Source organism: Endozoicomonas montiporae CL-33 (genome assembly GCF_001583435.1).
Classification (GTDB): Bacteria; Pseudomonadota; Gammaproteobacteria; order Pseudomonadales; family Endozoicomonadaceae; genus Endozoicomonas_A; species Endozoicomonas_A montiporae.
Window position 1 is genome coordinate 1,380,343 of the sequence record NZ_CP013251.1, and the last position, 56,669, is coordinate 1,437,011.

Here is a 56,669-nt window from a genome sequence, read left to right on the forward strand (position 1 = left end):
TGACGGCAACCGGTTGATTGCCACGAAAGGCGACATAGGCATGCTTTTCAGTGGCATTAGCCAGTAGTCCCTCAGGCTGAATACTGACTTGTGTATCCAGTAGAGAGTTGTCGTGTGTATCCAGTGGCAGAATCTCTTCCAGTGCCCGGGCCTCAAACGCACGAATCTGGCTGGCAATCCGATCTTCCGTAAACACGTAGGTGGTCGCAATCAGCCCGACGGTCAGAATGGCAAACAGACCCAGCCCAAGACTGTTTCGGGCAATGCTATTTACGAGTGTATTTTTCACGGGTTCAGTCTTACTCATCACCATCAATCCGTCTTCGGCAGTCCCTTGTTGGCCTTTTTGTGACCGTAGGTACGAGGCTGTGTATAGTAATCAATCGTCGGCGCTGCCATGTTCATCAGCAGTGTGGCAAAAGCGACACCGTCCGGATAGCCACCCCAGGCACGAATTACATAGGCGACAATGCCCACCAACGCACCGAAAATCAGTCGGCCTCTGGTGCTGGTAGCACTACTGACAGGGTCAGTAATGATAAAGAATGCCCCCAGCATGGTTGCTCCACTGAACAGGTGAAACAGTGGTGAACCGTTGCTGCCGGAACCGGTACCGCCCCAGAACAGGGTTGCCATCACGGTCATAGCAGCCAGCATGCCAACCGGCGCATGCCAGGTGAACACTTTTTTATACAGCAGGAACACACCACCCAGCAGGTAGGCAAGGTTTACCCAAAGCCAGCCTTTACCGGCAATGGCACCCAGTGCTTTGTTGGTGTCACGCAGCTCTGCCATGGTCAGAGTGCTGTTTTCACGAACAATATCCAGTGGCGTTGCCATACTGATGGCATCCAGCTGAACGCCCTGACCGAAGATCGGGAAAATACTGTTAAAGGCATCAGAGAAACTGCCCACGTGCCCTTGCAGCCCATTCGGTGCCAGCCACTGGGTCATTTCTTGCGGGAAGGAAATCAGCAGCAGCACATAACCGAGCATGGCAGGGTTAAACGGATTGTTGCCCAGTCCACCGTACAGCTGTTTGCCAATGATGATGGCAAAGGCGACGCCGGTCAGTGTCAGCCACCAGGGCGCAAATGGCGGTAAGGCCAAAGCCATTAACGCGGCGGTGACTACGGCACTGCCATCAGACAGGAAAAAGCCTAAAGGCCGTTTCCGCATTTTCAGGATCAGGGCTTCTGCTCCCAGTGCCACCAGAGAACACCAGACCAGATTGATCAGGGCACCCCAGCCAAAGAACCAGGTCTGTGCCAGTATGCCGGGGATAGCTGCTATCAGAAGCAGCTTCATCACTTGCTGCGTGCTCTTGGGGCCGCGAGCGTGTGGGGATGTCTGTCGAACCAGAGTCATCTTGTTTACCAGATCGTCATCAGGCGACCGGGTTGAGTTAGCCTCAACCCCTGTCGTCCATTTTATAGATGTGCTTCAAACGCTTCCTGAGCGGCTGCTGCTTTTTCTTTTGCAGCATTCAGTGCTGCTTCCAGTTCAGGGGTCGTGGCATCCGCCTGATCCACCGCCCGTTGCGCTTTTTTCAAAGCGGCCTTTGCCATGGCATTCTCGATTTTCAGCTTTTTAACTTCATCGGTTTGCGCTGGCTTTGCCGGTTTGGGCTTGTCAGCCTGAGCAGAAGGCTCGGCAGCAACAGGCGTTAGCGTTAGCTGTTTCAGTTTTGTACGACACTCGTCCACCGATTCCTGAAGAGCCTGTGTTTCTGCACTGTCTTCTTCAAGTGCTTTGGCAAGGGCTCGTTCTGCCTTTTTCAGAGCGGCTTTTGCCATGGCCTGCTCAATCTTCAGCTTTTTGTCTTCTGCGGAAGGTGCTGGTTTGGCAGCGGGTGTTGCGGCAGAATCCAACTGAGCAGCGAGTTTGTCGGCTTTCGTCTTACAATCGTCAACGGTTGCCTGCAAAGCCTGAATATCACCTTCACCGCTGTCTTTCGCCTGTGTCAGTGCACGTTCCGCTTTTTTCAGGGCAGCCTTCGCCATCGCATGCTCAATTTTGAGCTTTTTCTCATCGGCGGAAACCGCTGGTTTTGCAGCGGGCTGTGCCAACATAACGGCATCAAACTGTTGTTGCAGCTTATTGGCTTGGGCCTGAAGCATATCAACATTGGCTTTCAGTTTGCCGGTATCACCTTCGCCGGTTTCTTCCGCTTTCTTCAATGCACGCTGGGTCTTTTTCAGCTGGGCATTGGCCATCGACAGATCGATTTTAAGCTTTTTCTGTTCCGGAGTGAGTTCCTGCTTACCGGCTTTGCCAGTTGTTCCCGCCGCCTTTTTCGCTTTGGCGCGTTCGATAGCCGCTTTTACCGGGTCCGTTTCTTCACTGGAAGAAGGTGTGGAAGCTCCCGCTGCTTTCTGGGCTTTCAGCAGGGCGGCTTTTTCAGCGTTTGCCTTACGTCGTGCTTCTTTCTCTGCTTTTTCCCGCTCAAGACGATTTTGGCGGTTTTCATAACGGACTTTGGAGCGTTCCGACTTCGCGTGTTTTGCTTCCAGACTGCGGATCTCGCCTTTGGAAGCGCGGTAGTATTGCACCAGAGGAATACTACTGGGGCATACGTAGGAGCAGGCTCCGCATTCAATGCAGTCGAACAGGTTATGATGTTTCAGCTGGTCGTGGTTTTCTGCTTTGGCGTGCCAGTACAGCTGTTGTGGCAACAGCGAGGTCGGGCAGGCTTCAGCACACATGCCGCAGCGAATACAGGCTTGTGCCGGTGGAGCTGCCGGGAATTCGATGTCGCTGCCAGCAATCACACAGTTACTGGTTTTCACCACAGGGATACTGGCATCGTCCATGGAAAAGCCCATCATCGGGCCACCCATGATCAGGGTGTGCAATCGCTCCTGCTTGAGTCCTGCGACCTGAAGCAGGTGATTGACTGGTGTACCCAGTAACACTTGGAGGTTCTGGGGTGTCTGCAGTGCTTCACCGGTCAGGGTGGTAATGCGGGAAATCAGTGGACGGCCATGGACAATGGCTTCTTCGATGGCAGCCGCTGTCCCCACGTTTTGTACGACAATGCCCAGATCCGCTGGCAGTTTGCCGGATGGTACTTCCTGTCCGGTCAGAATCTGAATCAGCTGCTTCTCACCACCCGAAGGATAGCGGGTCGGAAACACCACCACCTTGATGTTATGACCCTGTCGCTGAGACAGAGCCATTCGCATGGCATGAATCGCTTCCGGCTTATTGTCTTCAATACCGATCAGGCAGCGTTCTGTTTTCAGCAGGTGCATCAGAATATCGGCACCGGTAATGATCTGTTCTGCCCGTTCCCGCATTAGCATATCGTCAGCGGTGATATAGGGCTCACACTCGGTGCCGTTCAGGATCAGGGTATGTACCGGGTTTTTCGGAGCCAGTTTAATCGCCGACGGAAAGCCCGCGCCGCCCATACCGGCAATACCTGCATTGCGAATGATGTCAACCAGCTGTGCTGGCTCTGTCTGACGGTAGTCGTCTACCGGGTTCAGCTCGCACCAGCGATCTTCTCCGTCCGTATCGATAACAATGCAGTTGTCGTGCATACCGGACGGGTGAGGAATGGCATGTAACTCAATAGCCGCAATCGTTCCTGATGTAGGCGCATGTAAGGGCACACTGACAAAGCCGGTTGCTTTGGCGATCAGTTGGCCTTTGAGAACCTTGTCCCCCACCTGAACAACAGGCTCTGCAGGTGAGCCAGCGTGTTGGGACAGCGGCAGTACCAGACGTTTGGGCAAGGGGGCGATGCGAATGGGCGTCGCGGTCGACTGATGTTTGTTTTCAGCAGGATGCACACCACCGGTCAGAGGCCAGACTCTGGCGTTCACTTCTTTCAGGTCAATCAGCGCTGAACTCATACGGTTTCACCTCGCTGATCCGTGGCAATCAGTGTTCCGGTAAACGCCGGAGGTTGTTCTGGCAGTTCCCAGCGCCAGGTTCTGGTGGTTACTTCAATGGGGCGCATTTCTATACAGTCAACAGGGCAGGGCTCGACACACAGGTCACAACCGGTGCATTCGTCGCTTAATATGGTATGCATCTGTTTGGCCGCACCCAGAATGGCGTCCACCGGACAAGCCTGTAGACACTTGGTGCAGCCAATGCATTCGTCTTCCCGGATAAAAGCAACACTGACAGGCTTTTCAACACCACTTTCGGCGTCCAGTGGCTCCGCTTCAACATCCAGCAAATCGGCCAGGGCATTAATGGTTGCTTGCCCACCAGGAGGACACCGGTTGATGGCTTCACCACTGGCAATGGCTTCGGCATAGGGGCGACAGCCGGGGTGGCCGCATTGTCCACACTGGGTCTGGGGCAGTAGTTCGTTGATCTGGTCAACGATGGGGTTGCCTTCCACTTTAAACCGCACACTGGCGAAGCCAAGCACTGCTCCAAAGGTCAGTGCCAGAGCCAGCAGGGCGATAATGGCATAAACAATTATTTCCATGTTTGTGTCGTCGTCTCCCTTACAGCTTGATCAGACCGGTAAAGCCCATGAAAGCCAGTGACATAAGACCGGCGGTGATCATACCAATAGCCGCTCCCCGAAATGGCACAGGTACGTCGGCAGCGGCTATGCGCTCGCGCATGGCAGAAAACAGCACCAGTACCAGAGAAAAGCCGATTGCGGCACCAAAACCATAGGTGGCAGAATCCACCAGTGAACTGTTCATACGGTTACTGTTCAGCAGTGCCACACCTAGAACGGCACAGTTACTGGTGATCAGGGGCAGAAACACGCCCAGTACGCGGTGTAGCAGTGGGCTGACTTTACGCACGACCATTTCGGTAAACTGCACCACGACGGCGATTACCAGAATAAAGGAGATGGTCTTCAGAAATTCCAGACCCAGTGGAATCAGCAGGTACTCATAAGTCAGGTAGCTGCAGATGGAAGCCAGAGTTAACACAAAGGTGGTCGCCAGAGACATGCCCATGGCCGACTCCAGCTTGTTGGAGACCCCCATAAACGGGCACAGTCCCAGAAACTGTACCAGTACAAAGTTGTTGACCAGTATGGCACTGACAAGTATCAGTACCAGTTCACTCATTTGATCCATTGTTCATTCAGTCCATAGCGGAGTTTTCAAAATAGCTGCTGTAAGGGGTTTTAAATACCAACAGGCGCAGCATCAATTGAGAGTCATCCGGGTTGATGACCGGAGTATATATTTATGCAAAGTGCAATCACATTAACCGGGTAGATTCAAAACGAATAACTATAAACCCGCTTGCAACTCTTTATTCGCCAGTGGTGCAACACAATCCGGTACTGTAGCTGGCGACAATGCATTTGATCCTAAATACCTTTAAAACGTATGGTTATTGTCCGAATTTTCCGGATATCGCTCCAAAAGATGTAAAAAAATCCGCGTGATTATATCCATATTGGCTGTTCGGTGCATCGTAGAATTCCACAGAGTATCGCCTGTGAATATGACCATATGGACTAGGTAATTTGGGTACGGCGGATGGGTAGAAGGGTATTAATATGATGGGAACAGATGAGCTGGCGACTTTTCTGATGATTGTTGAAAAAGGTTCTTTTTCCGCAGCGGCAGAGCAGCTTGGACAGACGGTTTCTGCAGTAAGCCGCTCGTTGTCACGTCTGGAAGAGCGTTTGCAGGTGCGGTTGCTGACCCGAACCACACGACGGCTGGATCTGACTGAAGAAGGTCGCTGGCTGCTGCCCAGAGCTCGCAGTATTGTTGAGGATCTGCAGCAGACGGAGCAGGAGCTGACATCCAGCTTCACCAAGCCCTGCGGATTAATCAGGGTGAATGCTTCAACACCTGTGCTAACGTGCATTATTGCTCCGCTGGCAGCTCGTTTCAGAAAACGCTATCCGGACATTCGTCTGGAGTTGGCAAGTGACGAGCAAATCATTGATCTGATTGAAGAGCAGGCTGATATGGCGATTCGGGTAGGTGAACTGACCAGTTCAACCCTGAATGCCCGCAGACTGGCTGAAAGCCGGATGCAGGTAGTGGCTGCTCCGGCCTATATACAGGCAGCGGGTTGTCCGCAAACGGCGGAAGCGTTGCAGAATCATGTTCTGATCGGTTTTTCCGAGCCTGCATCACTGAATCTCTGGCCTTTGAAACAGGGGCAGCTCGAAGGGGTGGCAATACGACCGGATATCGCCTGTTCCAATGGGGCTATGGTTCGGGAATTGGCATTGGAAGGCGCGGGAATTGCCTGTGCTTCTGACTTTTATGTACGGGCTGATATTGAATCCGGGCGGCTTGTTTCGGTGTTGCAGAGTGAACATCTGGGCTGGCGTAAGGATATCTGGGCGGTTTTCTATAAAAAAGGCAGTCTGCCTGCGCGGGTTCAGGTGTTTCTGGATTTTCTCGTTGCCGAGATTAATAGGGTATTGTGAGCAGAAACGGTGTTTATGTAGAGTGAGCTTTAAGAGCAATCAGCGGTTTATTTGGGTCTGAGTTTGGGGTTCATCTGGTAGGGGTAATCTTCAGGCCAGTCTGTATATTTTTCCTGTATTTTAGGGCCAAAGTCACTGGTAAGCTGGGGCTTTACTTCCATAACGAATTCGTTTATAGACATGATATCACTACTGGTTTCACTACTTGTAAAGTCTCGGATTTTTTTCTGAACGCAGTAATCTTTGAGCGTTGAGTCAGGTTTTTGAGCTGAAAGCCGGTCTCTCCAAGTTGTTTTTCAAGCTGGTTGAGCTCTTTTCGCAACCCATAAGGCCGGCCAATCAATCGATGAAGATTGCCTGTAAGGATATCTGCACTAACATCCGGATCTGCATCAAACAGATATTGCTGACGAGCCTGCTGAGCTTCGTGGCGTGTAATTCGATTTCGGTTTGCCAGCTCATCACATTGGGAGCCGGAAACATAGCCTTGTTCTTCAATGATGTCCTGACAGATTTTAGGTGCCAGATGATCCCTGATCCGATCTTTACCAAAAGCCTGCAAGTGGCGTAAAAGAGAGATATCGTTGGAATTAAACTGATAGATACGAAAGTAGTAATCCAGCTTGCGGTCTGTGGTAATGTCATGGGCTCCAGCGGCTTTCAATCGACTTTCTGCTTCACCGAGACTTTGATTGACCTGATGGCTCCATGTTGTTAACTCCTGTTGATCAGCCGCAAGCAATTTTGTCCGTAATGCTTCAGTGACTGAGGGTCTTTCCTTTAGCTCTTCTTCTGACAATTCAAGCAATTTTTTCTGTTCGGCCAGGGCTCTTTTTTTCTCACGGTTTTCTTTTCTTTTAGTGCCTTCAGCCCCGACAGACAAAGGAGAAGATGATTTAAAATCCTGATTATGTTTGAGTTTTTTAAAGCGCCGTAGTCGCCCAGACACTGATTCAGTGCTGCTACTGCTGCCGCCTCTACTGCGCTTTCCCCCTCTTAGATGCTGAACCTGCGGGTTGGGTACAGGCGTTTCAATGCCTTCATCCATCACGGTGATGTCATGATCGGTAATATTGGGAACGTCTGAGAAAACTGAGTCACTGCTGGATGAAGAACTTAATGATGCGCGGCTCATTGCGCCAGACAGTTCTGAATCAACACTTTTGGTCGATATCTTTCGGCCATAAGCGGACCCGGAGGTCTGTGGTTCCTCATTGGACTGTTCTGTGTCTTTATCCTGAGAAGAACCTGATACCTGTTGGCTGGAGCCTTTTGGGCTAGGAGGGTTTATCGGAAGCGGTATCGGCAGACCTGTATTCACCATCCTGATCGGGCTTATTACATAACTGATGTTACGCACCTTAAACGAAGGAATCAGGGCTACAGAGCAATGACCTCGTTCGGAAACCTTGATGATTCGTAGAGGGTGCGTAACTCCAGTTACATAATAGTGTTTTTTCAGTCCATCGACCATCGTTGGTGATTTAAATCCACAGAAAACCGACACTTACAGAAAAAAAGCTTTTCTGTTTGTCTTTTGTCTGAAAATTTATTCTGTCTGCCAGACAGCCCGCTTCTCCATGATTGACTCAAACAGCTCTGAACCAAGAATATTGTCCAGCCACCGAATCAGGTTTGGGTAGGGACTGCTGTAAAACCAGTTTTTGTCTACATGGGCAAACTGGCGCACAAAGGGAGCGATACCATAGTCAGTCACGCTCAGGTGGAGGCAGCTGAGCCCTTTGGCTGTTTGCAAAAGGCTTTCCAGCAGGGATAAAAAAGTTTCACCCTGCTGGCGGTAATATTCTGCGGACTGCTCCGGATAGCGGTCTGCGTACTTATAGCGATCCAGCCAGAATTTAAACTGGTTGTCACATTGATGGATGAGTTGACTATCGCCTTGTAGCCAGTTGTCGGGGTCGTTCCGGTTCAGTGCCCACCGCATGATATCCAGACTTTCATCAATCACCTGTCCATCGGGTAAAACCAGTACCGGGACTGTGCCTTTTGGAGAAGCAGCCAGCATTACGGAAGGTTTATCACGCAGGGTGATTTCCCGGTATTCAACCGACTGCTGGCTGATGGCAATCGCCAGTCTTACCCGCATGGCATAGGGGCAACGGCGAAAAGTGTAGAGTACAGGTGATTTTGTCATTAGCTTATCTTGTCATAACCGGCATGGATCGACACCTTTCAATGACCTTCTGAAGCAGAGGTGAAGGCGGTTGCAGACTTGACCAGGCGAGCCCGACCTGACGGTAGTCACTGACGCCAGTGTAGGGTTTGACCAGAATCTCGGGATATTGTCGTGCCATGCCTTCCGGCAGAAAGCTAATGCCGTGATTCGCCAGTAATAACATCGCTACCTGATCTTTACTGGCGGTGCTTGCAACAATATCTACCTCCATATCAAACTGACTGAGTAAGCTCAGCGTTCTTTGATGGGCTTCACATGGAGGGCAAATAATAAAAGGTTGCTGATGCAGATCCTGAACGGTAACCGTTGTCTTTTTTGCCAGCGCATTGTTTTGATGAACACACAGAACATACTCTTCACGCCAGATGGGCAGAAACAGCTCATCGTCGTTTTTCATTATGTCCAGAATGAGCCGTGCCGGTGATTTCTGGTCAAGCTGGGTTAATAATAGTTCGTGCTCACTCAGTAGTGGCTGAATATGATGTAAAAAGGCTGCTACATACTGGTGTGGTAGCTCTGGCATGATAGCCAGTGAGAGTTTTTCACGATTCTGTTGTTGTTTCAATACCGAGGCGATTTTCTCAATCTCGGCAATCATACGAAGCGCCATGGGATAAAGCTGCTCTGCCTCACGGGTAGGTGTAACGCCTTTTTTACTGCGGGAAAACAGCAGACAGCCTAACTCTTCTTCAAGCTGTCGTATGGCATTTGACAGTGCAGGTTGAGAAACAAAACTGCGCTCTGCGGCTCTGGAAATGCTCTGCTCTTCATAAACGGTGGAAAACTGTCTGAGTAGTCGGATATCCATTGATGTACCTGACCAGTTAGTCTGGCTAAAGATAATTAAAAGTTATGAATGATCTAATTAATAGATATTTCAAACAGTGGTGGCAGAACGTTAGAGTAACGCTGTCCTGAAACGAGGTAGCATACAGGAGAGTTGATATGAGCAAACCGTTAATTGTTGTCACAGGCGCCAGTTCCGGAATTGGTGAAGCGATCGCTCGCGCTTTCAGTGCACAGCGTCACCCTCTGTTGCTGTTGGCGAGACGGGTTGAGCGGCTTGAAGCTCTGGATCTGCCAGAAACCTTGTGCAGAAAGGTTGATGTGACCGATCGTGTCGCTGTTCTTGAAGCCGTTAAAGAAGCGGAAGCGAAGTACGGGCCAACCGACTGTTTGGTTAATAATGCGGGTGTGATGTTATTGGGGCTGGTGACAGAGCAGAACCCGGACGAATGGGACCGGATGATTGATGTGAATGTTAAGGGTGTACTGAATGGTATCCATGCCGTGGTGAAACCCATGCAGGCGCGCAAGGGTGGAACCATTATCAATATCAGCTCTGTAGCAGGCATCAAAGGCTTCCCGAATCATGCCGCATATTGCGGTACCAAGTTTGCCGTACACGGTTTAACAGAAACGGTGCGGGAAGAGGTTGCTGACGACAATGTTCGTGTGATTGTCATTGCCCCGGGTGCCGTTGAAACGGAACTGCTGAGCCATACTACTTCTAATGAAATCAAAGAAGGTTATGAAGGCTGGAAAGACAGCATTGGTGGCGCTATTACTCCTGAAGATATTGCCGCCTGTGTCTCGTTCTCTTACGGACTGCCACAAAATGTCTGTGTGCGTGAAGTCGTGGTAGCGGCAACCCGGCAGCAGCCCTGACTTATTCAACAGAAAAGAGCCTGCTATGCTCCGATAGCAGGCTTCTCGTTGTGATCAGTCAGAGACTATTTATTTTGTTTTTTGCCTTTCCAGAATTTCCAGCTCTTTTTGGGTTTCAAGGTTTCTTTTGTCAGTTTATCCTTTGCACGCTGCACTCTTTCCTGCTCTTTTCTAATTCTTCCTCATTGGTTATTTCAGGTAATAATGCCGGGTTAAAGCTGAACAGGTTGGGTTCGGCTCTGCACAATGGCCCTAATGATTTATAGAGCTCCCAAAGTACCTGACTGCGACCTGCGATAACAACGTTATGAGGAGAGTGAGGACGGAATGGATATTTCGCCATGAAGAACAGCGCTTTTACAATCTGTGTTCGTAGGCCTTGCATTGATGGATCAGAGAGCATGGCAAGATTTCCGTTCACCACCCAGTTGACAATGGAATGCATTTCACGGGTATGCTCACCTAATGCGAATGCCGGTTCTATCCCCGAGAGTTCCATCAGCATGTTATACGCTTCATCCTGATGACCAAGAAATGCCCAGAATAACGCAGTGAAAGAGACATAGGCTGAGTAAAGGTTGCGATTCTAGGTGGGTGAGCGTTCTCCGTATCCAAGCTGATGGAAAAGGAAGTACCACGCCCGGCTTCTGGCGTAGGCGAGATTGTTGCCATTAACGGAGTAGCTCCCATTAAAGCGTTCTGATACAACCTGTGCAATTTCATACAGAAACGTCAGGGTACGGGTGGCCTGAGCGTTGCTATTCCCAGCAGTGAGTTGTTGGGTGAACGCATTTAAAGCAGTCGCGTGAACACTGTTATAAAGGTCATCGAAGACAAACTGGGTCAGCATTTCAGCAATGGAACCGTCTACATCACCATTACTCAGGGCTTGCTGTAAATGTCCCAATGAGCCCAGTAATGCCTCCCTCTCGGCTATCTGTTGATTGAGCTGGTTGAAATTCACTCCACCTTGATTAAGGAAGCGGTTAAGTATTATGGCATTGGCAGATAAGGCCCTGCTTAAACCGGGGTCGTTGATATGTTGTGCCACTCTCCAGAGAAGATAATAAACATCGATCAATGTGTAGCTCTTCTGAGTAACTCCCCCTGAGCTCGCCGGTTAGCAAGCCCCTAACCGACAGCAGTTTCAACCGGCGTTAATGTGAAGCCCATATCTTTAGCCTTCTGCTTCAGGGTTTTTAAAACTCTTTCTCTGTAACGCTGCTCAAAATATTCCTGACCTTCATCTACATACTGACTCCCATGTTTGAGCATACTGTAAACCAGCCTTGCCAGCTTATGTGCTGTTGCCGTAATCGCCTTTGGAGCACCAAGCTTGCTTCGCATTCTTCGGTAATAAGCACCCAAAGCACTTTTTGATCTGGTCAGTGAATAAGCCGCCAACCTGAATGCTGTTGCGGCTGCGCCTGGCAAACGCTTGGTTTTCCGGTTCAGAACTTTACCACCGGATATTTTGGTTCCGGGACAGAGCCCTAACCAGGAGGCAAAATGTTTAGCGGAAGGCCATCGACTCATATCCAAACCGATTTCTGAAACAATCTTCAGAGCCGTATTTTCGTCGATGCCGTCGATATCAGTCAGATCGACACCACTCACCCGGTTGAGCTCTGAACGCACATCAAAGTCTGGAGCGCAACGGGACTTCCGTTTTTTTGAAGGCTTATCTGGCGTAGAAGGCTTTTGAGAGTCTTTATCATCTTTGCTGTCAAATGTGTTGAGCTTCTGTTCCAGAGCTTTGTCACAAGCCCTGATTTTTTCATCATAAGTATCGTAAAGTTCAACAGCTTGCCGCAGAGCAAATACATGCTCATCCCGATAATGCCCCTTCAGGGATTTGGCGATTTCTTCCTCGGATTTTTTGCAGTGCTTGTCACGATATCTGGCCAGCTCCACAGGATTCCGCTGCCCATTCAGTATGGCGCGGATAATAGTCATACCGGTTTTTCCGGTAATATCAGTCACCACATTATCCAGTAACAGATTCATCTGTCGAAGTGCCTTTTGCATATGCTGGATGTGGGAAGCACGGTAGCCAACAAGAGTGTCACGTTGTCGTCTATAGGATCGCAATGAACAAACCTGTTCATCCGGGCGGAACGCGCCATTGAGCAATCCGTAAGTATGTAACTGCAAAAGCCATTGGCAGTCCAGAACGTCAGACTTACGTCCGGCAACATTCTTTACATGTCGTGCATTGACCAGCTTTACATCAAGCCCCCGGGATTCCAGTATTTCAAACGCAGGTATCCAGTAAATTCCGGTTGACTCCATCACAACGGTGGTAATGCCAAGCTTTACGAGCCAGTCAGCCATAGCTTCAAGGTCTGCGGTAAAACAGCCAAACGAACGCACCGGTTGTTCATCTAACTCTTCTGGCACAGCAACAAAATGTGACTCTGACCCGATATCAATACCAGCAGCAAAGAGATTGATTTTCTCCAGATGTCCGGCAATACGCTTTTTGACTCTGTCAGAATGGGAACGGTTGGATGTGCTGCGGCGAGACATGATTTACCCTCTATACTTCCGTGCGAAGGCATATCCGGATATGGGGCTGTCGATGATTCGCATTCTTCCGAACGAGATCGCATATTGCGTCATCAGTGATGTTGTCGCCAGCTCCCCGACCACGCTCTCGAACGGGCAAAAGGCACCAGTGTGTTTACGGTCTCTGGTCCGGGTATGTCTTCCTTTCTATCATAGGCATGTAGACAGTAGTTGGGAGAAAAGTTACTCATAGATGTTCAGCCGAGCCCGGCTTGGAGCGCTCTGGATTATCCACTATGGCTTGCAGGGCTGCATTAATTCCAAGCACGGTGAGTGACTCAGTCACACGGTCAAGGGCAGGAAAGGTATCACTCGCACCATCCACATGGTCTTCGCCAAAAAGGTTACTCAGAAGTGCCTGATAATTTTTTGCCAGAAGCCGTCAGCCTCAGCAACAAAACCATCCAGCAGCCTTCCATCCACACTGTCATCCTCACCGATATTGGCTGAGGCGCCTTGTTCGGGCTGTAAGCTGAGTTGCTGCAGATTGGCATTAAGCCCGGGTTGCTGGCCGGGTAGTGCAGCATCAGCTGAACTGGCTGTTCCAGAACCTTCACCCTTGGTCGGAGGGACTGAATACGCGGTGCTGGCAGTCAGGGATAGAATCAGACTGGTTGATATCAACCAATGTCTGCTTAAATTTTCAGAGACTGTTGAGAGTGGCAATTTTTTTTTGAACATTTCACACATCTCACTTCGGTTAATGAATTATGGAAGTTCGATGTCCCTAAATACTCAATCCTGATCGAAAATTGTGTTTATAGTCTGTAGGCTTGATGCAGGTGCTATTGAGTGTGGCGAATTAGTATAGCCAAGGAATAACGATACGAAACTAAGGTTGGTTTAATTAATCACTCATGTTACGCACCCCTTCATCGACTGAAGTTTCTGGAACGATGATTTCAATGCAGTGAGATAAAGCTTTGCCCGCAACTCAAAATGGTTTAAATCAAGCTTATTAGCCAGCACCTCGAGACGAAATGCCGAATATATCGACATAAACAGATGATTACTCTGCGTCAAAACTGTATAAGTCGGTGACTTGGCCATTGACGCATTAGATTTGAGTGTTTTATGGAAGACTTCAACTTTCCACCGTTTTTTGTAGATCGCCTTCAAAGCCTCTGCGTCACACTCAAGATCACTGCATATCAGATAGAGAATGCCCTTACTGCCATCTTTGTTTGTAAAGACCTGCCGGAACAGCAGAACGGGGAAGTCCACGCCTGCAATCCAGCCTTTGATAGGCTTTTCTTCTGAGAAATCAATGGAATCTATGCGCTGTGAGCGCCCCCGACTTTTATCTTCCTCACTCAGCGAAACCTTCCGGTTTGACTTGCTGGCCATGACAAAATGCTTATCGCATTCGTGTCGTATATACAGCATGTTGTCGTTAGAACAGAACCAGCTATCTGCCAGCACGTAACGAAATTTGAGCTGATTATCACAGCAAACTTTCAGCATCTCCCGAAAGTCTTCGTTCTTGGTGGTTTCAGCCTTGCGTTTAACTTTTTTAGTTTTTACGTCGGAGTATTGAATAGGCTTTTCGATAAGCTTGTAGGCCACGGGAATAGAGATATCACCGACATGGTAAACAAAGTTGAGAAGGTTGATACCTTTTACCGAACGACCAAAGGTGTGATCAAAGTGCCATGCAATCAGGTCGTTCTCATCAGTGTAGAGTTTCTCCTGAATAGTGTCGTCGGCAATAAGTACTCCATCATCGCGCTCTTCCTGACGCACAACGGCTTTAACATGGTGCCAAAGAGTCTTACTGTCGAAGTGATTACGGGACAGAAGGCGTGTTACCTGATCATGGCTGTATGCGCCGTCCAGCAAAGATGACAGCTGTGTAGCTGTCGTTTTGCCGAATGAGGACAGCAGGTAATCGCTATACAGCTCAAACAGCTCTGTGTTCATGCTCTAAAGCATGGCAGATTTTTCTGGGTGCGTAACATGAGTTAATCACTGGTGCGATAGAATTTCATTTAGATTCAAATGGTTAAGAAGAGAACTCATGCAGGAAGTAAAAGAAAAACTGAATCTTGAAACGGCGCGGATTCACTGGAAAGAACTGGAGCGCTTTTTTGCACAGGGGGTTGTGCTGAATGTCTCGGCATCGCTGGACTTGGTTGAAGCGGCTTGTGCGGTGTCAGTGGATGATACACAGCTGGTACAGAAGTGGCTGAATGAGAGGGTGTTAGTAAAGGTGACCGATCAGCAGGCGCTTCAGTGGCATGAAGACAATACAGAACTGTGGAGTGTGGTGGTTCGTCCCTGGGTATTGGTGCAGGATCGTTCCTGAAAAAAGACACACCGCACACATTCTTTTTTGGATAAAACCAACGAAGAATATGTGCGGTGTTGCTCAGACTAACTATTACTTAACTGATGTTACGCACCTTAAACGAAGGAATCAGGGCTACAGAGCAATGACCTCGTTCGGAAATCTTGATGATTCGTAGAGGGTGCGTAACTCCAGTTACTTAACCAAAGCGTCCGGTAATGTAGTCGTGAGTTCGTTCATCGGATGGCGTCATAAACAGTTTGTCAGTGTCGTCAAACTCGATCAGTTCGCCCATCAGAAAGAAACCGGTTTTGTTGGAAATACGACGCGCCTGGTTCATGGAATGGGTCACTATCACAATGGTGAAATCCTGACTCAGCTTGTCCATCAGGTCTTCAACCCGTGCAGTGGCAATAGGATCTAGGGCGCTGGTGGGTTCATCCATCAGAATAACATCGGGTTTCATGGCGATGGTTCGGGCAATGCAAAGGCGTTGCTGCTGACCACCGGACAGTCCCAGAGCTGAATCTTTCAGACGGTCTTTTACCTCGTCCCACAGTGCGGCACCGCGTAGAGACTCTTCCACCACTTCATCCAGTGTACGGCGGTTGTAAATGCCCTGGGCTCGTAATCCGTAGGTGATGTTGTCGTAGATGCTCATGGGGAACGGGTTAGCTTTCTGGAATACCATGCCAACCTTCATGCGCAGGCGCTGCACATCAACCTGACCGTAAATATCCAGTTTATCCAGCTGTACCGAACCGTCGATGCGGGTATCCGGTATCAGGTCGTTCATGCGGTTCAGTGTGCGCAGCAGGGTGGACTTGCCGCAGCCTGAAGGCCCGATCAGTGCGGTGACTTCCTTTTCAGGAATATTCATGGAGATGTTAAACAGAGCCTGCTTTTCACCGTAGTGCAGGTTCAGGTTTTCAATCTTGAATTTGCTCTGGTGCAGTTCAGGGGTGCGCATATCAGTTAGCCTTGAAGTATTTGGAAATCACACGGGTCAGGACGTTCAGTCCAAGCACAATCAGCACCAGAGTGGTGGCCGTGGCATACGCCTGGTTCCATTCATTGATGGAAAACAGTTCCGTGGTTAATTTATAAAGGTGTACGGTCAATGTACGACCAGAGTCGAATACAGAGTTAGGAATGCGTGCAACCATACCGGCGGTCAAAAACACCGGAGCGGATTCACCGATAATCCGGCCAATACACAGAATGATCGAAGTAATAATACCGGGCAGGGCATTGGGCAGAATCAGACGCCAGATGGTGTAGATGCGGGAAGCGCCCAGTGCATAGGAGCCTTCACGATAGGTCTGAGGCACTGCAATCAAAGACTCTTCAGTGGTACGAATGATCACTGGCAGAATCAGAATGCTCAGGGTCAGGGCTCCGGCAAGAATGGAAAAACCCATGCCGAGTGTGGACACAAACAGGGTTAAACCAAACAGGCCGTAAATAATAGAAGGAATACCCGCCAGACTTTCGGTGGCAAAGCGAATCAGTTTAACTACTTTGCTGCCCGGCTTGGCGTATTCCGTCAGGTACACGGCTGCCATAATGCCAACGGGGGCCGCGATGGACAGAGACAGGCCGATCATATAAACCGTGCTGACAATCATCGGCCAGATACCGGAAGTGCTGCCAGTGCGGGTGTAATTGGTGGTCAGAAACGCCCAGTCCACGTGGGCAATGCCATTGCTGACAATGTGCCACAGAATCCAGGTCAGGACTCCGGTTGTGCCAACGGTAGAGAGTACAATCAGGCCAATGACAATATTGTCCTGAATCCGTCGTTTGTTCTGTCCTGCGCTCAGGTCAACAGAGGTTTCTTTACCCGCAGGAATAGACTGTTCAGATACCAGACTGGTCATTAGGACACCTTCTTACGGTTGAGGTACAGCAGCGCAGAGTTCAGCAGCATGATAAAGATAAACAGTACGATACCTGTCGCATACAGGGCGTTGGCGTGCAGACCGCTGGCGTAGGACATTTCCAGTGCAATGTTGGCGGTCAGCGTTCGGGACGGTTGCAGCAGACCGGCTATCATGGGTGCATTACCCATGACCATGATAATCGCCATGGTTTCACCAATGGCGCGGGCAATGCCCAGAATAACGCCGGTGAGAATACCGGAGCGGGCAGCAGGAATAACCACTTTAAAAATGGTGAAAATTTTAGAAGCACCCAGCGCCAGGGAACCTTCGCGGTAGGTTTGAGGAACGGCTCTCAACGACGTTTCAGACAGGGTGATCACGGTTGGCAGAATCATAATAGCCAACACAATAATACCGGCCAGTGTCGTGTTACCGGCTGGAATACCAAAGATCTGTTCGATCAGGGGGACGATAACCACCAGACCAAAGAAACCATAAATAACAGAAGGAATACCCGCCAGCAGTTCAATGGCGGTTCGCAGGGCGTAGGCGACTCGTTCCGGGGCGATTTCTGCCAGAAATACGGCTGTCAGCAGACCCATGGGAACGCCAATGGCAATGGCACCCAGTGTGGAGAAAACCGATCCACTGATCATGGGCAGAATGCCAAAGTAACCTGGTGGGTTCCAGACAGAACCGGTCACAAATTCTCCAACACCCACACTCTGAAGCGCCGGTAATCCTTCAATAAAGATAAAGACGGCGATAGTGGCTACGGCAAAGGTGCTGACCAGGGCACTCAGGAAAAACAGGCTGTGGAATGATTTGTCGATCCGAACCTGTCGCATGTTGGGTGTCATGGTTTGTGTGACTCTCCAGTAATAACTCATGGCCGGTGAACACGTGGTTTACCGGCCTTAGAAAAGCGTTGTATCAGGATCAGATTACCGAGATGTAACCTTTGTCTTTCACAATCTGCTGAGCTTCGTCAGTCAGCATCCAGTCAAGGTAGGCACGGCTGGCTTCGCTCTGTTCGGTACTGTTGAACATCAGTTCGAAAGGACGGGCTACACCGTAGGCACCGCTGCTGATGTTGGCGTCGGTGGCTTCAACACCATTAACGGTCAGGGCTTTCAGACTGTTGTCCACTGAACCCAGTGAGATGTAGCCAATAGCAAAGTCATTCTGTGCTACAGTGGTTTTCACCGCACCGTTACCGGCTGCTACCTGTGCAGAGGCAGAAATGGCAGACACTTTCTTGCCGTCTTCTGTAGTCATCTTCAGAGACATAATGTCTTCGAATGCTCCACGGGTACCGGAAGCCGGGTCACGGGTCACAACAACAATCGGGTTATCAGCACCGCCGACTTCGTTCCAGTTGGTGATTTTGCCTTTGTAGATGGCAGAAATCTGGTCGGTGGTCATGTTGGTAACGCCGTTGCTGTTGTTAACCACTACTGCAATACCGTCGTGTGCCAGAATAAACCTCTCTACACCGTCTGCCAGTTCATCGATGGCAACAGCACGGGAAGACATACCGATCTGGCTGGTGCCGTCGTTGGCAGCACGGATACCGGCAGAAGAGCCTGTACCCTGAACTTCAACCACCACTTCAGGGTTGCTGCCCTGAAATGTTTCGCCCAGAACTTCCATCAGCTCGGTGACCGAGGTAGAACCGGAAACACTGACAGAGTGACTGGACTGGGTGTCTGCGCCTCCGCAACCCACCAGAGTGGCTGCAACACCGACAACGCCGAGAGTGGACAGAATGGCTTTTTTCACTGTGTGGCCTCTTTAATTGACTTCTCAGCCAGTGGCTGTTTTGTTGGACATCAGAAGTATTTCTATTGTGAGGCAGAGAGTAGGGAGGTTATGTGACAGAAAAGTTTCTCGAATATGACAGAAATATGACAAGCTATGAAAAATTGATGTGGATCAATGGTGAGGGATAACTTAAAAAAGAATGATCAAAATATCACAGAATGTTTCCCTGACTGATGAGGAAGTCAGTATCAGCTTTATCCGGGCTCAGGGAGCCGGAGGTCAAAATGTTAATAAGGTGTCGTCTGCTGTACACCTTCGGTTTGATATCAAAGCGTCGTCTTTGCCGGAATTCTACAAAGAAAGGCTGCTGAAGCTGAGTGACCAGAGAATCACCCGGGACGGGATCGTTATCCTCAAGGCACAAAGTTATCGAACGCAGGAGAAAAACCGCGAAGATGCCCTGCAGCGTCTGGTTGAGTTGATCAGGAGCGCCGTGGTTGTGCAGAAAAAACGTCGGCCCACCAAGCCGACCCGGGCTTCCAAAACCCGGCGGATGGACAAGAAAACCCGGCGTGGGCAGGTTAAGTCACTGCGTGGCCGAATCAAGTATTGAACGATTAAGTATTGAACGATTAAGTATTGAAGAATGACACCAGCAGTCAATCTGGCAAAGAAAGCCAACATCCCGTTTACCGTTCATGAATATCAGCACCATGCCGGAGCTGACTCCTATGGTCAGGAAGCCGCCCGGAAGCTGGGCCTGAACCCTCGGCAGGTCCTCAAGACCCTGATCGTCAAGCTGGATGGTCAAAAGCTGGCGGTGGGTATTGTTCCCGTCGCCGGGCAGCTTGATCTCAAGGCCATGGCAAAAGCCTGTGGTGCAAAAAAAGCTGCCATGGCGGAACAGGCTGAAGCGGAGAAAAGCAGTGGTTATGTTCTGGGCGGCATCAGCCCTCTGGGGCAGAAGAAGCGGCTAATGACCGTTTTGGACAAGAGCGCAGAGCAGTTTGAAACCATTCATGTCAGTGCGGGTCGTCGTGGGCTGGAAATTGAGCTGGCGCCTGCTGCTCTTATCACTCTCACAAATGGCCAACTGGCCCCAATTGGCAAGTAGAATTGACTTATTGGTCATATAAACTGCACAAAAACCATGGTTCTGGAACTTATCAGCAGAAAAGAGCTCTATTCTGGTAATAGTTTTTTGATAGCTACCTGCTTACGAGAAGAAAAGGAGTTCGCCATGAATCCATCTGCTGCGGTCGGAATGGCTAAAAACCTGATTTACAACCACGGTCGCACGGCCACCACACTCTTGGCAGGCGCTGCCGGGCGCAGTGCTGGTGTGCAGCTTGGACCTCAAGCTGTGAACGCTTTTATTAACTGGACTGTTAAGGGCGCTGTCACCAAATTCTTTCTTCGCAATGCTACTCATGCTGCAATCGGTGGAGGCTACGCATGGCTTGGGCAGGCTGCTTTTACACTGGGAGCTTATTACAGCCCGGATCCTGTTTTGCTTATGCGAAAATGCGTTGCGTATAAGCACGATCGAGATTATCGCAACCAACTGAAAACATTCGACCCGGAAGCGCTGACGGCCAGAGCGATTAAAGAAGGCTGGTTACTTTGCGACGACCTGCAGAAAAAACCACCCATTATTGAGGATTACGTTGATATGCAATCCTATGAGCAGGTTGATGATGAAGACGCTAAGGGTTTGCCAAAAACTGGTGTCATGGGTCCGCTCAGACCTGTGGAAATGGACGATCTGAAATCTCGGGTATCTGCCGAAGGGTTTGTATTTGTCAATAAACGAGAGATAGCCTGATCCTCTGAATGATGCTCATTTGATCCTGAATCAGTCGTAAGATTGATTCAGGCCTTCCGCCAAAAAGCACCTTGCCAAATCATATCCACCACGCATACCAAAGAAAAGACTCGTTGATCAAGTCATCAAAGATTAACTGTCGTCTGGTAAATTTAATAGCGAGCAAAATGAAATCATTAGGCTTTCTCCTGGCTATTGCCCACCGCTGCCACCACCAAGAGGTGAAGGTATAGTACGTGGCTGATTGGTGAGAATTAGTTGATATTGTCGTAGGTTGCTTTCCTTAGCGTTGCCTCCTTTCTGATTTTATCGTGCAACTCCCGATAGTAAGGTATCGAATCTTCCCAGGCATCTTCCCTTGAAAACAACGGTGAGTAACCCAGTTCGACTCTGGCTTTTTCAATACTGAAATAATTGTCCATGCTTACTCTTTCCAGAGCCATAATGGTTCTGGGCGGCTTCGGCAGTTTGATGACCTGATGCAGTTTTTCCCAGACCTGAAAGGTCTGTTTTGCCAGACGATAAGAGACATGTTTGGCCGGGTGTTGGTAGCCCAGTGCCTGTATCAGGGGGCTGGACAAATCCATGATATTAACGGGCTCGCCGTCGTTGATGAAATAAGCCTGTCCCGGAGCATTGCCGTGTTGGCTGAGTTGCTGAGCCGCCAGAATCTGTCCATGTACAAGGTTGTGAATGTAGGAGTGATTCAAACGTGCAGAACCGTTACCGAAGATCGTTTTAAAGCTGCCATTCACCAGCTGCTCAATAATGATTTTGAACATCATCTGATCCCCGGGTCCCCAGATACCACTGGGACGCAGAGCACAGGTATACAGGTTATGAGTACCGTTTGCGGCCAGTACCAGTTGTTCGGCTTTGGTTTTTGTTTCTGTATACAGATCACGAAAGTTGCTTGCGTACGGAAGGGATTCATCGCCACCCGCAATGGGCTGACCATCAATAACGACACTGCTGGTGCTGGTATAAACGAGTCGTTCAACGTCATTGATCATGGCGGATTCGACAATGTTTTTCGTACCCTCCAGATTTATTTCGTATGACAATTGCCGAGTAGACTCCGGAATCACGTTATGGGACCGGGTATCCATGATAGCGGCGGTATGAAAAACCGTATCAATACCTTCACAGGCAAGTATGGCGTCGCCTTTGTCACGGATATCGCCCCGCATGACTTCAAGGTTATGGTGCTCCAGATTGCTTTTGATGCGATCTAAAGAGCGAACTTTATAGCCACTGTTTAACAGGGTCTGTACCAGATGGTGTCCCAGAAAACCTGAGCCTCCGGTGACCAGAACCCTGCCCGGATCAGCCGGAACAGGCAGAGGAGGGAGTCTATTCATCACAGTTATTTTTATTATCTGTTGGCTACCACTCGTTATTGTGAAGGGGTAATGGTCGATATGGCAAGAGCGAATTGGTGCAGTTGCGGGTTGAAATATTCAGCCATGCCCATAGGATAGAAAGACCACAAGAGGTAGATAGTGAATGAAGAAACTTGCTTCGCTGATGGCGATGTTAATGGTGTTCAGCCTGGCCTTTACGGTTCCGGAGGCTGAAGCCAGACGTTTTGGTGGCGGTAAAAGCATGGGGCGTTCGTTTAAAACCGCGCCAGCTCCCAAACGTCAACCCGCTTATCAGCAGAACCGGACTGACCGGCAACAAAATGCTACCCGTAACCAACAGAACAATAGTCGCAGAGGCATGTTTGGTGGTTTGCTGGGTGGACTTCTGGCAGGAGGGTTGATTGCTTCACTGCTGGGCGGTGGTGCTTTTGCCGGTTTGAAAATGATGGATATTCTGATCATGGGGCTGCTGGCCTTTGTGTTATTCAGGGTGTTCCGAAGTATGAATCGAGCCAAAGCCATGGCTGGTAACCACTCGCACGCTTCACAGGCTGACCGGCAGTCTGGCCAGAATTCTCAGAATTACCGTGAGCAACTGCAGGACCTGTTTAATCAGGATACACAGACACAAAGCCGTGATGCCGGTTTTGAGAACGACGGTTTTAAGAATACAGAGAGAAGTTCTGACCCGGCACCACAATCCGGCTTTGGCGTCAGCGATGTACCTATGGATGTGCCTATGAATGTGCCGTCGGACTTCAACCTGAATGCATTCCTTAACGGTGCCCGTGATCATTATCGCGCTTTACAGGAGGCCTGGAACAAGAGCGACTTTAAAACCATGCAGGAATACCTTGATCCTGCCTTGTTTGAACAGATGAAACCGGTGCGTGAACAACTTCAGGGTGATCAGCATACGGAAGTTATGTTTGTGGATGCAGAAATGGTGCGTGCCGACTATACGGCACAGGTCGCTCAGATCAGTATTCGCTTTACCGGCAAGTACCGGGATACGGTTGAAGGTGTGGAAGAAGATATTACCGATATCTGGCATCTGGAGCGGGATCTGACCCGCCCGAATGCGCCATGGCTGATTATCGGGATTGAATCCTGACGTCAGCAACAACCATTAAGATCAGTGAAGCAGAACGGACTGTGTCTGTTTCACTGATCTTGAATGATCACTTTTCTTATCAAAGCAGGATCTAACTGTTTTGCGTAGAGTTTCAAACTCTCAGCCAGTGCCTGTTGGTCTTTCCGCTGTCGGCTTTCTATGCCCGATGTCTGCAACCACTGGTCAATCATTTCAGCGTTCGGCTTTGCGCCTTTTGGGCACAGTTCGCTGATGTCCACCAGAGCGCGGGCCTGTTCAAAGTGTTTAACCCGTTGCTGCGAAGTGAATTTGTCCAGAAGTCTGTAAGCCCATCTTGGTCTGAGTGAACTGTCCATTTTTTTCAGCAGGCCGGTTAATCCCTCGGGGGCTTTTCTTGCATGGGGTACCTTTCTGACATCATCGGGTCTGTACCGGTTCTCAGCGGTGTCTTTCAACTGATGCAATGGGTTCAGAAAGGCCGCTGCCTGCCGGGGTTTGACCTGTTTATTAAACACCATCGTCAGCAGATTTTTTGACACCTTGCTGACTTCAGCGGACATATTTGCAACAGAACTTTTTGGTAAGGTTTCGGCTGAGGATTTCAGAACGCCTAAGTCTGTTGACAATATCCGTCGTTTTCTTTGGCTTTTAGGGGGCTGAACCTGAAGTTGTCTTTCCAGATTGATTAACCCGTTCTTAACCTGATGAAGGTCGGTTTCGACCTGTCTCCTGACCTGAACATGGTCGTGAATGGTATCTTTGTGTCGTTTTGCTTGTTGAACCGCATTCTGGAACTGCTTCATGTGGTCGATGAAATCTTGTCTGTGATAGTCCAGCATGTCCGGAGAGTTAGGTTGATATCGCCAGCCTTGGGTTACCTCGTCAAATTGAATTACACCGTCTGGAAGGTTTTTGGTGAAAGCTTCTGCAATGGCTTTTTGCTCCTTGTTTTTGCTATTCAGAAAGTCTCTGAAGGGTGGGTCGTCAACGGTTTCAGGTGTCAGTAATATATTTATTTTGTAGAGTGTACCACCGCTGGGGGAAGGTTCTATTGACACTTCAGCAATGCCTTGAAGAGCAGCATTAAATTCGTTTTCAACTTTTTCGTGTAACTCTTTTTTTGAATTAAATAGTCTATCCGGGGAGAGTCCATTAATTCGATTTGCCAATTGCTCTTTTAGTGATTCATCCAGATCAGCACATAAGTCCTTAAAGCGTGCGGTTACATCTTGCCGGGTGTCTTTTTTGCTGGCTTCGGGGAAATCTGCGATCAGATAGATCAGGGCGTCTCTTCCTTTTTCAATACCACCTAACTGATAATCCAGTTTTATTTCATTGAGATCTCTGGCAGTTTGCTGTAGTTCCGGCAGCTCAGAGTCCACCCAATTTTCCATGTTTTGGGCAAGGGCTGCGATTTCTTCTGCAGTATGTGCATGAGCCAGAACGTGCGTGAGTATATCAGGAGAGGAATAGACTTCCGAGGCAATCTTGGCAAAGGCCGAGTTCCTTTTTTGATTGTTTTGCTCTTCTCGTCCTTCAAGAAACGCCAGCATATTGGTGAATAATTCCATAGAGGCAGCACTGGATGCCAGCTCCGGCTCTTTGGTGATGAAGGTGCGAGCGATTGGATTGAGCAGTTGAAGAAAAGCCGGTGCAGATTTCGGGCTGGTGGTCAGTACAGGCAATACTTCTTGTGGGAGAGTCTGCTCCAGTTGTTGCAACTGGTTTAACCTTTCGTCGGCTGCGTCAACCGCCATCATCCAGTCTATGGAAAGCTCTGGTGCCTCTATTTTCTTGATTTGATCAGACAGTGATGACAAGGCATTGAGCGTGTCTTTACAGGCTAATGGCACCGTTTGTTCCTGCAACCGACTTTTCCTGATAGCCAGATTCATAACCGGTGCCAGACGACTGTAATGTTGCGCTTCTTCTGTCAGAAACTGGTGAAGGTTTTTCTGGGCTTCCTGTCGCTCTTCAGGTGTCGTTGCAAAATTAATGGCTGTCACTCTGGTCTTCAGGGCCGGGTTTTTGATGTGGGAAGCGATGTAACCGTCGAACTGTCCATTTTTAACGGTTTTAATCCTTGCAACTATTTCCTGACATTGCTTCAGTAATTGAGTGGCTAAAGTCTGTTTTTGAGACGTATCCTTCCTGCTTGCAGATTCGTTTGCCAGGGATTGCAATTCCTGAAATGCGTTGTGAAATACAGCTTGATAGGTTGCCAACACTTCCCTGTCGTCGTCAGAAGCTTTGGCTTCCTGAATCCACACTGGCAGAAGCTCCATGATACTGTTCAGGTCATTGATTGAATGTTCGAGTGACTCCCTTAATGTCCGGGCATTTTTTGCCTGGCCTATATTGTGTGCTATTTCAGCCAGCAGCAGTTCGGGCTCGATGGCAGGTCGGGCTTCAGGGTGCGGGGTCATTTCCTCAATAGCGGGTGTGTCCGCTGCAATAAGCGATGTTTTTTCATCAGAAGTTGAAGTCGCTGGTGCTTCCGGTCCTATGGTAGGTTCAGTGTCAGGCGTTATTAATGCTTCTGGTTCGGTTTTGATCAGTGCTTCGGACGATATTGATTCTTCTAATCGGACTTTTGTTTCTGTGATCGCTGCAGTGGCCTGCCTCATTAGCGACTTTAACTGTGCCATGGACGCTTGCAGGCTTTTTTTTCTCAGGGTCCATTTCAGAGACTTCTCCAGTGTGTCCAGATCTTGCAAAATGGTTGTCAGGCTCTCGTTGGCTGCCATGACATTGAGAGCACTTTCGGCTTCAATCTGCCCATCCACTGTCAGTTGTGCAACCCGCTGCTGATAGTGAGTGGATAACGTTTTAAGGCTGGTTCTGACGGTGTCAACGGTCTCCATCAACTGGGCGCGGGATAGTTCGGCTTCCTGTTCTCCGGGCAGGTCTGCGACGGTTTTAAAATAATTATTTTCAACTTCCTGAATTTTTATTTCCCAGTCATCCAGCGTTCTGTTTCCAGCCTGGCTTGCCTGTTGCGACAGATATTGAGGGTTCTCGGGCTGCTCATGAACGGTACGCGGGTTGCCAGATGTCTTAAATAGACCTTCTGACGCTTTTTCAGCTCCTTCTGACTCTTTATCCTGAGTGATCTGGGGTGTTGTTATTTGGGACGATGATCTTCGAGTTGGTGACGTTGGCATGGTGGCAGTTCCCGAGGCCCGGATTTCTATTGTTGATATTTTTGTCGGCAAAGAGCTGTAATTTCGGATATTAGCGGGCGTTTTTTGTGGCTTTTCCGACTAAAATTCAGCCTGAACTATTTTGACTGGTCATTGATATGCCCACTAAGCGCCCAGCCGCTAAGCTGCACCCACGCAACCTTCATCAGGGACGCTATAACATCAAAGAGCTTTGTTCGGTTCATCCGAAACTAAGCACTTTTGTTAAACGCAATCCCCGTGGCGATAACACCATAGAGTTTTCCAGCCCTCAGGCGATCATTTGTCTGAATCAGGCATTGTTGAAGCATTACTACCAGATCCAGCACTGGGCTGTTCCAGACGATTATCTTTGCCCTCCCATTCCCGGCAGGGCTGATTATGTGCATTACGCCGCTGATCTTCTGGGCTCGGTGAATCTGGGCAGGGATTCGGTGAAGGTTCTGGATATCGGCACTGGCGCCAACCTGATTTACCCCATCATTGGCAGTCAGGTGTATGGCTGGCAGTTTGTTGGCAGTGATATCGATCCGGTATCGGTCAAGTCGGCAAAGCAGATAGTTAACAGCAATCACAACCTGTCAGGAAAGGTGAAGGTTGTCTTGCAGGAAAACAAGAACCAGTTTTTCAGTGGGGTCATTGATAAAGAAGATCGCGTTGCTCTGACGCTTTGTAATCCGCCTTTTCATGCTTCAAAGAAAGAGGCGGAAGCGGGCACAACCCGCAAATGGAAAAATCTGAAAAAATCATCGGCCAGACGTGGCAGTCAGTCAGGATCTATCAGTACAAAACAGCTTAATTTTGGCGGTCAGAGCAATGAACTCTGGTGCGAAGGCGGCGAGTTGCGCTTCCTGAGCGATATGGTGCGTGAAAGTGCAGAGTTTGCCCGACAGGTGTTTTGGTTCACCAGCCTGGTTTCTAAAAAAGAGAATATTGCACCTTTGCGAGAGCTGTTAACGGAAACAGGTGCAAAGCAAGTCAAAGTGAAGGCGATGAGTCAGGGGCAAAAAATCAGCCATATGCTGGCGTGGAGTTTTATGGACATTGAGGAGCACCGGAAGCCTCAGTCACAGTAATAGAGTGACTGACACGCCCATGTGCGTGTCAGTCCCGGCTGGTCAGAACCACTGAACGATCTGGTCCATACTTCGACGGGTTTTGGGGAATACGGGTTCATCCGCGCGATAACCCAGTGCCACCATCACTGCAGGTTTGTAGAGTTTTGGGTCGATACCAAAATGCTGCTCCAGAACATCAATTGTCCTGTCCATCTCAAAACCTTCGACAGGACAGGAATCAATGCCCATTAGAGCGGCCACTGACATTACATTGCCCATGGCGATATAAGCTTGCTTGGCAGACCAGTCGGTAATCTGTCGCTCGCCTTCAACTTTAAAGTCGTGCTCCTGAAACTTCTGAAATGCCTGGTTAATAAATCCGATAACATCCTCCGGCAGATGTTTCACCTTTTTCATAAAGGTTTGCTGGTAGTCACTGTTATGTTTCATGGTGGCGTCGGTATGAGCCAGGAAAATCAAGAAGTGACTGGCGGTACCCAGTTGACCCTCTGTACCGTTAAAAGCACCATTGGCACCCCAGGTAAAGTCACGGAATAGCTCGCGTTTTTCAGGGGTCTGAACAACCAGCAGCTGCCAGGGCTCGAACCCAAAAGAGCTGGGTGACAGACGGGCGGCTTCCAGAATCGTATCAAACTGTTCCGGACTGATTTTCCGATCAGGGTCAAACACCTTTACGGCGTGACGGAAGTTAAAAGCGTCGATGATCTGCTGTTGGATGGCTTTGTCCGATGCGCTCATGGTATGGCTCTCGCTAGAAATACGACAAATACCTTGTTCCTGACTGGGCAGGCTGTTGGAGGTATTCATGGAAAAGGTTAGCAAGAAATCAACGACATTTTACTGACGTCTATAGTCATTTTGATGGTCTTGTGGTGAATGAAGCAAATCTCAAAAGTGCGGCAGCGGCTGAAAAATATTTTTGGACATCTATGAGCCTGAGATTCAATGGCATTTATAGCGTGACATCGACAAACTGTTGCACTTGATAGGTGCTGGCTATCGTTTGGGGCTATTCAAAGCCAGCAATTCCCGACGAATTAATTCAGCCCAACAGTACCAAGGTCTGAGAAGGACCCATAAAAAAGCAAATTCCTGAACTTTGAGCTAAATTTCATGCAGTACTCATTCACTGTCGTATTTCTATGCCTGCTAAGCAAGACAAAATTTTGGTCGATCGGTTAATCAATACTGTTCGCCAGCAAGCATCCCTAATACCTGATCATCGTCCCAATAATTGCAAGGAAAAAATTCTTCTCTCTGATGCAATAATGTCCGGTCTGGCTGTGATGCACATGAAATGCCCTTCACTTCTGAGCTTTGAGCATGAATGTAAAAATCCAAGGGTTGTTCACAACCTGCGCCAGATGTACGGCGTTCAGCGTATTCCCAGTGACACCCATCTGCGGGAGATACTTGACCCTATTGAAACTGATCATTTCAGGCCATTTTTCAAGTCACTCTTCTCTTACGTCCAGAGTTCGAAGTGGCTAAAAAAGTTTCAGTATTTTGAAGAAGGCTATCTGGCTCCAGTGGATGGTACAGGGCATTTCGCTTCAGGCAAGATTAGCTGCCCTGAATGTTGTATCAAAAAAGCCGATACTGATACCCCCCAGTATTACCACCAACTGTTGGCTATATGTCTGGTCAAGCCCGGACAAAAAGAGGTCTTGCCTCTGATGCCAGAGCCTATTACCAAGCAGGTCAATGCTTCTAAAAACGATTGCGAAAAAACCGCACTAAAGCGGTTGCTGGAAAACGTCTACAGAGAACATCCCAAACTAAAACTGGTACTGACATTTGATGACCTGTATTCAGATGGGCCGACGATAAAAATGGTCAAGTCTTATGGGTACAGCTTCATTATGGTGGCCAAGGACAGCGACCATGCGTCATTGGTTGAGGCGGTTGATACTCTGGATGCCAGGGGTGAGGTTAACCGTTATGAATACGTTGATGAGGACGGCTACCGGCACTGGTTCAGATACGTCAACAACGTTCCCATCAACAAGAGTCACAAGGATGTTCTGGTCAACTATCTGGAATATGTTGAGATTAGCCCCAAGGGCGAGAAATACACCAATGTCTGGGTAACAGATATCCAACTGACTGACGACAGCGTCACCAGAGTGATGCGCGGAGGCCGTGCGAAATGGAAGATTGAAAATGAAACCTTCAACACGCTCAAGACACAGGGTTACCACCTCGAACACAACTACGGACACGGCAAGGAGCATTTGGCTACAAACTTTGCCTGCCTGACGTTTACCGCCTTCCTTATTGACTCATGTTACGCACCCAGAAAAATCTGCCATGCTTTAGAGCATGAACACAGAGCTGTTTGAGCTGTATAGCGATTACCTGCTGTCCTCATTCGGCAAAACGACAGCTACACAGCTGTCATCTTTGCTGGACGGCGCATACAGCCATGATCAGGTAACACGCCTTCTGTCCCGTAATCACTTCGACAGTAAGACTCTTTGGCACCATGTTAAAGCCGTTGTGCGTCAGGAAGAGCGCGATGATGGAGTACTTATTGCCGACGACACTATTCAGGAGAAACTCTACACTGATGAGAACGACCTGATTGCATGGCACTTTGATCACACCTTTGGTCGTTCGGTAAAAGGTATCAACCTTCTCAACTTTGTTTACCATGTCGGTGATATCTCTATTCCCGTGGCCTACAAGCTTATCGAAAAGCCTATTCAATACTCCGACGTAAAAACTAAAAAAGTTAAACGCAAGGCTGAAACCACCAAGAACGAAGACTTTCGGGAGATGCTGAAAGTTTGCTGTGATAATCAGCTCAAATTTCGTTACGTGCTGGCAGATAGCTGGTTCTGTTCTAACGACAACATGCTGTATATACGACACGAATGCGATAAGCATTTTGTCATGGCCAGCAAGTCAAACCGGAAGGTTTCGCTGAGTGAGGAAGATAAAAGTCGGGGGCGCTCACAGCGCATAGATTCCATTGATTTCTCAGAAGAAAAGCCTATCAAAGGCTGGATTGCAGGCGTGGACTTCCCCGTTCTGCTGTTCCGGCAGGTCTTTACAAACAAAGATGGCAGTAAGGGCATTCTCTATCTGATATGCAGTGATCTTGAGTGTGACGCAGAGGCTTTGAAGGCGATCTACAAAAAACGGTGGAAAGTTGAAGTCTTCCATAAAACACTCAAATCTAATGCGTCAATGGCCAAGTCACCGACTTATACAGTTTTGACGCAGAGTAATCATCTGTTTATGTCGATATATTCGGCATTTCGTCTCGAGGTGCTGGCTAATAAGCTTGATTTAAACCATTTTGAGTTGCGGGCAAAGCTTTATCTCACTGCATTGAAATCATCGTTCCAGAAACTTCAGTCGATGAAGGGGTGCGTAACATGAGTTATTGATCAGATAGAACAGTTAGGGTGTTGCTTGTTTCAGAAAGCCTGGACGGCAAGCCACTCTAAAAAAGCGCTTTGGGAGCATATGAGAAGCCTGTTTCAGTGGTTTTTCATTGACTCTTGGCGAGACTTTTTTATGGCAATAATCTCAAGAACCTCTGAAGGAGTTGGTCATAATATCCGTTCTGTTATTCCAGATACTTCATAGCTGCCGGGGTGAGCCTGTGTCTGAGCGAAAAATTCATCCAGAATGTCAGCTTTGGGCTGAAGGTTGTTTGCTGCAAATCCGAAAAATGGTTCACCCTGCAGCAGGGTATACGTCTTAAGGCGTATATTTGTCGGGAATTGCTGATTCAAAGCTATTCTGGCAATTGATTGCACGTTTAATGGCGTTGTAGAAACTATGGTCAGTATCATCGCGGATTAAAAAAACTACTTTAAGATGATTTGATAGATAAATGAATTATGTAAAAAATATTGTCACTTTTTTTGGTTTATATTTATCTAGGAGTTTAAGTAATAATGTGAATTAGTAGCTGTCAGGTTTTATGTTTTAAAGGTTTGATTTTGGTTTGATTAGACGAATGACTTTTTTATTAAATAAATCAATACGATTTTTGTCGAATTGATTGGTGTTTTTGTTATTGATGATAATTTTTATAAAATGAGATCGGGATCACTATTCTATTTAATTGGCATCAGCTATTGTGTAGAACTGTTTTAATGCGAAGCCTTGGGTCTAATTCCCCGCAGCTTGCTGCGAACTACTCAAGAGCTAACTTGATACCCCGGAGCTTGCTCCGGGGTAGTTCAATGGGTCGCCGTCGTCTTCTGCAGAAGAAACTGGATCTTAGTCGTGAGAGTGCCGGAGAACCCTGCAGTTCGGCCTGGTTTCGGGTTGAGGGCAAAATTGATGTCTGTGATATTGTAGGAAAAGAGCACACCGGCTGGCATGAGCGTGTTTCGGGTAACCACCCTGAAGATCCGGATTACAATCGTTTTAACTCAACCAACCATTTCATGGGAGATGGTTACTGGGTTTGGTTAATTCCCCTCTCTACGGGGTATACCAGTGTTGGAATTGTAGCCCTTGAAGAGCGGCAACCGTTCTCTTCCTACAACACCCTTAAGAAGTCTATGGCATGGCTAAACGACAATGAGCCAGATATTGCAAAGCTGCTGGAAGGAAAAGAGGTAGTGGCACAGTTCTGTGATTCTAGCCCTGTCTGCTAAAATACGACATTCGGCAACTTTGAAAAATGCGGTTTAAAAATGTGCCTTACGCAAGTCCTCTGTACAACATGTGGCAGTAACCAAGTTCGGCCTTTCGGATACAGCACTCATGATGTTCCACGATACTATTGCTGTAATGACAAATGTGAAATCAAAACCTTCATGCTTGAATATCGCTACAAGGCCTGTGAGCCTGGCGTTAAAGAAAAAATCATCGATATGGCAATAAATGGCAGCGGAATCAGGGATACAAGTAAAGTACTCGGAATAAGCAAGACAACAGTAATAAAGACTCTAAAAAAAAAGAAAGCGGTCTGGTAAAGGTCAACCCAAATATTCAAACTATTGATCTCAAGTCAGATGCAATTATTCATGTAGGGCTTGTCTGCCAAGAGGCTGAGCTAGATGAGCAGTGGTCGTATGTTCATGATAAATCGAACCAACGCTGGCTTTGGTATGCTGTTGATCACGCTACAAATACCGTGCTTGCTTATGTTTTCGGAAAACGGAAAGATGAAGTTTTTAAAGAACTCAAAACACTTCTGAAGCCATTTGGTATTAATAAATTTTACACCGATGATTGGGGAGCCTATGAGCGACACCTTGATGAAAACATGCATATTATTGGTAAAGCAAACACTCAGAAGATAGAGCGTAAAAACCTTAATTTTCGGACTTGGATTAAACGGTTGGCCAGAAAGACAATTTGTTTTTCAAAGCTCGAAAAGATGCACGATATTGTTATTGGATTATTGATTAATAAAGTTGAGTTTGGGGTCAATATTCACGCGATATAACAGTTCTGGCCCACTACCGGAAAAGAAATCCTTGATTTCAAAATGTTGCGCAGATACAGCCACTCTGTGAAGCAGGTTATCTCCAAAGATCAATGGGCCGTTACCGGAGAAGCTGGAGCTTTTATTGATCTATTTTATTCACCGGGTACGGATTCGATTAGCTACGTAAACTGTATGATCAGTGAAGCGATTGATGCACACCGCAAGCAAAAGGATGTACCGGAAAAAGTATTTGATATTCTAAATCGGGACTATATTGCCTGGGCTGATCGTACCACTGCCAATATCCAGGCTGGTTATCATTTTTGGGATGACGATGTTGTTGGAGCCATGAAAATCCTCTGGGATTTGACCAATTCGGTCTGGTTTAACGGAACCAAATTCAGAAACATGATTTTCGAAAAGGGCTTTATTGATAAGGTGCTTGAGTACGATGCCCAGTTTATGTCGATGCTGGATCGCTTTGAAAACCTGCGTAATCTTAATAAAAGAGTGGTTGGCCTTTTACATCATTGGAAAGCAGCTTCAGGCAGAACTGCCAGTTACGAGTGGATTGATTATTTCGAGCACCTGACTTTTCTCCGTGATGATGTGGTTGAACGGACTAAAGGCGCACCATCACCTTACAGTGATATTGAGAAAGCCTTTATGCGAGTGGAAGATATGGCTGTAAACCTGTTCCTGCTAGCGGTAGAAGACACCATGCCAGATAAGCTGGCTCTTATTAAAGAGAAATCAGCATCGCTCTGGGTTAACCCATACGCGGTGTCACTAAACTGTGAAAACTGGGATTCAGACGGTCTTTTCCAGCGGTTACATACAGATCGTGATATTTCCTATATGAGGGATGCTTTTAAAAAAGTGATCTCTTTCTGATAGAGAGACACCCCCGGTAAGAGCGCCGGGGGTGTCTATTGTGTTTGTCTTACTAGCGGGCTATTGCTGTTATTGCTCAGCCACTCCATGCTCGCCTTAACACACCCAGAATATCTTCATAATCGGCTTCTTTCGGATTGAAAATAATTGATCCGTCGTCAATCGCTACAGTAGCGATCCGCTCCAGCTGATCTTCGGCTACTTTCCCTGTTTCTTTCAGTGTTCTGGGCAACTTGTGATCCTGGTATAACGTATCCCTCAGTGTGCTGATGTAGTCAATTGCACGTTCTGCTCGTTGTTCTTTTGGGGTGGAGGTATAGATGTCCTCACCAGCCAGTGGCAGCAACAGCTCACCGATTTTGTCGCCATTGACTTCGCGGTTGTATTCCAGCACATAGGGCAGAAACAGATTCATGCACAGCCCGTGAGGGAGATGACAGACACCACCCAGAGCGTGCCCGAGAGAATGCACCATGCCTACCATGGAGTTGGAAAATGCAATGCCTGCCATGGTTGAGCCTTCAGCCAGAGCCAGACGACTATCGGCGTCTGATGGGTTTTTCAGGGCATTAAAAAGGTGACCGGAAATCTTTTTAATGGCAGCAAATGCATAGGCATCACTGACCGGGTTGGCAGCCAGACAGGTATACGACTCTATCGCATGGGTCATGGCATCCATGGCTGTCATTGCAGTAATGTGGGCAGGCAATGTCAGTGTCATTCTCGGGTCGAGGATGGCTGCATTGGGAAGTAAAAAGCCCGAGGCGTAACTGCGTTTAATGCCATTGTCATCGCTAATGACGGCGACAAGTGTGGCTTCTGAGCCTGTACCGGAGGTGGTAGGAATCACAAAGAAAGGCTTCAGTGGCCGTTTAAGTGCGTGGGCTCCGGCGTATTGGCTCAGGTCATCGCCACCCTCCGAGACCAGAATGTTAACCGCTTTTGAAGTGTCGATGACCGAGCCTCCACCTATAGCGATAATGGAGTCACAGCCCTGTTTGCGATAAGTGTCAGCTGCCTGTCGAACACAATGTTCGCTGCTGTCCTGTGGTACATCATCAAACACGTTTGAGACAGTGATGTTTGATTCGGCAGAGGCTGTCACAACATGCTCAACCAGTCCTGCGCCCTGTACACCTTTGTCTGTAATGATCATGGGGGTTGACAGATCGAGGAGCGACAATTCAAAGGGCATATGTTCAAGGGCTTTATGACCCGCAATGATTTTTACCGGGGAAAAAAACTCATAGTAGGAATTATTCATAGTCTTCATCCAAATAGTCATCGTCCAAGAAGAATGCTTTTGGTGGCCTGAGCGTAAATCTGTGTTGCTTTTGTGACTTTCTCTTTTAAACCAAGGTCATGTGGATAGCGTTTTAATGCCCTTCGAGCAATAAATCTCGGCAGTATTAATGCTTCCAGCCGGTTCAGAATACGAACGAATTTTGTCGCATAGTTGAGATCGCCTTCTGCCACCATACGGTCACGGGCAAAAGAGATGGCCGTGCCCTCCTGAAAACTGAACACCAGAAAAGCATGGCTGGTGTGTTTGAAACGTATGGTGAGGTCTGCCGGTTTATGAGGACTTCTGAGTAACTCCCCATGAGCTCGCCGGTTGCTAAAACAACCCTAACCGACGGCGGTTTCAACCGGCGTTAATGTGAAGCCCATATCTTTAGCCTTCTGCTTCAGGGTTTTTAAAACTCTTTCTCTGTAACGCTGCTCAAAATATTCCTGACCTTCATCTACATACTGACTCCCATGTTTGAGCATACTGTAAACCAGCCTTGCCAGCTTATGTGCTGTTGCCGTAATCGCCTTTGGAGCACCAAGCTTGCTTCGCATTCTACGGTAATAGGCACCCAGGGCGCTTTTTGAGTTGGCCAGTGCATAAGCCGCCAACCTGAATGCTGTTGCGGCTGCGCCTGGCAAACGCTTGGTTTTCCGGTTCAGAACTTTACCACCGGATATTTTGGTTCCGGGACAGAGCCCTAACCAGGAGGCAAAATGTTTAGCGGAAGGCCATCGACTCATATCCAAACCGATTTCTGAAACAATCTTCAGAGCCGTATTTTCGTCGATGCCGTCGATATCAGTCAGATCGACACCACTCACCCGGTTGAGCTCTGAACGCACATCAAAGTCTGGAGCGCAACGGGACTTCCGTTTTTTTGAAGGCTTATCTGGCGTAGAAGGCTTTTGAGAGTCTTTATCATCTTTGCTGTCAAATGTGTTGAGCTTCTGTTCCAGAGCTTTGTCACAAGCCCTGATTTTTTCATCATAAGTATCGTAAAGTTCAACAGCTTGCCGCAGAGCAAATACATGCTCATCCCGATAATGCCCCTTCAGGGATTTGGCGATTTCTTCCTCGGATTTTTTGCAGTGCTTGTCACGATATCTGGCCAGCTCCACAGGATTCCGCTGCCCATTCAGTATGGCGCGGATAATAGTCATACCGGTTTTTCCGGTAATATCAGTCACCACATTATCCAGTAACAGATTCATCTGTCGAAGTGCCTTTTGCATATGCTGGATGTGGGAAGCACGGTAGCCAACAAGAGTGTCACGTTGTCGTCTATAGGATCGCAATGAACAAACCTGTTCATCCGGGCGGAACGCGCCATTGAGCAATCCGTAAGTATGTAACTGCAAAAGCCATTGGCAGTCCAGAACGTCAGACTTACGTCCGGCAACATTCTTTACATGTCGTGCATTGACCAGTTTTACATCAAGCCCCCGGGATTCCAGTATTTCAAACGCAGGTATCCAGTAAATCCCGGTTGACTCCATCACAACGGTGGTAATGCCAAGCTTTACGAGCCAGTCAGCCATAGCTTCAAGGTCTGCGGTAAAACAGCCAAATGAACGCACCGGTTGTTCATCTAACTCTTCTGGCACTGCAACAAAGTGTGACTCTGACCCGATATCAATACCGGCGGCAAAGAGATTGATTTTCTCCAGATGTCCAGCAATACGCTTTTTGACTCTGTCAGAATGGGAACGGTTGGATTTGCTGCGGCGAGACATGGTTTACCCTCTATACTTCTGTGCGAAGGCATATCCGGATATGGGGCTGTCGATGATTCGCATTCTTCCGAACGAGATCGCATATTGCGTCATCAGTGATGTTGTCGCCAGCTCCCCGACCACGCTTTCAAACGGGCAAAAGGCACCAGTGTGTTTACGGTCTCTGGTCCGGATATGTCTTCCTTTCTATCATAGGCATGTAGACAGTAGTTGGGAGAAAAGTTACTCATAGATGTTCAGCCGGGGGCCCGGCTTGGAGCGCTTTCAACCAGCTCGAACAGCCCGACGTCCGTTACTTTTAGTCTAAAGCCTGCCCCTTGCGGGCTGGTGATCATTGCAATGTGATAGTTGTCGGGTATCTTCTGTATTTCTTCCTGCGCCTGTTTATCGAACCTGCCCAGTGCAGATAATGCATTGCCCACGATGACGGTCATTATCTTTACATAAACCGTTTTTAAGCCTGTCAGATACTGAGCCTTCATTATTATTTCTTTATTGTTAGTGAAGTCAGAAAAATATACCGGCTTCTCAGGTTGACGTCTATTGACGACGGGACAGAACTATTAAGACCTGTACGTTCGTAGTGAACAGCGCCTTAGTTATGAGAGGTCGTTTCTGGCAGCCACTGTACATCTAAACTACAATTTTTCTCCAGTGACGCAGGGTGCCTGTTGGATACAACCCTTTATCAGGCTGAGATCATACCTGTTGAACCTGACCCGGTTAGTACCGGCGTAGGGACTGTCGTTATGCTATTGATTTGCCTGTTATGCTGCGGGAGAAAGCATTGTCGTTTATTGGGCGGCTCTGAAAAGTGATTCTGCAACAGAAAGGCTGTGTTCGTTCAGGGCTGTATGCGTTGCTATTCCGTTTGGATTTTTTTAGGGGATTCACGCATGTCCGATATCGTTATTTCTACAACAGACAACTCCCGGCTTTCTCTGCTCCTGAACTGGTACGCCAATCCTTATCATACGCCGATTTTTATGGCGCACTATCTGGGTTTCTATGAAGACGAAGGTCTTTCGCCTGCCATTATGGAAACCACCGATCCTTCCGATGTCACCGATCTGATTGGCCAGAATAAGGTCGATATCGCCCTGAAAGCGATGATCCATACCTATGCTGCAAGGGCAAAAGGCTACAAAGTGGTTTCTACCGGTACGTTGTTTCACGAGCCTCCTACCGGACTCATCTTCTTGAAATCCAGCGGCATTAAAGGTTTTGAAGATATCCGGGGCAAACGCATTGGTTATATTGGTCGATTCGGGAAAATCATTATTGATGACCTTGCCCGACGTGCAGGTATCGAATTGGACGCCTATGAAACAGTACGAGTCGGCATGAATATGACGGACGCTATTTTGCAGAATCAGGTGGATGCCGGTATGGGAATAGGCTGTTTCCAACAGGTCGAGCTGGAGCAGGCCAGTGGGCAGGAAACCGGCATACTGCGTGTGGATGAACTGGCCGGTTTGGGTTGCTGTTGTTTCTGTTCCATTCTGTTTTTGGTGAACGAAGAGTACCTTGCGCACAATGAAGACAAAGTTCGCCGTTTTATGAAGGCAACCCAGCGCGGTGTTCAGTGGACGCTGGAGAATCCGGAAAAAGCCTATGACCTGCTGTGCCAGAACATTCCACGGTTAAGAACCGAGACATTCCGTAAAATATACATCAGCTGTCTGCCTTATTTCTCCAGAGATCTGGTTAATGTTGAGCGTGACTGGGACAAGGTTGGGACTTATGCTCAGGAACTGGGTATTACCGATGAATCCATGGATGCCATGAGCTGCTACAGCAACGAGTATCTGCCGGAAAGACCCTATGCTGACTTCCAGCCTCTGGACGGGCATTACCTGTCTGAGTCAAGAGCAGCGTCCTGATTCTGAAGTCGATTATTGCAGAACCGTTATCATTAACCAGTGGACGACAGCGTAAAGTCTTTATTTTAGTGATATTGTCTTTACGCTGGAAAAATAATATTAACATCACCACAAGTCATACGGAGTCATGGAATGGATTCGCTAATGACCAACAGCATCAAGAAAATTGTCACCCCGTCAGAAAAGAAAAAGACACTCACACCCAGTACGTTGCGGATCGGGCGTCGCTACCGGCCTAACCGGCTTGAGCAAGACTATGATGCCATTGTCATAGGTTCGGGTATTGGCGGTTTGACGACGGCAGCCTGTTTGTCCCGAGCGGGTAAGAAGGTGCTGGTGCTGGAGCAGCATTATACGGCCGGTGGCTTCACGCATGCCTATTCGCGTAACGGTTACGAATGGGATGTGGGTATTCATTATATTGGCGACGTAGGCACAAAAAAGACGACCAGCCGACAGCTGTTTGATTTTATCAGTAATGGTCAGTTGAAATGGGCAGCTATGGATGACAACTACGACCGTTTTTTCTTTGGTGAAGAACAGTTTGATTATATTGCAGGTAAAGACAAGTTTATTGCTTCTCTGAAGCAGCGTTTTCCCGCCGAGCACGATGCTATTGATGAATACATGAAAAGGCTGAGTGAAGTGAACAAGGCTATGCGCTGGATTTCGATGGAGAAACTGGCAGATGGACTGACCGGCAAGCTGCTGAAACTCATTCGTAAAGCCAAAGTGCCTGACTACCTCAACCGTACCACGTATGAAGTACTTAAAGACCTGACCGACGATGAGCTGCTGATTGCTGTTTTAACCGGACAGTGGGGGGACTGCGGTGTACCACCGAAAGAGTCCAGTTTTATTATCCACAGTCTGATAGCCAAACATTATTTACATGGGGGTTATTATCCTGTGGGTGGTGCATCGAAGCTGGCTGAAACCATTATTCCTGTGATTCAGCAAAGTGGTGGTGAGGTGTTTACCTATGCCAATGTGGGCGAAGTGCTGGTGAAAGACAATCGCGCTTACGGTGTTCAGATGGTGGATGGCACCCGAATTACGGCACCTGCAATCATCAGTAATGCCGGGGTGTTTAATACATTTCAGCGATTGTTACCTCAGGCTGTTGTAAAGAAACACGGCTATGATCAGCTGTTGAAAAAGGTAAAGCCGTCTTTTTCTCACCTCGGTCTTTATATCGGTATCAAAGAATCAGCGGAAGCTTTGGGTATACCGAGAACCAACTTCTGGATTTATCCTGATACCGATCACCAGCAGAATATTGCCGCTTTTAAGAAAGATTATCAGGCTAAGTTTCCTATCGTTTATATCTCTTTCCCTTCAGCGAAAGACCCAAGCTGGGAAAGTCGTTACCCGAACACGTCTACCATAGAAATCGTCGCGCCTGCAGATTTCAGCCATTTTGAACAATGGAAAGATGAACAATGGGGTAAACGGGGAGATGAATACGATGCTTTAAAAGCATACTTCACTGATCGTTTGCTGGAACATCTTTATGAAAAGCTACCCCAGCTGCGAGGAAAAGTAGACTACTGTGAATTATCAACGCCACTCTCAACAGACTTCTTCTGTTTCTACAAACGTGGGGAAATCTACGGTTTAGAACACGACCCTGAACGTTTTGAACAGGACTGGTTACGCCCGAAAACTAAAGTAAAAGGGCTGTACTTAACCGGGCAGGATATTATGTCCTGTGGTGTCGCAGGTGCCATGATCGGTGGTTTCGCTGCGTCCCTGAATGTGCTGGGTTTGCGCAGTGGCTTGAAGTTATTGAAACAGTTTAAGAATGCAACGTATCAGGAAGAAGCTATAGTTGATACGCGAGCTGAAACATGAGTTAAGTCGTGTATCAATCGTACCATTCAGGATGACCGGTACAAAATAGACATAAGGGCATAAGAGGCTGTTTCAAAAGCTATAGACCACTGACTCAAGAAAATTCGTACACAATGTATTACCCTTCATAGAGTTTCTTTGATGGAGGGTTCTCCATGTACCCCTCAGATTTGACTGATGACCAGTGGAAAGTCATTCAGCCCTTCTTCCCCGATCCGGGATATGACCAACCCAAAAATGGCAGACCCAGAGAGTGGGCTTATCGACACATTCTGGATGCGATTATCTATGTTGATAAAACAGGCTGTCAGTGGCGACAGTTGCCTTCTGACTTCCCGCCTTGGGGAACCGTTTACACCTATTTCCGAAACTGGCGGCTCGATGGAACCTGGAAGAAATTACACGACGCTTTGAGAGACAAAGTAAGGCTGAGTGTTGTCAAATTAGCTCAACCAACTGCAGGGCGATCTCATTTGGCTTGCGGCAATAAAATCACCCCAAGAATCTGGCATTCTGCAATATGATTTGCAGGATGTTTTAAATGATTTTTTTGAACTGCTCTCTGAGCTGACCGAAGTTCGTGCTGATAACCATCGCTATCCACTTCCTCACCCTGTATTTATTGCCATTTGCATGATCCTTTGGGTGCATAAGAGGCTGTTTTAAAGCTTCACAAGCCTTCAAACCATTATGCGAATCATGCATATCCGGATGAAGGCTTCGGAACTCTCCGTCAGATATCCAAAGTCTTTTGATAATCGGCTTGAACCCTCATACCAACCAAGCGTTCTCTCGACAGTCGGGGGCTTCAAAAGAAGCTATATTTGAGCGAAATTCCAGCCCGTAGCTGCATCAAATTCCAGAGGAGATTTTACTTGAAAGCGCCCCAGGCCGAACGCGGCCAAACATCTATGAGTAACTAACGTTCCAATAAGCCCTTTCTTGTACTTTATTATCAAAAATATAAATCCAGTGACAACAAGGCTTGTGGAGTGAGTTACTCAGAAGCCCGTAGCTGCATCAAATTCCAGAGGAGATTTTACTTGAAAGCGCCCCAGGCCGAACGCGGCCAAACATCTATGAGTAACTAACGTTCCAATAAGCCCTTTCTTGTACTTTATTATCAAAAATATAAATCCAGTGACAACAAGGCTTGTGGAGTGAGTTACTCAGAAGCGCCCCAGGCCGAACGCGGCCAAACATCTATGAGTAACTAACGTTCCAATAAGCCCTTTCTTGTACTTTATTATCAAAAATATAAATCCAGTGACAACAAGGCTTGTGGAGTGAGTTACTCAGAAGGACTTGCCGGATTTGATGTTATTAAACCTAAAAATCAGCTTAGATCGAGATTTGTGAAGTTTACGACGTTTCACAACCATACAACTCTGATTAACGGGTCTAAAAATTAGACCAGAGTAGTATATTTTCAAGTTTTTCTTCAAAATTATTGTCGAGTTATTCTTCAGTTATTGTCAGCATATTCTTCATATTGTTAGCTTATGCTTCAAACAACAAACTTCCTATTCAGCTTTTATAGGAAATACACGACACTAAGTGATCATTGACCAACCCCATGGCCTGCATGTAAGCGTAACAAATGGTGCTGCCAACGTATTTGAAACCGCGTTTTTTCAGGTCTTTGCTCATGGCATCGGATTCAGGTGTGGTGACGGGAACGTCTTTCATGGTTTTCCATTGATTGACTATGGGCTGGTGGTTCACGAACTGCCAGAGGTAGTCTGAAAAACTGCCAAACTCCTCCTGTACCTTTATAAATGCCTGAGCATTAGTGATTGCGCTGTTCACTTTGAGACGGTTGCGAATAATGCCTGCGTCGTTCAAAAGACGCTCCACGTCAGTGTCGTCAAAGCGGGCAACCTTTTGAACATCGAAGCCTGCCAAGGCTTTTCGGTAGCCTTCACGGCGTTTCAGTATGGTCAGCCAGTTCAGTCCTGCCTGTGCCCCTTCCAGAATCAGGAATTCAAACAGAACCTGATCATCATGGCAGGGAACACCCCATTCGTCATCGTGATAACGAATATAGAGTTCATCATCGGTGCACCATGAACAGCGTTCCTGTTGGACTGGTTGCTGAGACATTCGGTTTCTGCTCCCGTCAAAATAAGACAGTTGTAGCAGAGTTTGCTGGTTCTGGTAAACGGTTAATCAGTTCTGGCTGATCATGCTGGCGGCTTTTAACACCTCGTTGACAAACAGCGTCAGTAATTTGGGCTGGTATTTTCTGTCCCGGTAAACAATATAAGCTTCCCGAACCTGCCGGTTGTAGTCGGGCAGTAACCGGATCAGCTCAGGGTATTCATTGGTCAGAACCGTGGGCAGAAAAGCGATGCCCAGACCTTTTTCAACGAGCTCTATGATGACTCGAATATCGTAAACCACCAGACGGGGAGTAATATGAAATTTTTCGGCAATGTTATCGCCTTTAAATAAAATGACATCGTGCTTGTGGTCAACATTCAGCCATTGATGGTGATACAGATCCTGAATGGTTTCCGGGCAGCCGTGTTGCTCGAGATACTGTTTACTGGCGTAAATGCCGTGATAGGAGTTGAACAGCGGTCTGGCAATCATGTCCTGCATATCGGAAATATCAAAGGTCAGTACCAGGTCGCGGTTGGTTTCCGGTTTGGCTTGCTGGTGGCAGAGGGTCAGGTCGAAATTGACGCCCGGGTAACGCTGCAGAAAACCTTCAATTACGTCTCCCACAAACTCTTTGTAAAAGTTGTGAGGCATGGATATATCCAGTGTTCCGGCAATTTCGGCCTGCTGGCTGACCAGCTGGGAAAAAGACAGCTCTATCTGTTCCATACCCGTCATCAGAGAACGATAGGCTTTATCTCCGGCTTCAGTTGCCACCAGTTCCCGCCCCATTTTTTGCAACAGCCGAACATTCAGACGTGCTTCCAGAGCCGATAGCCGGCGGGACATGGTGGATACAGGCAGCTCAAGCTTTAGAGCCGCCTTTTGCAGTGAGCCTTCTTCGATCACGGAGCAGAGAAGGTATAAATCATCAATGTTTCCAAATATGGAATCCAAAATCCTGTTTTCCGTTATTTTTTTGTGATTTCAGAGGATTTTATACTCTTGGACACACTAAGCAAACAGTGACTGACAAGGAGAAGGTCATGAACAGAAAAGAATTTTTAATTAACTGCTTTTTGTCATCCGTTTTTATGACACTGATGATGTCCGGTGTCATCTCGGGAACAAAGGTGGGCTTTGGTTCTGCCTGGCTCGGTTACTGGACCGAGTCCTTTTTGTTCGCCTGGCCTCTGGCTCTTATTTTCAATATGACCATTGTGCCGCAGGTGAGAGGGCTGTCCATCTGGCTGGCCAATATCGGTCGTTCCAAGTGATGAGTGTGCTCCTGCCTGAAACAGAGTCTGCTTCTGCCCGATGCCGCTAATGGTTATACCGTCAAGCTATCTTTCCATGACTCCCGGTGAGTGAATTTGCAGATTGTTTGAATCAATGGTCATTGAATACTGCCGATAAAAAGCAGGATAAAACAGGCAGTCTGGCTGTTTATTCCGGCAAAAACGGTGAGCAGGAAAATCTTGCAATGTTCAATGGCATAGGACCCCGACCTACCGACAGAGGTCGTTTAGCACCCAACCATAAGTTAGCGGATGGGAAGGCGCCCAAAACTTCCGACTATCGTGATGTCCAAATTGTAACTCCTGATCTTTCTAAGGATGAAACAGATCCTTCGCCCCCCACAAGACAGCTTCATCGCAGGCAGGTTCGGCCTGTTTATGTGAAAAGTGCAGCCATGGGCTCCGGGCCTGTGTTGTGGCAGCCTACTACCCGACAGGCACCACACCCGGTAACCAAACCTTTGTCAGATGAGCAGTGCGCCGGTTTACCAAAACGCACTTTTGTTGATCGGGTGATGGCACTGGCTGTCTGCATTCTGCTGGATATGCGTTCAGTGCGGCAAAAATTTGTGTCGTACACCTCGGCAACGGCCTATGCCATAAAAGGACAGCTTCAGAAACTGCAACAATTGTTGAAACGGGATGATGCCGACCTGAGTGAAGATGAGCGCGCAGAATCCAGAGAGATGGTCAAAAACCTGCGTAAGGATGTTAAACAGTACAAGAAGGCAAAGTTGGATGAAGCGCATAATTATATTCAGCTGGTAAAAGCACTCAAGAAAATCAATCGTGGCCAAATCGATAGCCACAAAGTGCATTTGACGGGTATGGAACTGGCGGGTGGGCGAGCCAGCCTTGAAGATATTGATATGACGATAAAAGGGGTGGATGTTGTTAGTAACGCCAGTGGTGATCTTGTTCCTCAGTTAAAAGCAGATATCAAAGCCACCCTGGTATTACCGATTCCGGGTAAGCCGCCGGTTCGTGTCAGTATCGATGTTGAGGGTGCAAAGCTGACACTGGAAGGGCGAATAATGCCTATAGTGAACTCCTACATTCAGGGGAATATGGTTGAAAAACTGTTTAAAAATATTCGTCACCTTTGGAAAAACAAGGAAGCTAAGTTTCAGTTGAGTCATTTCGGGCTGTCTGCCGAAAGAGTCTCGGCAAGGCTGGATGATGTTGACCCAGGGGCAGTCAGTCGTATTGTCGCACGATCAAAGTATGGCGACCGACGTGCCATTAAAACTATTTTGACACAGCTTAAGATGCCGGTGGATGTCCAGATTGATGAGCTTGAAGTGTTCGATCAGGGACAGGAGCAACCGATGCTGAAGGTTGATGACATCTCTGCGCATCTGAAGTGCCGACCGATTGATAATGTTCAGGAGGGTGAAGAAGAAGCCCGTGAGCTGGGCATACAAACCGGCAATATTCATCTGGATACGCAGCATGCTTCAGACCTTGGCAGTCAGGTAGTGCAGAAAATGGTAAAAGCACCTCTGACAATAATGCCGGGAGACAAAGGGGCTGCTTCAACCGTTTCTGCTGTTCTGCAAGAAGAGTCCGGGCGCCTCACCGGTGATATTAACCGTTCAGAAATTAAATTTTCCATGGACTGTCTTCATCAAAAGGAAGGATGTAAATCTATTGGTCACGAACAGCTCGATGTCTGGGTTGATCAGCTTGGTGTTGAGAAAGAGGGAGCAACCCGGGCTGACATTGGCATCAGTGAAGTACATCTCAGTATGGAGAAACAGGGGCCGGATCGTTCGGTCACTACAAAGCTGCATGACTTTATCGGCGATGTCGATCTTCAGAAGACCTATCCGGACAGGGAGCTGAAACTGGACGTTCATGGTCGTGTGCAGGGGCTGGATGCAGAATTGACGGTGACAAAAAAAGATGGAAAGAGTGATTACCACTGGGAGGCGTCCGACGTAGATATCAAAACAACCCCCGGGGCAATGATGTACACCAAAGGAGCACTGGAAGTGTCTTTACCGGGCGATGGTCTTATTTCATTCAGCTCTCTTGAGTTTGATAGCAAGGCTCAGGTTGCCGGGCTTAACAGGGAATTTCATCTGAAAGGATTCAGTGGAGCAGGCAATGGTGATATACGTGTGAAAAATCAAGGCAGCGAGTGGAGTATACCTGTCAGAGGTTCCGGTGAACTGCATTCTTTAGACTTACATACACAGAAACAGTCTGCAGGGGCTCAGGATATTCCTGAAACACTGACTTATGCTCAGCAGGGGGCACTTAAACTCAAAGATCTTGGGGTGTCCGGCGTTCGGCTTGGGGAAGTGGCGACTGATATTGATGAGCATGGTAATGGCACCATTCGGTTGAACAGGGTTGAGTTGAATGGCTCAGAGTTGCTCAAGAATGCAGGCATTCTACCTGAAAACTATCAGAAGTGGATTACTCCGGCATTGGTTGAAGGGCGTATTTTCCGGTGTGACATCGCATTAAAGGTAGTGGATGGGAAGATTATCAGTGATGACTCAGAAGTCTCAGGTCTGGATATAGAGCATACAGAAGATTCTGGTAAAACCCTGAAAGGTCAGGCTTACGGTTATGTTCTGGGCATGCTCCAGGGGCTGGTAAACCGTCTTGATGTGTCTGGAATGAGTGTTCATGAAGGGCGTTTGTGGCTGGAGCTGAACCTTAAAGGCTTTTGTCTGCCTGTTCCCCTCTTCAAGGTGGGGTCACAGCATGTGAACGAAAATGGTAGTGTTTCGATAACCGGGTTGTTGCATGAAAAGACCGGTGTGCAGCTGATGGGAATGCGTGAACATCGTCGTGAACTGATTGACCGTGTCAATGCGGGTGATCAGAGCAGCCTTGAGGCTTTTGAAGAGGCTTGTAAAACCGCACCCAGGCAGGAGACGGTGGGTATTCTTCAGCGGACTGATATTAAAGGGGTTCTGCAGAAAGCCAGAACCGGTGATCCCCAGGCGCTGGCCAACCTGCCGGTATTTTACCAGCTGTTCCTGCGATATCCGGAAACCGTTAACAGGGCTTTGCAGGTGCGGGAGTTTATTGACACACCTGCTGAGAGTCTGGATGACTTTACTGTTGAACCGTATGCCCGAAAGGTTGACCCTGTCATTTTATTTCAGTGTATGCAGCGGGAGGGTAAACCGGAGAAGGCATTACATGTCATGGATCAGGCGCTGGCCCGTTCACCTTACAATGCCCGGTTGAATTATTTTTCTGCACGCCTTTTGGATGAGCTGTTGCAATCGCCCTTTATGATGGAGAAAACTGATGATGAACGTCATTTTTATCAGGTAAAAGCGGGTAGCCTGCTTGCCAGAGCTTCCAGAGGCGGTTACTCAAGAGCCAGTGAAAGGCTACAGGAAAAAGCGGGGAATAATGACCCTTATGCGATTCTGGCACAGTGTGGTGACACGCTGACCCATACAAAAGACATACATCAGTTTTATAAGGTGTTAACGCAGCTTGAGGCACTGGCTGGTCATGACCAGACCGATATAAGGGATTGTGCAAAACAGATTTTAATCAACAGAGCGAGAAACAGTGACAACATGTTTCTCCATCCAGATCAAACACAGGTTAAAGAGTTGGATAAACAGCACAGTCTGATCAGTAAAAAGCGGGAAGATGAACTCAGTGGTATCGATACTTATCGCTGGGGGCTGCGTTATCTCTATGGGGTTGATGGTGTGGGTGCTGATCCTGTTCAGGCCATACGTCTATTGAGCCTGAGTAAAGAAAAAGGCATCCCGGCTGCAGAGCCTCACTTACATGTAATGGATCAGGTGGCTTATCCTGCATTGGCAGCTGCTGCTGCCTGATCTTCAATGACTCAATCAGCAGTACTTGACTCAGGAAGGTCTGGTATTGGGCCGGAGAGATGTAGACAGGTTTTCATCGATCAAAGCTACAAGTGATATCTTCCCGCGTCCTTTGGCCTGGGTATGAAACGCATTACTTTTTTCAGGTAGCTTGGTGTAAGTTTTTATACCTCGTCCTCCTATCATGGGAAGTTCCAGTTTGATCTCCTTGCCTCTTATGGTGTCTTTGAGTTTTGTGTGGTCGGAGTTGATGGTTTTAATCAGTACTTTCTGAATCATTTTCTGTACAGAATTCAGACCTTCTTTGGTTAAACCCGAAGCGCCCATGGTGTTGAGGTCAATCATTCCGTTGGTCACTTTTACGCCGAGCCGGACCGCTGATTCCTGATCCTGTTTGCCGGAAATATTTTTACTGACTTTTTTAGGCAGCCACTCAGGGCATACCTCTTTGAGTTTTTTGTATTCAGCTTTGACAGTGAATACCAGTTCGCCACTGAGAGTATCATCAAGGCGTAGATAACCGCTGGACAGTTTTACAGGCCCGGCTTCAAGGTCATCCAGTTCTAACAGCCCGATCTGCATGGAGGGCTTTTCAGGACCACCTTTGGCGACAAAGTTCCGAACCTGACTGGCATGAACATCACTGAATGTGATTTCTGATCCTTTAACGAGGCCAGACCCGCTCAGCATTGCGCCGGACCGTTCGACATTTATTGTTATTGCACTGGCATCAAATTTGACGGAACTTGATTCTTTGCTGATGATCGGTTCTGGTTTATCGAGGTGTGCCTGAACTTCGGTATTGATGCTCTCAGTGTTGATGGCTGAGGGTATGGTCATGCAGTAGCTGGCAACGGCTTCACCGACCAGAGACAAAAGGTTGGTAGTGCCAGCCAGTTGAACATTCGGGATACTGATATGCAACTTGTCTGGTACGCCTGAGCCGGATTCCAGCTCCAGTGAAAAGGTCAGTTCGTCGGCTTTGACAGACATCCCGTCAGCACCTGCCTGTGAAGGCGATGCCTGAGTTTGGATATTGTTCAAATGGATGTTACTGACATTAATAGTGTATTCAGGGTATTTAATCGAGAATTTTGCCTTATCAATATGAATATTGCTGTGCATGCCAAGGTGTAGACCGGCAATGGAAAAAGCGAGCTGGCTGACTTCTTCCTTGGTCATGCCGCTGACTTCGACTCCGGCTTTTTTTAACAAAGGGGTGACGGCATCCACATACTGATCCGGAGTATTAAATCCCATTTGATCCGCAACTATTCCGAGTCTGGCTACCGTACCCTGCGTTAAGGCAGCTCCCAGCCCGGTCAAACCGGCGGCAAACTTCACCACCTCCGGAGCCCCCTGATGAATATTGGAGGCCATTGATCCCAGGGTTTCCCTGCTGGTGTTATAAAAGTCGGAAATAAAGGCTTTTGATACATTAACTACTTCACGCCCGGCAGACAAAGCACTGGAGGCTGCCTGAAACAGTGTATTGATATAGCTTCTGGGTTCTTCATGTTGAACCGTTCGTTCCGGAAGTCTTTTGGGTGCTGTTAGCTGGCTGGGGGTACGCAGCCCTTGTAATGGCCGGGCATCAACGGCTTTTACAGGTTGTGAACTGTCATTCCTGCGGGCAGCAGGAGCGGATACCTGATACTGGTTAGGGAGTACACCTCTGGCAGATGGACCTTCCATAGCTTGTGCGCGATTATTTTTTAAACCATTCTTCGTTTTTATCGGCTTGCTGATAGGGGGTGTGAATTGAATTTTCTGCTCATCAGTATCCGTAGATAAAACACTGTCAGTTTAGTGAGCAGGCAGGTATGCTGTTTATTAAATACATCCCAGAGATAATGATCGAATGGTAATTTCCGACAAAAAGGTCGTAAAGATTCATTACACCCTGAAGAACCAGGGCGGTGAAGTCATGGATAGCTCTGAAGGCCACGAGCCTCTGGCTTATCTCCAGGGCGCCGGTAATATTCTGGAAGGTCTGGAAAATGAGCTGACTGGCAAGCAGGCAGGAGACAAACTGAAGGTTTCTATCGAAGCGGCTGAAGGCTATGGCGAATACGATGAAAGTCTGGTTCAGCCTGTACCTATGGAACAGTTTGGTGAGCATCAGGTAGAAGTGGGTATGCAGTTCCATGCTGATACTGCCATTGGCCCTCGTATTGTGACGATTATCGCGATTAACGAAGAAGAAAAGCAGGTTGTTATTGACGCCAACCACGCTCTGGCGGGAGAAGACCTGTTCTTCGATGTCGAGGTGGTTGAAGTGCGTGATGCCTCTCAGGAAGAGCTGGATCACGGCCATGTGCATGGGCCGGATGGTCACGAGCACTGATTAGCTTCGGCTGAAACAGCCGGATGGTGTAGACATATACTGTCCGGTTTTTTTGTGCCTGTGCCACCTGCCTTCCAAATACCAAGTCTGGTTGCAGCTCGATTTCAACAACAATATTTACCTTTTATTTCGCGACTTAATGGATGTATAGTTCGCAGCCATTTTGTTTGTTTGTCGATTGTTTGTTGTCTATGCGACTCCTGACTGCGCCACTTGTGGCAATGGGTATTACCCTCTCTGTTTATACTGCTGAATACGCGTTTCCCTATTGGGCAGTCATCGAACAATGGAAAGATCCGGTACTGTTTTTTGCGGGTCTGATAGCGGGCGTACGCTGGCCGGACTGGGACTTTCTGATTCCGGGTTTAGGTCATCGTTCCGGTCTGACCCACTCGGCATTGTTGCCATTATTCGTGTATTTTCTGGCATCACCCGGGCTGGCTTCCGGTTTGTCACTGGGCATTGCACTGCATCTGTCTTCTGATATTCAGCCTAAAGCCTGGACGGGTGGGGCATTGATTAAATTTCCTGTCGTCGGCAGCATAGGTAAAAAGCTATCGCCGTTATGGTTGTTTATTAATATTGCCGGCTGTGTTGCTATTATGGCGGCATCGCTCGATATTGAACCACACTTTGCCCAGCTGATTATGCTGATGGTGACGTCTGCCGGAACGTTCTGGTATTTCAGTCGTGAGGAAAAGAGGCGTCTGATTCCACTGGCTACTCTGGCAGCCAGTGGTTTGCTGGTTCACAGCTTTCGCAGCGGGCATTTCAGCCTGAGTGCGGTGACTCAGTTCTTTGTCTGACCTGCCTGACTTCGGGAGCGCTGTCGCTCCCTTTCCTGTTCTTTCTGTTGACGACGGGCTTCTACAGTCTCTACAACCTCACCGCCCAGATGCGCTTCGCCTCTGGACTTAGCCAGCTGTATTTGCTTTTCACGTTCCTTGAAGCGCTGTTTCTGTTGGCTGGAAAACTGATCGAAACAGTGTGGGCAGCTGACACCCTGTTCATAAAGCGGACTGGCTTTGTCTTCATCGGTAATGGGTAAACGGCAGGCATGACACTGGTCATAGTGCCCCTGTTGCAGCTGGTGGTTGACGGTAACGCGATCATCAAACACAAAGCACTCGCCTTCCCACAAAGACTCTGTTTCCGGCACTTCTTCGAGGTATTTCAGGATGCCGCCCTGCAGGTGATAGACCTCTTCAAAGCCTTGTTGTTTCAGGTAAGCCGTAGACTTTTCGCATCGGATGCCACCGGTACAGAACATGGCGACTTTTTTGTGTTTTTCCGGGTCGAGATGTTTATCGGCATAGTCCGGAAATTCCCTAAAAGTAGCCGTTTTAGGGTTACTGGCGTGTTTGAATGTACCCACGCGCACTTCGTAATCATTCCGGGTGTCAACCACGACCACCTCGGGATCTGATATCAGCTGGTTCCATTGATCCGGTTTGACATAAGTGCCTGAGCTCAGTGTCGGGTCGATATTTTCCACACCCATGGTCACAATTTCTTTTTTCAGTTTGACCTTGGTGCGTTTGAAGGGCTGCTGATCGGTGTGGGACTCTTTGGTGGTCAGGTCTTTGAGTCTCGGGTCGTTGCGTAACCAGACCAGAAGCTGGTCGATGTTGTCACGGCTGCCGGCAATGGTGCCATTAATTCCTTCGTGAGCCAGTAGCAGGGTGCCGCGAATATGAAGCCGTTGCATTTGCTCTGACAGGGGAGCCCTGAGGGACTGGTAATCAGTTAGGGAGACAAACTTATAGAGGGCGCATACAACGGTTTTCATTATTTTTGTCCATTGAGTATACAACCCATTACCAGGAGCCTGGGAGGCTGTCTATTCCTAGTGTTCGTCATCCGATAATGGGCTATCTGATAATGAGATGAAAATCTGGTGCTGAGTGTAGCAGTGAAACAGGGTTTGGAGTAGCTGCTGCTGACGCGCAGCGACTCCACTTTTGACCTTAAGGTCGGGGTTGCTGGCTTGGCTCAGGGGCACTTGCCTCCGGTAGCGGCGGGCATGCGGTATTCTGAGCAGCAGTATTCACCACCCATGGCGCTCAGGCATTGCTTACACCAGCCAAACAGTATCCAGAGCGCTGCACATCCCCCGCTGCAATCACAACAAACCGCTTTGGTTGGCCGTCGCCCGCCTAATTCTACCAGCTGGTCTTCCTCGGCAGGGGCGGGCCAGGTTTTAAACAGCAGAGCCGCATTTTCTATATCTTCTGGCATATCAACAGGGTGTTGCAGGGTGTACGTCATATTGCCGTATTGGCTGGATATCTGCTTCACTGGCAGCACAATGCGGGTTTGTCTTTTACCCTTGGCAGGATAAACAAGGCTGATTTCCAGCGGCACGGCAGAATGCTTGATACCCTGATCCAGCAGGTGAGCCAGCGCAGGCAGATCTTTCAGGTTGATACCACGCAGGGCGTCCAGATGTTTTTGTGGCATATCGTCAAGCCAGCCGGTGACGGGGGCTTCAAGCGTTACACTGGTGCCGTCATAAAGCGTAATCATTGCCTCTTGATAGAGCCCGCGTCCTTCCAGTTTGAGTGTCAGAGGGTTTGCAGTGTGACCACTTTGTTGAGCCAGTGCTAAAGATGTCCAGAAAACTGTGAGATAGAGAAATATTGTCTTGTGAATATGAACTAACATCGTCTTTTTCTCCACAGATGAAAGTGGTGAAAGATAGAAGGCGATGCTTGTACAGACAAATGGCTATTTTGAGTGATAGGGATTCGTAAAAAGCATTGTGCTTAAAGCAATGCTTGCATCCCCCCTTTATTATTGGTCTGTGGTTGTGTGTAAGGAGGCGCGAAGGGCTTCGACACGTTTGCGATTAACGCCAAAATCGTAATAACCCGTTCTTGATGCAGAGCTGACATCTACCCGTCCATCGGGTTCAATAATCAAAATGAGATCATCGATAAAGCCAAATACTCTGGAACGAAACTCTGCTTTCAGTACCGTTTTGTCCTCTTCGACAACCGTTGCCCCGGGTTGCTTGTGAAGCCAGTTCAGCAATCTGGTGCGAATAGCGACAGTTGACTGGCCTTGCAAATTGAGAGGGTTAATAGCATGTTGTCCAGTGGTAAAAAGACTGCTTACACAATTAGGTTTGTCCGGACATGACAACAGTGCCTGCTCTTTCGCTGAGGGTTGTCCAATACTGTGACTGGTAAAGAAGATAAGCCCTGTAAAGGACAGCAACCGGAGCCAGTGAGAAAACGGTTTGTCTGATCGTGCTGACTGGAAATACATAGCTACTTTACCTTTGCGCTTTGCTTATTATGATTATTCTTTGCCGGAAGAGTATTTCAGACAATACCCTGATTTTATAGTCGCTTTTGTTGGCTTCTAACCGCCTTCTACCTTTTTCTGGAAAATAAAAAGCGGTGTTTTTGTCCGTATTAGCTCTGCAACCAGACGTCTTTAGCCCAATGCCAGACTGTCGGCCAGGTTTCTTCTTCCAGCAGTTCGCCATTTGACCAAAGGCCGACTTCTCCCTCAGCAGACACGCAGTAGTAATCGCCGTTGTATTCACAGATCGGAATCAGGTCTCTGGGCACTCCCAGATCCCAGGCAGTTGCCGTGACTTCCGGCAGATACGTGTGGGAGTGTGAATCGGCAATGGTGACTGGCTCCATGGAGCCATAAACAATATCGCTGACTTGCAGCAAAAACTCGCGGAATTCGTAAGGGATGGGCAGCAGAATCTGCTCTTCGATTTCGATCAGGTCATCTTCGTTGGGAAGATCCAGAGGTATGGCAACCTGTTCTGCATTTTCCCGAAGTTCTTCAATGACATCTTCCATTGGTCTACACCCGGTAACAGTGACTTTTCCTAGTTTATCATCGCTTTGTGGTTGCGCGATCACAATTAGACGTGAGGTTTATAATAGAAGCCTGACCATGACAGACTATAAAAGCAGTCTGCCATGGTCAGGTATTTCTATAATCAGTTTTTCTTACGACGCAATGGTTCAAAACCTGCATCAACGGCTGTACTGCCCGCTTCTGTAGGCTTGCGTCGTTTGCCGACGTTTTTCTTTACGCGATGACGGGCTTTGGTTTTATCGTTCTCTTTTTTGCTGACTTTCTTTTTCTTCGAGCCTGCTGCTTTGCCGGAAGCTTTAACCTTTTTCGGGCCTTTCCAGGAACCGCGCAATTCCTTGATGGAGCGTTTTTCGAAACGGGTTTTCAGGTAACGCTCAATGCTGGACATCAGGTTCCATTCATTAGGACCAATGAGGGAAATCGCCAGCCCTTTTTCACCGGCACGGCCGGTACGACCAATGCGGTGCACATAATCGTCGCCACTGCGTGCCATATCGAAGTTAATGACCAGCTGCACGCCTTTGATGTCCAGACCCCGGGCTGCTACATCAGTAGCGACCAGAATGTTGATTTGTCCGTCCTGATAGCGGTTCATAATCTGTTTGCGGTGTTTATGATCCATATCGCCGTGCAATACACCGACCTGCAAACCCTGTCTCTCCAACAGGTTGAACAGGTGCTCGGCATTGGTTCGGGTGTTGGAAAACACTAAGGCTTTGTCAAAGGTTTCGTGTTTCAGCAGCCAACTCAGCAGGCGCTCTTTGTGCGGATTGTCGTCCGACAGCATGATCTGCTGGTGAATGTTTTCATGCTTGTCGCGAGCGGTGCTGAGAGTAATGGTTTCAGGGTTCTTCAGAACAAACTGAACCAGTTCGCCCATGCCTTTTTGTTTCATGGTGGCTGAGAACAACAGGGTCTGGCGTTCTGTACGACATTCGCCTGCAATCTTCAGCATGTCGGCACTGAAGCCGAAGTCGAGCATCCGGTCGGCTTCATCCAGTACCAGATATTCCAGATCGCTGAAGTCGGTATTGCTGTTTTCCATGTGTTCCAGCAGGCGACCCGGCGTGGCAATCAGGATTTCCGGATTCTTGCGCAGGGTGTTGACCTGATGACGGAAATCGTCGCCACCGGTGATGATGCCCGCCTTGAGCCAGGTAAAGGCTGCCAGCTTTTCACACTCAGTCAAAACCTGACGCGCCAGTTCCCGGGTGGGTACCAGAATCAGTCCGCGGGTGCTGGAACGGGGTGCCGGGTTGTTCTGCATCTGGTGCAGCATCGGCAGCAGGAACGCGGCGGTTTTACCACTGCCGGTTTCTGCATTAACGATAAGATCCTTGCCATTGAGCACCTCAGGAATCGTCGCTTCCTGAACGGGCGTTGCCTGGGTGAATTGCAGTTGATCCAGAGCCTTTTGCAGGCGGTCGTGCAGTGCCAGTTCGGAGAAAATCAAGGGCGGGTCCTCGGCAGAAAATGATGGGGAATTTTGAGAGGCAGGCATTCTATGCGTGAAGGCGCGAAAAAGCTATGGCTGGCCAAACAGCATTTCAGTGAATGTGTCGGAAACGGCATCGGACAGTTCGTTGATCCAGCTATATTGCCCTGCCATTTGAAACGTGTCGTAGGCAAAAGCGCCTTTTTTCATTACATACAGTGCAGTTCGGGCACCGGTATGGGTGAGGGCGCCATCTGTTGCGTCCTGTGAAGGCTGGCCGTAAGTATTTTCCAGATACTGGATGATAATGGTTGAGTGGTAGGTGATAATGTAGCCAACGATTTTAATGTGGTCTTCGACGGTGTTACTGACTATTCCCCGGACAGACCACTCGGATTCGCCTTCAGAGGAGTAATGGCCGCTCTGGTAATACTCAATAAAATCACCTGCGGCGTCGCCCACCGGGCTTAGTACCATGTTCATGATTTGCAATAACAAAAAGATGGGCAGAATTCTTGGGTACTTTGGGTAGAGGCTGAAGACAGTCAGTAATGGCAGACCTATCGATATTCCATCTTCCACCAGATCGTCCAGAGAGCTTTGAAAGAAATCACTGACCTGATTGGAAAAAGAGTCGCAGGCACGGTACACAATGTTTTGCAGACGTTCCTGATTGCTGAGTGGAACCGGCTGTTCAACAGTGATGTACCTGCAGGTTTTTCGCTTTATCCAGCTTTTGGGGCATTTTTGAAGCAGATCCGCGCTGTTTGCGAGCTGATTACCCGCCAGTACCTTACCAAAAGCAGGCTCATGGTTGCAGATCAGTGTGGACTGATTACCTGAAATATCCACCATACACAGCTTGTCATCCCTGAGGCTGGTGGCAAGGGTCTGTGGGTGGATGGCTGCCTTTGTTGTTGTGGCTGTTATCATCAGGCACGTCACTATCAGGCACGTCACTATCAGACATGTCTCCATCAGACATAGAAGGCAGCGTTTTTTCATTGCGGTATGGAATTCAGCCATTGGTTATCAGTTTATCAGCGCAGTTATTTATTGACCGGTTGATGGACGATAAGTTTCCGATCAGGAATTACCTTTGATAACTATCTGCTCGCAGGACTAATGGAGTTGCGTTAACCGTGTTTCGATGAACCTGACCTTCCGGACTACGAAGTCTGCCCTGCCTTATGATATTTTTGTCAGACTATCTGTTTTGGACAATCAAAAAGTAATGGACTCTATTTCTAACCAGAAAACCATCTGTATTTCCGGCGGCTTTGACCCGGTTCACATTGGCCATTTACGTATGATTCAGGCAGCAGCAAAACAGGGAAAAGTGGTTGTGATTGTGAACTCTGACGATTGGCTGTTGCGAAAAAAGGGCTATGTTTTTATGCCTTTTGCCGAACGTTGTGAGCTGCTGGAAGGCTTTGCCAGTGTGTCAGAAACGGTAGCAGTT

56 protein-coding genes, 1 pseudogene and 1 riboswitch (2 of these 58 only partly in view) are annotated in these 56,669 nt (G+C 48.2%); of the genes and pseudogenes, 21 read left to right on the forward strand and 36 right to left on the reverse strand.

Annotated features, from left to right (window positions below):
• The 5 genes from rsxG to rsxA all read right to left on the reverse strand — a co-directional run.
• Positions 1 to 307, reverse strand: the 5' portion of a protein-coding gene (gene rsxG / locus EZMO1_RS05990; protein ID WP_082212019.1) for an electron transport complex subunit RsxG. Its footprint begins 440 nt before the window's first position; only the first 307 of its 747 coding nucleotides appear in the window; its start codon is at positions 305 to 307; its stop codon lies beyond the left edge, outside the window.
• Positions 308 to 312: 5 nt separating this feature from the next.
• Positions 313 to 1,308 carry an electron transport complex subunit RsxD gene (gene rsxD, locus EZMO1_RS05995; protein ID WP_244886730.1) on the reverse strand — a complete coding sequence of 332 codons (996 nt, stop codon included), beginning with the start codon at positions 1,306 to 1,308 and terminating at the stop codon, positions 313 to 315.
• Positions 1,309 to 1,430: 122 nt separating this feature from the next.
• Positions 1,431 to 3,860, reverse strand: a complete 2,430-nt coding sequence (rsxC, locus tag EZMO1_RS06000; RefSeq protein WP_034874770.1) for an electron transport complex subunit RsxC — start codon at positions 3,858 to 3,860, stop codon at positions 1,431 to 1,433.
• Positions 3,857 to 4,450 carry an electron transport complex subunit RsxB gene (gene rsxB, locus EZMO1_RS06005; protein WP_034874768.1) on the reverse strand — a complete coding sequence of 198 codons (594 nt, stop codon included), beginning with the start codon at positions 4,448 to 4,450 and terminating at the stop codon, positions 3,857 to 3,859. Before rsxB ends, rsxC begins: the two co-directional genes overlap by 4 nt.
• 19 nt (positions 4,451 to 4,469) lie before the next feature.
• The gene (gene rsxA, locus EZMO1_RS06010) at positions 4,470 to 5,054 is read right to left on the reverse strand and encodes an electron transport complex subunit RsxA (protein ID WP_034875577.1); all 585 of its coding nucleotides are present in this window, start codon (positions 5,052 to 5,054) and stop codon (positions 4,470 to 4,472) included.
• 440 nt (positions 5,055 to 5,494) lie between these two features.
• Here rsxA and EZMO1_RS06015 point away from each other — a divergent pair, with 440 nt between their 5' ends.
• Positions 5,495 to 6,385 (forward strand): LysR family transcriptional regulator, encoded by an 891-nt coding sequence (locus EZMO1_RS06015; RefSeq protein ID WP_034874766.1) that lies wholly within the window; start codon positions 5,495 to 5,497, stop codon positions 6,383 to 6,385.
• Between the two features lie 47 nt (positions 6,386 to 6,432).
• Here the strand turns inward: EZMO1_RS06015 and EZMO1_RS27755 are convergent, their stop codons facing one another.
• From EZMO1_RS27755 to EZMO1_RS06030, 4 genes are read right to left on the reverse strand one after another with little or no spacing between them, the layout of a single operon-like run.
• Entirely contained in the window at positions 6,433 to 6,567 is a 135-nt protein-coding gene (locus tag EZMO1_RS27755) for a hypothetical protein (RefSeq protein WP_269077865.1), read from the reverse strand.
• Positions 6,558 to 7,892, reverse strand: coding sequence for a hypothetical protein (locus EZMO1_RS06020; protein WP_222842199.1), 1,335 nt, complete (start codon positions 7,890 to 7,892; stop codon positions 6,558 to 6,560). The genes EZMO1_RS27755 and EZMO1_RS06020 overlap by 10 nt, the downstream gene beginning before the upstream one ends.
• 42 nt (positions 7,893 to 7,934) lie before the next feature.
• Complete coding sequence (locus EZMO1_RS06025; protein WP_034874762.1) at positions 7,935 to 8,540, reverse strand: glutathione S-transferase; 606 nt, start codon at positions 8,538 to 8,540, stop codon at positions 7,935 to 7,937.
• A gap of 4 nt (positions 8,541 to 8,544) precedes the next feature.
• Positions 8,545 to 9,390 (reverse strand): LysR family transcriptional regulator, encoded by an 846-nt coding sequence (locus EZMO1_RS06030; protein WP_051789765.1) that lies wholly within the window; start codon positions 9,388 to 9,390, stop codon positions 8,545 to 8,547.
• 137 nt (positions 9,391 to 9,527) lie between these two features.
• On the opposite strand from EZMO1_RS06030, the gene EZMO1_RS06035 reads away from it, so the two are divergent.
• Positions 9,528 to 10,250 carry an SDR family oxidoreductase gene (locus tag EZMO1_RS06035; RefSeq protein ID WP_034874760.1) on the forward strand — a complete coding sequence of 241 codons (723 nt, stop codon included), beginning with the start codon at positions 9,528 to 9,530 and terminating at the stop codon, positions 10,248 to 10,250.
• Positions 10,251 to 10,380: 130 nt separating this feature from the next.
• Here EZMO1_RS06035 and EZMO1_RS06040 read toward each other — a convergent pair whose 3' ends face one another.
• The 5 genes from EZMO1_RS06040 to EZMO1_RS06060 all read right to left on the reverse strand — a co-directional run bounded on the left by EZMO1_RS06040 (position 10,381) and on the right by EZMO1_RS06060 (position 14,738).
• Positions 10,381 to 10,755, reverse strand: a complete 375-nt coding sequence (locus tag EZMO1_RS06040; RefSeq protein ID WP_034874758.1) for a hypothetical protein — start codon at positions 10,753 to 10,755, stop codon at positions 10,381 to 10,383.
• A gap of 81 nt (positions 10,756 to 10,836) precedes the next feature.
• Positions 10,837 to 11,331 (reverse strand): hypothetical protein, encoded by a 495-nt coding sequence (locus EZMO1_RS06045; RefSeq protein ID WP_034874756.1) that lies wholly within the window; start codon positions 11,329 to 11,331, stop codon positions 10,837 to 10,839.
• A gap of 50 nt (positions 11,332 to 11,381) precedes the next feature.
• Positions 11,382 to 12,779, reverse strand: coding sequence for an IS110 family RNA-guided transposase (locus tag EZMO1_RS06050; protein ID WP_061509295.1), 1,398 nt, complete (start codon positions 12,777 to 12,779; stop codon positions 11,382 to 11,384).
• 387 nt (positions 12,780 to 13,166) lie between these two features.
• On the reverse strand, positions 13,167 to 13,442 hold the full coding sequence (locus EZMO1_RS06055) for a hypothetical protein (RefSeq protein WP_145912493.1): 276 nt from the start codon (positions 13,440 to 13,442) through the stop codon (positions 13,167 to 13,169).
• A 231-nt stretch (positions 13,443 to 13,673) separates the two neighbouring features.
• On the reverse strand, positions 13,674 to 14,738 hold the full coding sequence (locus EZMO1_RS06060) for an IS701 family transposase (RefSeq protein ID WP_034873259.1): 1,065 nt from the start codon (positions 14,736 to 14,738) through the stop codon (positions 13,674 to 13,676).
• A gap of 97 nt (positions 14,739 to 14,835) precedes the next feature.
• Here EZMO1_RS06060 and EZMO1_RS06065 point away from each other — a divergent pair, with 97 nt between their 5' ends.
• Positions 14,836 to 15,123, forward strand: coding sequence for a DUF2288 domain-containing protein (locus EZMO1_RS06065; protein ID WP_034874752.1), 288 nt, complete (start codon positions 14,836 to 14,838; stop codon positions 15,121 to 15,123).
• Positions 15,124 to 15,304: 181 nt separating this feature from the next.
• Here EZMO1_RS06065 and pstB read toward each other — a convergent pair whose 3' ends face one another.
• From pstB to EZMO1_RS06085, 4 genes are read right to left on the reverse strand one after another with little or no spacing between them, the layout of a single operon-like run.
• Positions 15,305 to 16,075, reverse strand: a complete 771-nt coding sequence (pstB, locus tag EZMO1_RS06070; protein ID WP_034874750.1) for a phosphate ABC transporter ATP-binding protein PstB — start codon at positions 16,073 to 16,075, stop codon at positions 15,305 to 15,307.
• A gap of 1 nt (position 16,076) precedes the next feature.
• The gene (pstA, locus tag EZMO1_RS06075) at positions 16,077 to 16,985 is read right to left on the reverse strand and encodes a phosphate ABC transporter permease PstA (RefSeq protein WP_082211898.1); all 909 of its coding nucleotides are present in this window, start codon (positions 16,983 to 16,985) and stop codon (positions 16,077 to 16,079) included.
• The gene (gene pstC / locus EZMO1_RS06080; RefSeq protein WP_034874748.1) at positions 16,985 to 17,878 is read right to left on the reverse strand and encodes a phosphate ABC transporter permease subunit PstC; all 894 of its coding nucleotides are present in this window, start codon (positions 17,876 to 17,878) and stop codon (positions 16,985 to 16,987) included. Before pstC ends, pstA begins: the two co-directional genes overlap by 1 nt.
• Positions 17,879 to 17,927: 49 nt before the next feature.
• The gene (locus tag EZMO1_RS06085) at positions 17,928 to 18,770 is read right to left on the reverse strand and encodes a phosphate ABC transporter substrate-binding protein (protein WP_086936396.1); all 843 of its coding nucleotides are present in this window, start codon (positions 18,768 to 18,770) and stop codon (positions 17,928 to 17,930) included.
• Positions 18,771 to 18,951: 181 nt separating this feature from the next.
• Between EZMO1_RS06085 and arfB the strand changes: the two genes are divergently transcribed.
• The 3 genes from arfB to EZMO1_RS06100 are packed head-to-tail and all read left to right on the forward strand — an operon-like array spanning position 18,952 to position 20,577.
• Positions 18,952 to 19,365, forward strand: a complete 414-nt coding sequence (gene arfB, locus EZMO1_RS06090; RefSeq protein WP_034874747.1) for an alternative ribosome rescue aminoacyl-tRNA hydrolase ArfB — start codon at positions 18,952 to 18,954, stop codon at positions 19,363 to 19,365.
• A gap of 33 nt (positions 19,366 to 19,398) precedes the next feature.
• Entirely contained in the window at positions 19,399 to 19,866 is a 468-nt protein-coding gene (gene ybaK / locus EZMO1_RS06095; RefSeq protein ID WP_034874745.1) for a Cys-tRNA(Pro) deacylase, read from the forward strand.
• Between the two features lie 36 nt (positions 19,867 to 19,902).
• Entirely contained in the window at positions 19,903 to 20,577 is a 675-nt protein-coding gene (locus EZMO1_RS06100) for a hypothetical protein (RefSeq protein ID WP_034874743.1), read from the forward strand.
• A gap of 254 nt (positions 20,578 to 20,831) precedes the next feature.
• On the opposite strand, the gene EZMO1_RS06105 is transcribed toward EZMO1_RS06100, so the two are convergent.
• A complete protein-coding gene (locus EZMO1_RS06105; protein ID WP_034874741.1) occupies positions 20,832 to 21,938 on the reverse strand; it encodes an NAD-dependent epimerase/dehydratase family protein in 1,107 nt (368 codons plus the stop codon).
• 145 nt (positions 21,939 to 22,083) lie between these two features.
• Between EZMO1_RS06105 and EZMO1_RS06110 the strand changes: the two genes are divergently transcribed.
• Positions 22,084 to 23,055, forward strand: coding sequence for a Tim44 domain-containing protein (locus tag EZMO1_RS06110; protein WP_034874739.1), 972 nt, complete (start codon positions 22,084 to 22,086; stop codon positions 23,053 to 23,055).
• Positions 23,056 to 23,105: 50 nt separating this feature from the next.
• Here EZMO1_RS06110 and EZMO1_RS06115 read toward each other — a convergent pair whose 3' ends face one another.
• Positions 23,106 to 26,198, reverse strand: coding sequence for a hypothetical protein (locus EZMO1_RS06115; protein WP_034874737.1), 3,093 nt, complete (start codon positions 26,196 to 26,198; stop codon positions 23,106 to 23,108).
• A 137-nt stretch (positions 26,199 to 26,335) separates the two neighbouring features.
• Here EZMO1_RS06115 and rlmF point away from each other — a divergent pair, with 137 nt between their 5' ends.
• Positions 26,336 to 27,292 (forward strand): 23S rRNA (adenine(1618)-N(6))-methyltransferase RlmF, encoded by a 957-nt coding sequence (rlmF, locus tag EZMO1_RS06120; protein ID WP_034874735.1) that lies wholly within the window; start codon positions 26,336 to 26,338, stop codon positions 27,290 to 27,292.
• A 42-nt stretch (positions 27,293 to 27,334) separates the two neighbouring features.
• On the opposite strand, the gene EZMO1_RS06125 is transcribed toward rlmF, so the two are convergent.
• Positions 27,335 to 28,102, reverse strand: a complete 768-nt coding sequence (locus EZMO1_RS06125; protein WP_244886731.1) for an NAD(P)H-dependent oxidoreductase — start codon at positions 28,100 to 28,102, stop codon at positions 27,335 to 27,337.
• Positions 28,103 to 28,437: 335 nt separating this feature from the next.
• On the opposite strand from EZMO1_RS06125, the gene EZMO1_RS06130 reads away from it, so the two are divergent.
• Positions 28,438 to 29,637, forward strand: coding sequence for a transposase (locus EZMO1_RS06130; RefSeq protein ID WP_082211895.1), 1,200 nt, complete (start codon positions 28,438 to 28,440; stop codon positions 29,635 to 29,637).
• Positions 29,618 to 30,682: an IS701 family transposase gene (locus tag EZMO1_RS06135; protein WP_034873259.1), complete on the forward strand. Its 1,065-nt coding sequence runs from the start codon at positions 29,618 to 29,620 to the stop codon at positions 30,680 to 30,682. The genes EZMO1_RS06130 and EZMO1_RS06135 overlap by 20 nt, the downstream gene beginning before the upstream one ends.
• Before the next feature lie 173 nt (positions 30,683 to 30,855).
• On the opposite strand, the gene EZMO1_RS27245 is transcribed toward EZMO1_RS06135, so the two are convergent.
• Entirely contained in the window at positions 30,856 to 31,101 is a 246-nt protein-coding gene (locus EZMO1_RS27245; RefSeq protein WP_061509300.1) for a hypothetical protein, read from the reverse strand.
• Positions 31,102 to 31,497: 396 nt separating this feature from the next.
• On the opposite strand from EZMO1_RS27245, the gene EZMO1_RS06145 reads away from it, so the two are divergent.
• From EZMO1_RS06145 to EZMO1_RS06160, 3 genes are all read left to right on the forward strand, one after another.
• On the forward strand, positions 31,498 to 31,917 hold the full coding sequence (locus EZMO1_RS06145; protein WP_034874731.1) for a hypothetical protein: 420 nt from the start codon (positions 31,498 to 31,500) through the stop codon (positions 31,915 to 31,917).
• Between the two features lie 39 nt (positions 31,918 to 31,956).
• A protein-coding gene (locus EZMO1_RS28010; protein WP_420809906.1) for an IS1 family transposase occupies positions 31,957 to 32,714 on the forward strand; the annotation gives its coding sequence in 2 pieces (ribosomal slippage) (positions 31,957 to 32,224 and positions 32,224 to 32,714; 759 coding nt in all).
• A gap of 42 nt (positions 32,715 to 32,756) precedes the next feature.
• Entirely contained in the window at positions 32,757 to 33,590 is an 834-nt protein-coding gene (locus tag EZMO1_RS06160) for a hypothetical protein (protein WP_034874729.1), read from the forward strand.
• 76 nt (positions 33,591 to 33,666) lie between these two features.
• On the opposite strand, the gene EZMO1_RS06165 is transcribed toward EZMO1_RS06160, so the two are convergent.
• The 4 genes from EZMO1_RS06165 to EZMO1_RS06180 form a co-directional block, all read right to left on the reverse strand.
• Entirely contained in the window at positions 33,667 to 34,854 is a 1,188-nt protein-coding gene (locus tag EZMO1_RS06165) for an iron-containing alcohol dehydrogenase (protein ID WP_034875552.1), read from the reverse strand.
• Between the two features lie 17 nt (positions 34,855 to 34,871).
• On the reverse strand, positions 34,872 to 35,117 hold the full coding sequence (locus EZMO1_RS06170; protein WP_051789760.1) for a hypothetical protein: 246 nt from the start codon (positions 35,115 to 35,117) through the stop codon (positions 34,872 to 34,874).
• Positions 35,118 to 35,219: 102 nt separating this feature from the next.
• On the reverse strand, positions 35,220 to 36,617 hold the full coding sequence (locus tag EZMO1_RS06175; protein WP_061509303.1) for an IS110 family RNA-guided transposase: 1,398 nt from the start codon (positions 36,615 to 36,617) through the stop codon (positions 35,220 to 35,222).
• Between the two features lie 236 nt (positions 36,618 to 36,853).
• Positions 36,854 to 37,099 (reverse strand): hypothetical protein, encoded by a 246-nt coding sequence (locus tag EZMO1_RS06180; protein WP_034874727.1) that lies wholly within the window; start codon positions 37,097 to 37,099, stop codon positions 36,854 to 36,856.
• 168 nt (positions 37,100 to 37,267) lie between these two features.
• Positions 37,268 to 37,376: riboswitch (TPP riboswitch) on the forward strand.
• A 137-nt stretch (positions 37,377 to 37,513) separates the two neighbouring features.
• Between EZMO1_RS06180 and EZMO1_RS06185 the strand changes: the two genes are divergently transcribed.
• From EZMO1_RS06185 to EZMO1_RS06195, 3 genes are all read left to right on the forward strand, one after another.
• A complete protein-coding gene (locus tag EZMO1_RS06185) occupies positions 37,514 to 38,500 on the forward strand; it encodes an ABC transporter substrate-binding protein (RefSeq protein WP_034875548.1) in 987 nt (328 codons plus the stop codon).
• 132 nt (positions 38,501 to 38,632) lie between these two features.
• A complete protein-coding gene (locus EZMO1_RS06190) occupies positions 38,633 to 40,354 on the forward strand; it encodes a phytoene desaturase family protein (RefSeq protein WP_236631996.1) in 1,722 nt (573 codons plus the stop codon).
• 155 nt (positions 40,355 to 40,509) lie between these two features.
• The gene (locus EZMO1_RS06195) at positions 40,510 to 40,878 is read left to right on the forward strand and encodes a transposase (protein ID WP_051789757.1); all 369 of its coding nucleotides are present in this window, start codon (positions 40,510 to 40,512) and stop codon (positions 40,876 to 40,878) included.
• A 156-nt stretch (positions 40,879 to 41,034) separates the two neighbouring features.
• Here EZMO1_RS06195 and EZMO1_RS27560 read toward each other — a convergent pair.
• From EZMO1_RS27560 to EZMO1_RS06205, 3 genes and pseudogenes are all read right to left on the reverse strand, one after another.
• Positions 41,035 to 41,151, reverse strand: a pseudogene (locus tag EZMO1_RS27560) (IS5/IS1182 family transposase); the annotation flags it as partial.
• A 730-nt stretch (positions 41,152 to 41,881) separates the two neighbouring features.
• On the reverse strand, positions 41,882 to 42,457 hold the full coding sequence (locus EZMO1_RS06200; protein ID WP_034874724.1) for a DNA-3-methyladenine glycosylase I: 576 nt from the start codon (positions 42,455 to 42,457) through the stop codon (positions 41,882 to 41,884).
• 66 nt (positions 42,458 to 42,523) lie between these two features.
• Positions 42,524 to 43,414: a LysR family transcriptional regulator gene (locus EZMO1_RS06205; protein WP_034874722.1), complete on the reverse strand. Its 891-nt coding sequence runs from the start codon at positions 43,412 to 43,414 to the stop codon at positions 42,524 to 42,526.
• A gap of 89 nt (positions 43,415 to 43,503) precedes the next feature.
• Here EZMO1_RS06205 and EZMO1_RS06210 point away from each other — a divergent pair, with 89 nt between their 5' ends.
• Positions 43,504 to 43,734, forward strand: coding sequence for a DUF2798 domain-containing protein (locus EZMO1_RS06210; RefSeq protein WP_034874720.1), 231 nt, complete (start codon positions 43,504 to 43,506; stop codon positions 43,732 to 43,734).
• A gap of 86 nt (positions 43,735 to 43,820) precedes the next feature.
• Complete coding sequence (locus EZMO1_RS06215) at positions 43,821 to 47,579, forward strand: hypothetical protein (protein ID WP_034874718.1); 3,759 nt, start codon at positions 43,821 to 43,823, stop codon at positions 47,577 to 47,579.
• Between the two features lie 30 nt (positions 47,580 to 47,609).
• On the opposite strand, the gene EZMO1_RS06220 is transcribed toward EZMO1_RS06215, so the two are convergent.
• Positions 47,610 to 49,274: a hypothetical protein gene (locus EZMO1_RS06220; RefSeq protein WP_034874716.1), complete on the reverse strand. Its 1,665-nt coding sequence runs from the start codon at positions 49,272 to 49,274 to the stop codon at positions 47,610 to 47,612.
• 166 nt (positions 49,275 to 49,440) lie between these two features.
• On the opposite strand from EZMO1_RS06220, the gene EZMO1_RS06225 reads away from it, so the two are divergent.
• A complete protein-coding gene (locus EZMO1_RS06225; protein WP_034874714.1) occupies positions 49,441 to 49,926 on the forward strand; it encodes an FKBP-type peptidyl-prolyl cis-trans isomerase in 486 nt (161 codons plus the stop codon).
• A gap of 185 nt (positions 49,927 to 50,111) precedes the next feature.
• Positions 50,112 to 50,732, forward strand: coding sequence for a hypothetical protein (locus tag EZMO1_RS06230; protein WP_222842200.1), 621 nt, complete (start codon positions 50,112 to 50,114; stop codon positions 50,730 to 50,732).
• Here EZMO1_RS06230 and trhO read toward each other — a convergent pair.
• From trhO to EZMO1_RS06260, 6 genes are all read right to left on the reverse strand, one after another.
• On the reverse strand, positions 50,717 to 51,715 hold the full coding sequence (gene trhO / locus EZMO1_RS06235; RefSeq protein ID WP_201772165.1) for an oxygen-dependent tRNA uridine(34) hydroxylase TrhO: 999 nt from the start codon (positions 51,713 to 51,715) through the stop codon (positions 50,717 to 50,719). The genes EZMO1_RS06230 and trhO overlap by 16 nt on opposite strands.
• Positions 51,716 to 51,918: 203 nt before the next feature.
• Positions 51,919 to 52,590, reverse strand: a complete 672-nt coding sequence (locus EZMO1_RS06240; protein WP_034874712.1) for a hypothetical protein — start codon at positions 52,588 to 52,590, stop codon at positions 51,919 to 51,921.
• A gap of 129 nt (positions 52,591 to 52,719) precedes the next feature.
• Positions 52,720 to 53,196: a DUF1499 domain-containing protein gene (locus EZMO1_RS06245; protein WP_082211892.1), complete on the reverse strand. Its 477-nt coding sequence runs from the start codon at positions 53,194 to 53,196 to the stop codon at positions 52,720 to 52,722.
• A 149-nt stretch (positions 53,197 to 53,345) separates the two neighbouring features.
• Complete coding sequence (locus tag EZMO1_RS06250; protein WP_034874710.1) at positions 53,346 to 53,750, reverse strand: SMI1/KNR4 family protein; 405 nt, start codon at positions 53,748 to 53,750, stop codon at positions 53,346 to 53,348.
• A gap of 143 nt (positions 53,751 to 53,893) precedes the next feature.
• Complete coding sequence (locus EZMO1_RS06255) at positions 53,894 to 55,225, reverse strand: DEAD/DEAH box helicase (RefSeq protein ID WP_201772164.1); 1,332 nt, start codon at positions 55,223 to 55,225, stop codon at positions 53,894 to 53,896.
• 72 nt (positions 55,226 to 55,297) lie between these two features.
• Positions 55,298 to 56,185, reverse strand: coding sequence for a hypothetical protein (locus EZMO1_RS06260; RefSeq protein ID WP_222842201.1), 888 nt, complete (start codon positions 56,183 to 56,185; stop codon positions 55,298 to 55,300).
• Positions 56,186 to 56,441: 256 nt separating this feature from the next.
• Here EZMO1_RS06260 and EZMO1_RS06265 point away from each other — a divergent pair, with 256 nt between their 5' ends.
• A protein-coding gene (locus tag EZMO1_RS06265) for an adenylyltransferase/cytidyltransferase family protein (RefSeq protein ID WP_222842202.1) crosses the window boundary here: on the forward strand, positions 56,442 to 56,669 show its 5' portion. 219 nt of this gene lie beyond the right edge of the window; only the first 228 of its 447 coding nucleotides appear in the window; its start codon is at positions 56,442 to 56,444; the stop codon falls past the right edge of the window.

Excerpts from the sequence above, each read along its gene's own strand:
- rsxD (WP_244886730.1), bottom strand. The coding sequence starts at position 1,308 with ATGAAGCTGCTTCTGATAGCAGCTATCCCCGGCATACTGGCACAGACC.
- rsxC (WP_034874770.1), bottom strand. The coding sequence starts at position 3,860 with ATGAGTTCAGCGCTGATTGACCTGAAAGAAGTGAACGCCAGAGTCTGG.
- rsxB (WP_034874768.1), bottom strand. The coding sequence starts at position 4,450 with ATGGAAATAATTGTTTATGCCATTATCGCCCTGCTGGCTCTGGCACTG.
- rsxA (WP_034875577.1), bottom strand. The coding sequence starts at position 5,054 with ATGAGTGAACTGGTACTGATACTTGTCAGTGCCATACTGGTCAACAAC.
- EZMO1_RS06015 (WP_034874766.1), top strand. The coding sequence starts at position 5,495 with ATGATGGGAACAGATGAGCTGGCGACTTTTCTGATGATTGTTGAAAAA.
- EZMO1_RS27755 (WP_269077865.1), bottom strand. The coding sequence starts at position 6,567 with ATGTCTATAAACGAATTCGTTATGGAAGTAAAGCCCCAGCTTACCAGT.
- EZMO1_RS06025 (WP_034874762.1), bottom strand. The coding sequence starts at position 8,540 with ATGACAAAATCACCTGTACTCTACACTTTTCGCCGTTGCCCCTATGCC.
- EZMO1_RS06030 (WP_051789765.1), bottom strand. The coding sequence starts at position 9,390 with ATGGATATCCGACTACTCAGACAGTTTTCCACCGTTTATGAAGAGCAG.
- EZMO1_RS06035 (WP_034874760.1), top strand. The coding sequence starts at position 9,528 with ATGAGCAAACCGTTAATTGTTGTCACAGGCGCCAGTTCCGGAATTGGT.
- EZMO1_RS06040 (WP_034874758.1), bottom strand. The coding sequence starts at position 10,755 with ATGCTGATGGAACTCTCGGGGATAGAACCGGCATTCGCATTAGGTGAG.
- EZMO1_RS06050 (WP_061509295.1), bottom strand. The coding sequence starts at position 12,779 with ATGTCTCGCCGCAGCACATCCAACCGTTCCCATTCTGACAGAGTCAAA.
- EZMO1_RS06060 (WP_034873259.1), bottom strand. The coding sequence starts at position 14,738 with ATGAACACAGAGCTGTTTGAGCTGTATAGCGATTACCTGCTGTCCTCA.
- EZMO1_RS06065 (WP_034874752.1), top strand. The coding sequence starts at position 14,836 with ATGCAGGAAGTAAAAGAAAAACTGAATCTTGAAACGGCGCGGATTCAC.
- pstB (WP_034874750.1), bottom strand. The coding sequence starts at position 16,075 with ATGCGCACCCCTGAACTGCACCAGAGCAAATTCAAGATTGAAAACCTG.
- pstA (WP_082211898.1), bottom strand. The coding sequence starts at position 16,985 with ATGACCAGTCTGGTATCTGAACAGTCTATTCCTGCGGGTAAAGAAACC.
- pstC (WP_034874748.1), bottom strand. The coding sequence starts at position 17,878 with ATGAGTTATTACTGGAGAGTCACACAAACCATGACACCCAACATGCGA.
- arfB (WP_034874747.1), top strand. The coding sequence starts at position 18,952 with ATGATCAAAATATCACAGAATGTTTCCCTGACTGATGAGGAAGTCAGT.
- ybaK (WP_034874745.1), top strand. The coding sequence starts at position 19,399 with ATGACACCAGCAGTCAATCTGGCAAAGAAAGCCAACATCCCGTTTACC.
- EZMO1_RS06100 (WP_034874743.1), top strand. The coding sequence starts at position 19,903 with ATGGTTCTGGAACTTATCAGCAGAAAAGAGCTCTATTCTGGTAATAGT.
- EZMO1_RS06105 (WP_034874741.1), bottom strand. The coding sequence starts at position 21,938 with ATGAATAGACTCCCTCCTCTGCCTGTTCCGGCTGATCCGGGCAGGGTT.
- EZMO1_RS06110 (WP_034874739.1), top strand. The coding sequence starts at position 22,084 with ATGAAGAAACTTGCTTCGCTGATGGCGATGTTAATGGTGTTCAGCCTG.
- EZMO1_RS06115 (WP_034874737.1), bottom strand. The coding sequence starts at position 26,198 with ATGCCAACGTCACCAACTCGAAGATCATCGTCCCAAATAACAACACCC.
- rlmF (WP_034874735.1), top strand. The coding sequence starts at position 26,336 with ATGCCCACTAAGCGCCCAGCCGCTAAGCTGCACCCACGCAACCTTCAT.
- EZMO1_RS06125 (WP_244886731.1), bottom strand. The coding sequence starts at position 28,102 with ATGAATACCTCCAACAGCCTGCCCAGTCAGGAACAAGGTATTTGTCGT.
- EZMO1_RS06130 (WP_082211895.1), top strand. The coding sequence starts at position 28,438 with ATGCCTGCTAAGCAAGACAAAATTTTGGTCGATCGGTTAATCAATACT.
- EZMO1_RS06135 (WP_034873259.1), top strand. The coding sequence starts at position 29,618 with ATGAACACAGAGCTGTTTGAGCTGTATAGCGATTACCTGCTGTCCTCA.
- EZMO1_RS27245 (WP_061509300.1), bottom strand. The coding sequence starts at position 31,101 with ATGATACTGACCATAGTTTCTACAACGCCATTAAACGTGCAATCAATT.
- EZMO1_RS06145 (WP_034874731.1), top strand. The coding sequence starts at position 31,498 with ATGGGTCGCCGTCGTCTTCTGCAGAAGAAACTGGATCTTAGTCGTGAG.
- EZMO1_RS06160 (WP_034874729.1), top strand. The coding sequence starts at position 32,757 with ATGTTGCGCAGATACAGCCACTCTGTGAAGCAGGTTATCTCCAAAGAT.
- EZMO1_RS06165 (WP_034875552.1), bottom strand. The coding sequence starts at position 34,854 with ATGAATAATTCCTACTATGAGTTTTTTTCCCCGGTAAAAATCATTGCG.
- EZMO1_RS06175 (WP_061509303.1), bottom strand. The coding sequence starts at position 36,617 with ATGTCTCGCCGCAGCAAATCCAACCGTTCCCATTCTGACAGAGTCAAA.
- EZMO1_RS06180 (WP_034874727.1), bottom strand. The coding sequence starts at position 37,099 with ATGAAGGCTCAGTATCTGACAGGCTTAAAAACGGTTTATGTAAAGATA.
- EZMO1_RS06185 (WP_034875548.1), top strand. The coding sequence starts at position 37,514 with ATGTCCGATATCGTTATTTCTACAACAGACAACTCCCGGCTTTCTCTG.
- EZMO1_RS06190 (WP_236631996.1), top strand. The coding sequence starts at position 38,633 with ATGGATTCGCTAATGACCAACAGCATCAAGAAAATTGTCACCCCGTCA.
- EZMO1_RS06195 (WP_051789757.1), top strand. The coding sequence starts at position 40,510 with ATGTACCCCTCAGATTTGACTGATGACCAGTGGAAAGTCATTCAGCCC.
- EZMO1_RS06200 (WP_034874724.1), bottom strand. The coding sequence starts at position 42,457 with ATGTCTCAGCAACCAGTCCAACAGGAACGCTGTTCATGGTGCACCGAT.
- EZMO1_RS06210 (WP_034874720.1), top strand. The coding sequence starts at position 43,504 with ATGAACAGAAAAGAATTTTTAATTAACTGCTTTTTGTCATCCGTTTTT.
- EZMO1_RS06220 (WP_034874716.1), bottom strand. The coding sequence starts at position 49,274 with ATGGAAGGTCCATCTGCCAGAGGTGTACTCCCTAACCAGTATCAGGTA.
- EZMO1_RS06225 (WP_034874714.1), top strand. The coding sequence starts at position 49,441 with ATGGTAATTTCCGACAAAAAGGTCGTAAAGATTCATTACACCCTGAAG.
- trhO (WP_201772165.1), bottom strand. The coding sequence starts at position 51,715 with ATGAAAACCGTTGTATGCGCCCTCTATAAGTTTGTCTCCCTAACTGAT.
- EZMO1_RS06240 (WP_034874712.1), bottom strand. The coding sequence starts at position 52,590 with ATGTTAGTTCATATTCACAAGACAATATTTCTCTATCTCACAGTTTTC.
- EZMO1_RS06245 (WP_082211892.1), bottom strand. The coding sequence starts at position 53,196 with ATGTATTTCCAGTCAGCACGATCAGACAAACCGTTTTCTCACTGGCTC.
- EZMO1_RS06250 (WP_034874710.1), bottom strand. The coding sequence starts at position 53,750 with ATGGAAGATGTCATTGAAGAACTTCGGGAAAATGCAGAACAGGTTGCC.
- EZMO1_RS06260 (WP_222842201.1), bottom strand. The coding sequence starts at position 56,185 with ATGGAGACATGTCTGATAGTGACGTGCCTGATAGTGACGTGCCTGATG.